Annotated in this window: 54 protein-coding genes; 37 read left to right on the top strand and 17 right to left on the bottom strand. The window is 32.5% G+C overall.

Annotation, left to right across the window (positions count from 1 at the left end):
• Position 1 precedes the first annotated feature (1 nt).
• Entirely contained in the window at positions 2 to 1,030 is a 1,029-nt protein-coding gene (locus IJI93_RS09950; RefSeq protein WP_292822634.1) for a cobalamin biosynthesis protein, read from the top strand.
• Positions 1,027 to 2,040 (top strand): cobalt-precorrin 5A hydrolase, encoded by a 1,014-nt coding sequence (locus IJI93_RS09945; protein WP_292822632.1) that lies wholly within the window; start codon positions 1,027 to 1,029, stop codon positions 2,038 to 2,040. The genes IJI93_RS09950 and IJI93_RS09945 overlap by 4 nt, the downstream gene beginning before the upstream one ends.
• A 19-nt stretch (positions 2,041 to 2,059) precedes the next feature.
• Here the strand turns inward: IJI93_RS09945 and IJI93_RS09940 are convergent, their stop codons facing one another.
• Positions 2,060 to 2,308, bottom strand: coding sequence for a UPF0147 family protein (locus IJI93_RS09940; protein WP_292822630.1), 249 nt, complete (start codon positions 2,306 to 2,308; stop codon positions 2,060 to 2,062).
• A gap of 188 nt (positions 2,309 to 2,496) precedes the next feature.
• Between IJI93_RS09940 and IJI93_RS09935 the strand changes: the two genes are divergently transcribed.
• Positions 2,497 to 2,658 carry a Met repressor gene (locus tag IJI93_RS09935; protein ID WP_292822628.1) on the top strand — a complete coding sequence of 54 codons (162 nt, stop codon included), beginning with the start codon at positions 2,497 to 2,499 and terminating at the stop codon, positions 2,656 to 2,658.
• On the opposite strand, the gene IJI93_RS09930 is transcribed toward IJI93_RS09935, so the two are convergent.
• Both IJI93_RS09930 and IJI93_RS09925 read right to left on the bottom strand, forming a co-directional pair.
• Positions 2,655 to 3,242 (bottom strand): class II aldolase/adducin family protein, encoded by a 588-nt coding sequence (locus IJI93_RS09930; protein WP_292822626.1) that lies wholly within the window; start codon positions 3,240 to 3,242, stop codon positions 2,655 to 2,657. The genes IJI93_RS09935 and IJI93_RS09930 overlap by 4 nt on opposite strands.
• Before the next feature lie 12 nt (positions 3,243 to 3,254).
• Complete coding sequence (locus tag IJI93_RS09925) at positions 3,255 to 4,916, bottom strand: DNA-directed DNA polymerase II small subunit (RefSeq protein WP_292822624.1); 1,662 nt, start codon at positions 4,914 to 4,916, stop codon at positions 3,255 to 3,257.
• A gap of 156 nt (positions 4,917 to 5,072) precedes the next feature.
• On the opposite strand from IJI93_RS09925, the gene IJI93_RS09920 reads away from it, so the two are divergent.
• From IJI93_RS09920 to IJI93_RS09905, 4 genes are read left to right on the top strand one after another with little or no spacing between them, the layout of a single operon-like run.
• Positions 5,073 to 5,570 carry a hypothetical protein gene (locus IJI93_RS09920; RefSeq protein ID WP_292822622.1) on the top strand — a complete coding sequence of 166 codons (498 nt, stop codon included), beginning with the start codon at positions 5,073 to 5,075 and terminating at the stop codon, positions 5,568 to 5,570.
• A 7-nt stretch (positions 5,571 to 5,577) separates the two neighbouring features.
• On the top strand, positions 5,578 to 6,651 hold the full coding sequence (gene cobJ / locus IJI93_RS09915) for a precorrin-3B C(17)-methyltransferase (RefSeq protein ID WP_292822620.1): 1,074 nt from the start codon (positions 5,578 to 5,580) through the stop codon (positions 6,649 to 6,651).
• Between the two features lie 11 nt (positions 6,652 to 6,662).
• Positions 6,663 to 7,265 (top strand): potassium channel family protein, encoded by a 603-nt coding sequence (locus IJI93_RS09910; RefSeq protein WP_292822618.1) that lies wholly within the window; start codon positions 6,663 to 6,665, stop codon positions 7,263 to 7,265.
• Positions 7,266 to 7,304: 39 nt separating this feature from the next.
• Complete coding sequence (locus tag IJI93_RS09905; protein WP_292822616.1) at positions 7,305 to 8,576, top strand: magnesium transporter; 1,272 nt, start codon at positions 7,305 to 7,307, stop codon at positions 8,574 to 8,576.
• On the opposite strand, the gene IJI93_RS09900 is transcribed toward IJI93_RS09905, so the two are convergent.
• Positions 8,573 to 9,436, bottom strand: coding sequence for a hypothetical protein (locus IJI93_RS09900; RefSeq protein WP_292822614.1), 864 nt, complete (start codon positions 9,434 to 9,436; stop codon positions 8,573 to 8,575). The genes IJI93_RS09905 and IJI93_RS09900 overlap by 4 nt on opposite strands.
• The gene (locus tag IJI93_RS09895; RefSeq protein WP_292822612.1) at positions 9,436 to 10,365 is read right to left on the bottom strand and encodes a hypothetical protein; all 930 of its coding nucleotides are present in this window, start codon (positions 10,363 to 10,365) and stop codon (positions 9,436 to 9,438) included. The genes IJI93_RS09900 and IJI93_RS09895 overlap by 1 nt, the downstream gene beginning before the upstream one ends.
• Before the next feature lie 172 nt (positions 10,366 to 10,537).
• On the opposite strand from IJI93_RS09895, the gene IJI93_RS09890 reads away from it, so the two are divergent.
• From IJI93_RS09890 to amrS, 5 genes are all read left to right on the top strand, one after another.
• Positions 10,538 to 10,936, top strand: coding sequence for a Zn-ribbon domain-containing OB-fold protein (locus tag IJI93_RS09890; protein ID WP_292822610.1), 399 nt, complete (start codon positions 10,538 to 10,540; stop codon positions 10,934 to 10,936).
• Complete coding sequence (gene cfbA / locus IJI93_RS09885; protein WP_292822608.1) at positions 10,908 to 11,813, top strand: sirohydrochlorin nickelochelatase; 906 nt, start codon at positions 10,908 to 10,910, stop codon at positions 11,811 to 11,813. Before IJI93_RS09890 ends, cfbA (IJI93_RS09885) begins: the two co-directional genes overlap by 29 nt.
• Before the next feature lie 83 nt (positions 11,814 to 11,896).
• Entirely contained in the window at positions 11,897 to 12,376 is a 480-nt protein-coding gene (cfbA, locus tag IJI93_RS09880; protein WP_292822606.1) for a sirohydrochlorin nickelochelatase, read from the top strand.
• Positions 12,377 to 12,442: 66 nt separating this feature from the next.
• Entirely contained in the window at positions 12,443 to 13,369 is a 927-nt protein-coding gene (gene thiL, locus IJI93_RS09875) for a thiamine-phosphate kinase (protein ID WP_292822604.1), read from the top strand.
• The gene (gene amrS, locus IJI93_RS09870; protein ID WP_366513297.1) at positions 13,356 to 14,228 is read left to right on the top strand and encodes an AmmeMemoRadiSam system radical SAM enzyme; all 873 of its coding nucleotides are present in this window, start codon (positions 13,356 to 13,358) and stop codon (positions 14,226 to 14,228) included. The genes thiL and amrS overlap by 14 nt, the downstream gene beginning before the upstream one ends.
• An 82-nt stretch (positions 14,229 to 14,310) precedes the next feature.
• On the opposite strand, the gene IJI93_RS09865 is transcribed toward amrS, so the two are convergent.
• The 4 genes from IJI93_RS09865 to IJI93_RS09850 all read right to left on the bottom strand — a co-directional run bounded on the left by IJI93_RS09865 (position 14,311) and on the right by IJI93_RS09850 (position 19,629).
• Positions 14,311 to 14,847 (bottom strand): hypothetical protein, encoded by a 537-nt coding sequence (locus tag IJI93_RS09865; RefSeq protein WP_292822600.1) that lies wholly within the window; start codon positions 14,845 to 14,847, stop codon positions 14,311 to 14,313.
• A 281-nt stretch (positions 14,848 to 15,128) separates the two neighbouring features.
• On the bottom strand, positions 15,129 to 16,385 hold the full coding sequence (locus tag IJI93_RS09860; RefSeq protein WP_292822598.1) for a UbiD family decarboxylase: 1,257 nt from the start codon (positions 16,383 to 16,385) through the stop codon (positions 15,129 to 15,131).
• Positions 16,386 to 16,392: 7 nt separating this feature from the next.
• Positions 16,393 to 17,421, bottom strand: coding sequence for a 5-(carboxyamino)imidazole ribonucleotide mutase (gene purE, locus IJI93_RS09855; RefSeq protein WP_292822596.1), 1,029 nt, complete (start codon positions 17,419 to 17,421; stop codon positions 16,393 to 16,395).
• Positions 17,422 to 17,481: 60 nt separating this feature from the next.
• A complete protein-coding gene (locus tag IJI93_RS09850; protein ID WP_292822594.1) occupies positions 17,482 to 19,629 on the bottom strand; it encodes a Tex family protein in 2,148 nt (715 codons plus the stop codon).
• Positions 19,630 to 19,755: 126 nt separating this feature from the next.
• On the opposite strand from IJI93_RS09850, the gene IJI93_RS09845 reads away from it, so the two are divergent.
• Positions 19,756 to 21,450, top strand: coding sequence for a glycosyltransferase (locus tag IJI93_RS09845; RefSeq protein ID WP_292822592.1), 1,695 nt, complete (start codon positions 19,756 to 19,758; stop codon positions 21,448 to 21,450).
• Between the two features lie 35 nt (positions 21,451 to 21,485).
• Here the strand turns inward: IJI93_RS09845 and mmp11 are convergent, their stop codons facing one another.
• From mmp11 to hacA, 5 genes are all read right to left on the bottom strand, one after another.
• Positions 21,486 to 22,424 (bottom strand): methanogenesis marker protein 11, encoded by a 939-nt coding sequence (gene mmp11 / locus IJI93_RS09840; RefSeq protein ID WP_292822591.1) that lies wholly within the window; start codon positions 22,422 to 22,424, stop codon positions 21,486 to 21,488.
• Positions 22,425 to 22,431: 7 nt separating this feature from the next.
• On the bottom strand, positions 22,432 to 22,848 hold the full coding sequence (ribH, locus tag IJI93_RS09835) for a 6,7-dimethyl-8-ribityllumazine synthase (RefSeq protein ID WP_292822589.1): 417 nt from the start codon (positions 22,846 to 22,848) through the stop codon (positions 22,432 to 22,434).
• A 144-nt stretch (positions 22,849 to 22,992) separates the two neighbouring features.
• A complete protein-coding gene (locus tag IJI93_RS09830; RefSeq protein ID WP_292822587.1) occupies positions 22,993 to 24,000 on the bottom strand; it encodes an isocitrate/isopropylmalate family dehydrogenase in 1,008 nt (335 codons plus the stop codon).
• Positions 23,975 to 24,454, bottom strand: coding sequence for a 3-isopropylmalate dehydratase small subunit (locus IJI93_RS09825; RefSeq protein WP_292822585.1), 480 nt, complete (start codon positions 24,452 to 24,454; stop codon positions 23,975 to 23,977). Before IJI93_RS09825 ends, IJI93_RS09830 begins: the two co-directional genes overlap by 26 nt.
• Positions 24,455 to 24,458: 4 nt before the next feature.
• Complete coding sequence (hacA, locus tag IJI93_RS09820) at positions 24,459 to 25,703, bottom strand: homoaconitase large subunit (RefSeq protein ID WP_292822583.1); 1,245 nt, start codon at positions 25,701 to 25,703, stop codon at positions 24,459 to 24,461.
• Between the two features lie 97 nt (positions 25,704 to 25,800).
• On the opposite strand from hacA, the gene IJI93_RS09815 reads away from it, so the two are divergent.
• Positions 25,801 to 27,030, top strand: coding sequence for a DUF2264 domain-containing protein (locus IJI93_RS09815; protein WP_394355680.1), 1,230 nt, complete (start codon positions 25,801 to 25,803; stop codon positions 27,028 to 27,030).
• Here the strand turns inward: IJI93_RS09815 and IJI93_RS09810 are convergent.
• Positions 27,027 to 28,268 carry a nucleotide sugar dehydrogenase gene (locus IJI93_RS09810; protein ID WP_292822580.1) on the bottom strand — a complete coding sequence of 414 codons (1,242 nt, stop codon included), beginning with the start codon at positions 28,266 to 28,268 and terminating at the stop codon, positions 27,027 to 27,029. The two genes, IJI93_RS09815 and IJI93_RS09810, sit on opposite strands and share 4 nt — an antisense overlap.
• A 73-nt stretch (positions 28,269 to 28,341) precedes the next feature.
• Here IJI93_RS09810 and rfbD point away from each other — a divergent pair, with 73 nt between their 5' ends.
• The 19 genes from rfbD to IJI93_RS09715 all read left to right on the top strand — a co-directional run bounded on the left by rfbD (position 28,342) and on the right by IJI93_RS09715 (position 47,946).
• The gene (rfbD, locus tag IJI93_RS09805; protein WP_292822578.1) at positions 28,342 to 29,181 is read left to right on the top strand and encodes a dTDP-4-dehydrorhamnose reductase; all 840 of its coding nucleotides are present in this window, start codon (positions 28,342 to 28,344) and stop codon (positions 29,179 to 29,181) included.
• Positions 29,178 to 29,636 carry a ribonuclease domain-containing protein gene (locus IJI93_RS09800; protein ID WP_292822576.1) on the top strand — a complete coding sequence of 153 codons (459 nt, stop codon included), beginning with the start codon at positions 29,178 to 29,180 and terminating at the stop codon, positions 29,634 to 29,636. Before rfbD ends, IJI93_RS09800 begins: the two co-directional genes overlap by 4 nt.
• Position 29,637: 1 nt before the next feature.
• Positions 29,638 to 29,874, top strand: coding sequence for a barstar family protein (locus tag IJI93_RS09795; protein ID WP_292822574.1), 237 nt, complete (start codon positions 29,638 to 29,640; stop codon positions 29,872 to 29,874).
• A 35-nt stretch (positions 29,875 to 29,909) separates the two neighbouring features.
• On the top strand, positions 29,910 to 30,773 hold the full coding sequence (rfbA, locus tag IJI93_RS09790) for a glucose-1-phosphate thymidylyltransferase RfbA (protein ID WP_292822572.1): 864 nt from the start codon (positions 29,910 to 29,912) through the stop codon (positions 30,771 to 30,773).
• Between the two features lie 9 nt (positions 30,774 to 30,782).
• Positions 30,783 to 31,340 carry a dTDP-4-dehydrorhamnose 3,5-epimerase gene (rfbC, locus tag IJI93_RS09785; RefSeq protein ID WP_292822570.1) on the top strand — a complete coding sequence of 186 codons (558 nt, stop codon included), beginning with the start codon at positions 30,783 to 30,785 and terminating at the stop codon, positions 31,338 to 31,340.
• 7 nt (positions 31,341 to 31,347) lie between these two features.
• A complete protein-coding gene (gene rfbB / locus IJI93_RS09780) occupies positions 31,348 to 32,355 on the top strand; it encodes a dTDP-glucose 4,6-dehydratase (RefSeq protein ID WP_292822568.1) in 1,008 nt (335 codons plus the stop codon).
• A gap of 197 nt (positions 32,356 to 32,552) precedes the next feature.
• Positions 32,553 to 32,819: a hypothetical protein gene (locus IJI93_RS09775; RefSeq protein ID WP_292822566.1), complete on the top strand. Its 267-nt coding sequence runs from the start codon at positions 32,553 to 32,555 to the stop codon at positions 32,817 to 32,819.
• Positions 32,820 to 32,827: 8 nt separating this feature from the next.
• Entirely contained in the window at positions 32,828 to 33,109 is a 282-nt protein-coding gene (locus IJI93_RS09770) for a hypothetical protein (RefSeq protein WP_292822564.1), read from the top strand.
• 15 nt (positions 33,110 to 33,124) lie between these two features.
• Positions 33,125 to 34,207, top strand: coding sequence for a CDP-glycerol glycerophosphotransferase family protein (locus tag IJI93_RS09765; protein ID WP_292822562.1), 1,083 nt, complete (start codon positions 33,125 to 33,127; stop codon positions 34,205 to 34,207).
• A gap of 10 nt (positions 34,208 to 34,217) precedes the next feature.
• Positions 34,218 to 35,177, top strand: a complete 960-nt coding sequence (locus tag IJI93_RS09760) for a glycosyltransferase family 2 protein (RefSeq protein WP_292822560.1) — start codon at positions 34,218 to 34,220, stop codon at positions 35,175 to 35,177.
• A gap of 1 nt (position 35,178) precedes the next feature.
• The gene (locus IJI93_RS09755) at positions 35,179 to 36,138 is read left to right on the top strand and encodes a glycosyltransferase family 2 protein (protein WP_292822558.1); all 960 of its coding nucleotides are present in this window, start codon (positions 35,179 to 35,181) and stop codon (positions 36,136 to 36,138) included.
• 12 nt (positions 36,139 to 36,150) lie between these two features.
• Positions 36,151 to 37,008 carry a glycosyltransferase family 2 protein gene (locus IJI93_RS09750; protein ID WP_292822556.1) on the top strand — a complete coding sequence of 286 codons (858 nt, stop codon included), beginning with the start codon at positions 36,151 to 36,153 and terminating at the stop codon, positions 37,006 to 37,008.
• 49 nt (positions 37,009 to 37,057) lie between these two features.
• The gene (locus tag IJI93_RS09745; RefSeq protein WP_292822554.1) at positions 37,058 to 38,461 is read left to right on the top strand and encodes an undecaprenyl-phosphate glucose phosphotransferase; all 1,404 of its coding nucleotides are present in this window, start codon (positions 37,058 to 37,060) and stop codon (positions 38,459 to 38,461) included.
• Positions 38,462 to 38,617: 156 nt separating this feature from the next.
• Entirely contained in the window at positions 38,618 to 41,284 is a 2,667-nt protein-coding gene (locus IJI93_RS09740; protein WP_292822552.1) for an OB-fold nucleic acid binding domain-containing protein, read from the top strand.
• A 22-nt stretch (positions 41,285 to 41,306) separates the two neighbouring features.
• Complete coding sequence (radA, locus tag IJI93_RS09735) at positions 41,307 to 42,242, top strand: DNA repair and recombination protein RadA (protein ID WP_292822550.1); 936 nt, start codon at positions 41,307 to 41,309, stop codon at positions 42,240 to 42,242.
• Positions 42,243 to 42,651: 409 nt separating this feature from the next.
• A complete protein-coding gene (locus tag IJI93_RS09730) occupies positions 42,652 to 44,640 on the top strand; it encodes a CoB--CoM heterodisulfide reductase iron-sulfur subunit A family protein (RefSeq protein ID WP_292822548.1) in 1,989 nt (662 codons plus the stop codon).
• 141 nt (positions 44,641 to 44,781) lie between these two features.
• Entirely contained in the window at positions 44,782 to 45,906 is a 1,125-nt protein-coding gene (locus tag IJI93_RS09725; RefSeq protein WP_292822546.1) for an MFS transporter, read from the top strand.
• A gap of 72 nt (positions 45,907 to 45,978) precedes the next feature.
• Complete coding sequence (glyA, locus tag IJI93_RS09720) at positions 45,979 to 47,247, top strand: serine hydroxymethyltransferase (RefSeq protein ID WP_292822544.1); 1,269 nt, start codon at positions 45,979 to 45,981, stop codon at positions 47,245 to 47,247.
• 6 nt (positions 47,248 to 47,253) lie between these two features.
• Entirely contained in the window at positions 47,254 to 47,946 is a 693-nt protein-coding gene (locus IJI93_RS09715) for a dihydromethanopterin reductase (acceptor) (protein ID WP_292822542.1), read from the top strand.
• Here the strand turns inward: IJI93_RS09715 and IJI93_RS09710 are convergent.
• On the bottom strand, positions 47,932 to 48,258 hold the full coding sequence (locus IJI93_RS09710) for a DUF192 domain-containing protein (protein WP_292822540.1): 327 nt from the start codon (positions 48,256 to 48,258) through the stop codon (positions 47,932 to 47,934). The genes IJI93_RS09715 and IJI93_RS09710 overlap by 15 nt on opposite strands.
• Before the next feature lie 60 nt (positions 48,259 to 48,318).
• Positions 48,319 to 48,984 (bottom strand): DsbA family protein, encoded by a 666-nt coding sequence (locus tag IJI93_RS09705; protein ID WP_292822538.1) that lies wholly within the window; start codon positions 48,982 to 48,984, stop codon positions 48,319 to 48,321.
• Between the two features lie 338 nt (positions 48,985 to 49,322).
• Here IJI93_RS09705 and metK point away from each other — a divergent pair, with 338 nt between their 5' ends.
• From metK to glp, 4 genes are all read left to right on the top strand, one after another.
• Positions 49,323 to 50,486, top strand: a complete 1,164-nt coding sequence (gene metK / locus IJI93_RS09700; RefSeq protein WP_292822536.1) for a methionine adenosyltransferase — start codon at positions 49,323 to 49,325, stop codon at positions 50,484 to 50,486.
• 232 nt (positions 50,487 to 50,718) lie between these two features.
• Positions 50,719 to 53,955 carry an isoleucine--tRNA ligase gene (gene ileS, locus IJI93_RS09695; protein WP_292822534.1) on the top strand — a complete coding sequence of 1,079 codons (3,237 nt, stop codon included), beginning with the start codon at positions 50,719 to 50,721 and terminating at the stop codon, positions 53,953 to 53,955.
• Positions 53,956 to 53,964: 9 nt separating this feature from the next.
• Positions 53,965 to 56,103 (top strand): phosphoribosylformylglycinamidine synthase subunit PurL, encoded by a 2,139-nt coding sequence (gene purL / locus IJI93_RS09690; protein WP_292822532.1) that lies wholly within the window; start codon positions 53,965 to 53,967, stop codon positions 56,101 to 56,103.
• 24 nt (positions 56,104 to 56,127) lie between these two features.
• The coding region (gene glp, locus IJI93_RS09685; protein WP_292822530.1) for a gephyrin-like molybdotransferase Glp at positions 56,128 to 57,339 on the top strand (1,212 nt) is incomplete at its 3' end.

Here is a 57,339-nt window from a genome sequence, read left to right as displayed (position 1 = left end):
TATGATTGAATATAATAACATTATTAACGAATTTATTTTCACACAGACAGGAGATATAAATTTGTTTAATTTTATTATATTTGCATTGTTATTTTCAATTGCAATAGATGTTATTTTTGGGGAGCTTCCAGGGAAAATCCATCCTGTTGTAATAATCGGATCAATAATAAGTTTCTTTAAAAAAATGTTTATTGGCATTAGAAATAGATGGTCCGGTTTTCTTCTGGTTTTATGCACAACAGTTTGTGTAAGTCTGATTTTGTTTAAAATATTTTATATTTCTAATTTCAATATTGTTTTATTGTTTATTATATTCACAATATTGTTATCATCTTCGTTTTCTATTAAGATGCTTTTAGATACGGCAATTAGTGTTGAAAATGATTTGAAAGAAAGTTTAGATAAAGCGCGTCAATCAGTTTCATATTTGGTAAGCAGAAGCACAGAAGAACTAACAGAAGGTTTCATCGTTTCAGCTACAATAGAAAGCCTGACTGAAAACATCACTGATTCCTATATTGCACCAATTTTTTATTATTTCCTTTTTGCGATAGTGATATTATTTTACCCATTTGATTATCAGCTGTATTTTTTGCTGCTGATTGCGATGATATACAGAATGTTCAATACACTTGATGCTATGGTCGGCTATAAAAATGATGAATTAATTCACATTGGGTTTTTACCTGCAAAAATGGATGATGTGCTGAATTATATTCCATCAAGAATTGCCGGATTATATGTTGTAATATCTGCATACTTGCTCAAATTAGATGGAAAAAACAGTTTTTATATAATGAGAAGAGATGCAAGGAAATGTCCAAGTCCAAATTCAGGTTATACAATGGCATCAGCTGCAGGAGCGCTCAATATTCAACTGGTAAAAAAGGACACCTACATTTTGGGTGATGAAAACAAGGATATTGAAATCGAAGACATTGAAAAAGCAGTAAGATTATCAAAATGGACAATTATATTATTTACTATAACAGTTATATTATTATTAATTTCAGTTAAAGTGATATTATGAAAATAGCTATTATTTCTGTTTCAAAAAAAGGATATGAACTATCTTTATCTTTAAAGGAAAAATTAGATTTAGATTCAACAGTAATAAAAACAGATTCATATCATAAAAATGTAAAAAAATATTTTCCGATTTTATTTTATGAATATGATGCAATAATTGCAATAATGGCATCTGGAATATTAATCAGATCAATTGCACCATTGATCGAGTCTAAGGCAACCGATCCTGCTGTTTTGAATATTGATGATAATGGCAATTTTGTTATATCAATGTTGTCCGGCCATTTGGGGGGAGCAAATAGGCTGACTCAAAAAGTTGCTGGTTTAATTGATGCAACACCTGTTATAACCACATCAACAGATGTGAACAAAAAGTTAGGAATCGATGTTTTGGCAAAAGATCTTTTTTTATCTATAGAAAATACAAATGAGATTTTATTTTTCAATAAAAGCATTCTGGATGGAAAGGAAATCGCATTGACGGTAAATCCAAATAAAAATTTCGATTACCTATTCAAATATTTAAGCGACAACGAACTTGAGATTGATATTTCCGTCAGTTATTCTTCAAAAGTGAATACTGATGAAATAATAGCCCGCTTGGAAGACCATGAATTAATATTAAAAGAACGCAAAATAGTTGTTGGAATGGGTTGTAAACGTGGAAAAGAGTGCATTAATATATATAATGCCTTAAAAAGTTCAATAAATGAATTGAATATGGACATGTCACGGATTAATCAATTAGCCTCAGCTGAAATTAAAAAAGATGAAAATGGAATGTTGGAACTTTCTGATAAATTAGATATTCCTATTAATTTTGTTGAATTGGAAAAATTGAAATTATTTGAATCTAATGATATTCAGAAGTCTGAATTTGTAAAGTCAAAATTTGGCATTTATGGCGTTTGCGAACCATCAGCACTGATTATGGCAGGATTTGATTCAAAATTAATTTATAAAAAAACTTCTTATAATGGTGTTACGATAGCAGTAGCTATTTCAAAATGAAAATAATAAAAAAAAGAAATTAGATTGATTCTAATTTAGATAAAACTTCCCAAATTAAAGTCCTTGCTTGAACAGGAATATTAGGATCGTTACTTATGTCATCTAATTTTCCTAAAACAGTACTTATTTTTACAGATTGATCTTGTTCCTCATCGTTTAATATTTCATTTGACTCACTAGCAGCTTCTCTAATATTACGAGGAACTGAATTATTTTCTGAAATAAATACAAGAATTTCTGATACTTCCTTGATAGTTTGTTCGCTCATAAATTTCCCCTCCAAAATTATTAGTAAAAAAAGTAAATGTATTAAATAGTATATATTCTGTTGAATACTTAAATATTTTTTGGTATCTTTATAAAGTTTTCTGGTTTTTATTATTATCATCAGATTAAATAATTAAATTGTTTAAATCTATAGTAAAATTTATATTAAATTAAATTGAATTATTATATATGTCAGATATTAGTAAAACAACTATAAATCTACCTGTAGATTTAAAAAAAGAATTAAAGAAAATGGCAATTGATGAAGACACTTCATTGTCTGGTTTAATCATTAAAATGATTGAAGAAGGAATGAAAAAAAGAAATAATGTTATTTCAGATGAAGATTAAATAATATCTTCAACTGAATTTAACATATATGTTACAAATTGAGTTTTTGCAGTTTCTTCAACAAAAACTGCGAGTAATTCAGCTTCTTTTAAATTTTTACCCACACATATTACACCATGTTTTTTAAGGATTAAAACGTCTTCATTACATAGGCCTTCACTTGCGTTTATGGCCAATTCATTACTGCCGGGTTTTTCATATTCGATTTCAGCAATAAATGGTGTTTTAATTTCTCCAAACCCTTCATGCCTTTTAATTCTTTTAGAAGAGTGAGCAAAACCTGTTGCATATGGGGAATGTGTGTGGACGATTCCGTAAACGTCGGGTCTTTTTTTATAGATTTCCAAGTGCATGTTGACTTCCGAAGATGGCTTTCCTTTTGTTAGAATATTTCCATCTAAATCTACTAGGACAATGTCTTTTTCATTCAATTGTGATAGGGATTTTAAAGTGGGAGTTATAGCTATTAGATCTCCATTTTCTCCTTTAAATCTAGCACTTATATTCCCGGATTTACCGGAAACCAATCCTTTGTCATAAATTTCATTTGATATATTAATAATTTCAGCAATGTTTTTTTTCATTAAATAACCTCATTATATGAATTTGAAATGCTTATATTTCCCTTTATGAAGTACAGGAACTTCAGCAGGAGTTGGTTCAATATTATAAATTTTTTGAAACTCTGTTTGGGTCTGAAAAGTACCTGAGTTAATTAAATGTATTCCTTTAAACCTTCTGTATGTGTTGATGTGTACATGTCCGGTATGGAAAACATCTGGAATTTCATCAATTACCAAATAATCCTCAAGTTCTGATGCAAGAGGTGTTCTTTCTCCATAAATTGGTGCTAAATGCCTTTTTTTAAGCAATTCTTCCATCAATAAATCGTTTCTTTCATGTGTAAATTCTTTCACAGCCATTACTAGGTCATCAAAACTACGTCCATGATAAATTAAAACATTGATTCCATCTAGAGACACTACACCAGGATTTGAGATGAATTCAACATTATCCAACTCATATAAGGCCTTTGCATATTCTTCAGGCACTGCAGGCTGTGGTTCTGCAACCCTTGAAGCGTCGTGGTTTCCAGGAGCGATAATGATTTTAATGTCGCTTCTGATATTTCCTAAAAAGTTGGCAGCTTCATTATACTGTTGGGTAATGTCTTTAATTGCAAGTTCTTTATCTTGATTTGGATAAACACCAATTCCATCTACGATATCTCCACCGATTATAAGATATTTAACGTCTTCTGCAACTTTTCTTTGTTCTTCACTGCCGTAATCACAATTTATCCAGTCTATAAATCTTTTAAATGCATCTTCCAAGAAGGTTAAACTTCCAATGTGAACATCTGATAAAAATACAATTCCAAAATCCATTTCCTTTTCCGGAACCTGTAAAACACCAGGATTGATGATTTGCTGACCGAAGGCAAATCCGCTGTCTGAGCTTTTATTTGCTATAATCCCAACAACTTCATCCCTTACTAATTTTTCAGCTTCAGCAAACAATTCTTCGTTGTTTTGTGAAAACAGAACCGAAATGTTTCCAGTATCATCCTCAAATTCAACGATTTTATGACCATTTTTACTGGATCTGATTTCCCTTACCATCAATATCATGCTTAGGCTTTCCTGAGAATCGTCAATATCGGCTACTTTTATTGGATTTCTAAGCTCAGGTCTTTTTGATAAGATGTTGTATAATTTTTCGTATCTGCTTTTGAAGTATGAAATCAGATTTTCAAGCTCTCCACTGGTGTAGGATTTTTTACTGGTGTCCTGAATTATTTTAAAGTCATATTCAACATTTGTTTTTTCCAGGTTTCTCTTAAATTGAATTTTTTCATCCTTGACGGTTTCTGAAGCTTCTAAAATAGCTTCATTAACATGTTTTTCTTTATTGTCAGTGTCTTTTTTAAGAGTTTCAATAGAAACAGGCTTTTCATTGTTTTCCATTTGTGGTGTTTTACTTTCAGCCTTTTTTTCTTCCAACTGTGGTTTATTCTCATCAGTTAATGTTTTTTGGTTTTTGTTTTCGCTTTTTTCAACATTACCACTCAGTTCATCGATAATTTCACCGCTTACAGAGATCAAATCTTTTGATGAAAATTTATCGCTTTTTAATTTAACTATCAATGAAGATGCAAAGTCTATGGGATTATCTGCATTAATAACTTTGTTAAAAGCTTCAGGTGATAGGTTGATTCCCTTTTTTGCAAATTTTAATAGAATTTTATTTGTTGACATATCAATTAAAATTTTTATTTTCTATATTAATAAACTTTGAGAATTTTATTTTTCAATTTTTTTGTCTATGGGTTATATTTATTATATATTAAAAATAGAATTTACATTATTATAATGTACTTATTAAATTAATAAGTTTAAATGACTGTGATAAAAATGGCGAATAAAATACTTAGAATTGTTTTAGTTATTGTATTATTTTTGGTATTTTTTGAAGTGGGTCTTGTTAGTTCATATACCATTGTAACTTCTGAGGTTCCTAATTTCCATGGGTTGGTGGACATGCAGATATCAAAAATCACTGAGCTTTTCAGCCCAGAAACGGTTAATGATGTTTTAGTCAAAGATCCAACTCCTCTCAATATCTCTAACAAGAAAGAGGTGGCTTCGAAGATGGAGGAACTGTCCGAGGTTGACGGTATAAATATTGACTCAATGAATATTACAACTTATGAAGACCCGGGCAATGATAATTTTACAGTAAATATTGAAGCTTTAGGTTATGAATCACCTAATTCTACTTCAGGACAAATCGTTATTAGTCAAACTCCTTCCTATAAAGTTATTGCAAAAGGAAATGCTACTTACAAAAATCATTTACTGTATGTTGATGCAAATACTTTAAAAATAAATTCAGTTTTAAAATTGTATTAGTGATATTATGATTAATGTTATTGGAATTGGCCAAAAAAGAGAAAACATGACTTTAGGGGCCATAAAGGCAATTGAAGAGTCAGATGTTATTATTGGTTATAAAAAATACATCAACCAAATTGAAGATTTAATTTCAGATAAGGAAATCATTAAAAAAGGAATGGGCGATGAAATTTATAGAGCTGAAATGGCTATTCAAAAAAGTCTTGAAGGTCAGACAGTTTCATTAATCAGTTCCGGAGATCCTGGTGTCTTTGGAATGGCAAATGTATTGTATCAAATTGTCAGTAAATATGAAGATGTAGAAATTAATGTTTATCCGGGTGTTTCTGCTGTAAATTATGCTTCAGATATACTTGGAGCCCCTTTAAATGATTTTGCAGCTATTAGTTTAAGCAATATTTTAACTCCTTTGTCCGAGATAGAAAAGAAGTTAAGATATGCACTTGAAGCAAATTTGATAATAGCCATATATAATCCATTAAGCAAAACACGTAGGGAACCATTCAAAAGGTTTAAACAGTGCGTGATAGATGTTAAAGGGGAAGATACTTTAATAGGTGTGGTTGACAGTACCTATGAGCCAGCAAAAAAAACAATTGTAAAGGTTAAAGACTTAACAGAAGACATCGTCAACATGTCCTGTACATTGATTGTTGGTAATGATTTAACTTACCAGCAGGATAATAATCTTATAACTCCAAGAGGATATGTTATAAGGTCTGATATTCATCCGTTATCACAAAATCATTATGAAAAATTTTTAAACGGCGAAGTTGCACACGGGCCAAACAGGGAGTGTGAATTTTATCCGTGCCATTGGGATGGCCAGTATTGTGACTTCTGCTATTGTCCATTTTATCCATGCGGTGATTCCTCAACCGGTGGGGAATGGATTAAAGGTAAAAACGTCTGGAACTGTAAGGACTGCCACTGGTTACATGAAAAAGAGGCAGTCGAATGTTTAAGAGAACCTTTAGAAAATATTTTGACTGAAGTCGATGACTTGAAATCAAAGAAAAAAACATTATTAAAGCTTAGAAGAGCATGCTTATTAAAAAATAATCCAAATGATCTTTAGGGGAATTTGAATTGTCAATCAAAAATCTTTTAATTGAAATGAAAAATTTATCAGAGCTCATGGTTGACTTAGCCTATTCAGCTATATTATTTAATAGTAAAGCCGCAGCTGAAGAAGTTATTGCGCTTGAAAATGAAGTCAACTCCATGAACTATGAAATTAAAAAAGAATCGTTAGTTGCAGCCAGGTCTTACGAGGATGCAGAAAAATTAACTGCACTTTTAGAGATTGCCGAAGCTGCTGAAAGTATAGCAAATGCAGCTAAAGATTTAGCTGATTTAGTGATTACAGGTTTTAAACCACATCCAGTATTTAAGATGGTTATGGAAGAATCTGATAAAAGTATTGTAAGGGTTGTCATTGAAGAAAAATCAGATTTGGCAAACAATACTTTAGGCGATTTGCTTTTAGTCAACCGTACAGGAATGAGAGTAATTGCAATTAGAAGGGGTTCATCTTGGATTTATGGGCCTGATAAAAATACTACATTACTTGCTAATGATACATTAATATTAAAAGGTACAGAAGCAGGCGCTGATTTATTGGAAAAATTGGCTGCTGGAACTTGTTCTCTTGAAGATATTCCAGATGAACTAGAAGAAGAAATTGATTAGGTAGAGTGTTTTAAATGATAATTATAGGTAGTGATATTTATGAAGGGCAGAAGTCCGCAGAAGAAGATTCGAAGTTCACTATCTGTAGTTTCTTCTATTTCTAATTTCTTTAATGAGTATAACTCTACTATTAAAGAAGGACTTATTGCACTTTTGATTTGTGCTGTTGGAGACTTAATTGCAGGTATTATACTAGGAAAAATGACATTTTTCCTTGAAACATTCCCTGGACTTTTGGTTATTATTCCTGGTGCAATCGGTATGAGGGGAAATATTTTCAGTTCTTTTGCATCTAGATTATCCACTAACTTGCACATTGGTATTATATCAGCTAAATTTGAGTTGTCAGAACAATTGAATTATAATATTTTTGCTTCATTTGTGTTAACATTAATTTTATCATTATTTTTAGGCATCGTTGCTAAATTAATGTGTTTGCTCCTGCACTATCCATCAATGTCTTTAATTGACTTCATATTAATTTGTGTAATAGCAGGCATTATCTCTAATTTAATCATGCTTCCGATAACCATGTTTGTTTCATTTAAAAGCTTTCAACATGGTTGGGATCCGGATAATATTACCAGTCCAATAATTGCCGCTTTCGGAGACTTATTTACTTTGCCAGCCATTATCTTATCAATTTTCATATTGCAGGCTTTAAATGTTAATTGGATTTTAAAGGATGTTACTCTTTTAATTATACTTTTGGTTGTTTTTGTAACATTCATTCACTGTTATAGATTGTCCGATGAAACAAAGACTATATTAAGGCAATCTACACCGGTCTTACTTTTATGTTCCTTTTTAGGATGTTCTGCTGGAGGAATTTTAAATAGTGCAGTGGAAAGCTTACTTTCAAACCCAAGCTTGCTTACTTTAATTCCACTATTTTCAGGAGAAAGCGGAAGCCTAATAAGTATTTTAGGTGCCAGATTATCTTCTGGTCTTCACTCAGGGCTTGTTGAATCAACTACCAGACCACAAGGATATGCAGTTAGTAATTTCAGTGTTTGTTTTGTATTGTCAATAGTCATATTCCCATTAATAGGTTTCCTTGCAGAAGCATCATCAGTTATTTTAAAAACTGCTGGTGTCGGGTTTGTTAAAATCATGGAAATTAGTACATTATCAGGATTAATTTTGGTATCTGTCATGGTGTTTTTAGTCTATTATATTTCAATCACTTCATACAATCATAATTTGGACCCTGACAATATTGTAATTCCAATTTCAACAAGCATCACTGATTCAATTTCAAGCCTGATTTTAATTTCCATATCCTTAATTATTTTAGGCGTTTTAATTTAATACCACGCTCTTAAAATAAATTGGCATTCGTTTGCCCTAAAATAATCATATTTTAATTTGCTTTTATCGAATGTCTTTGGAACGCATACAAGCAAGGCCTTTGCTTTTGCTTTATCGATATGAATAAATACCACGGCACTACTTTCGTCATAGAAATCTATCTCATTGTTAATGAAAACATTATCGGAAATAATAGTTTTCCAATTTTTATATTTATTACTGGATGTTGCATCAATAAAATATTTGGCATTATATTTTTCGCTTTCATCAAAGATTAGGTAATAATTGGAAGCTCTTAGATTTCCTTTAAACACTTTAAAGTAGTTACAGCTATATTTATCTTGGTCATGGTCATGATTGCATTTTCCTGAGTTTTGAAAGTTTTTAAGGACATATTTTTTATAAAAATCACATTTTACAATTCTGTTGACGGAATAAATATTATTTGCATCTTCTTCATTACCTATTTTTACACTTGAAATAATACTCTCCTTTGGAATCAGCTCCATCGAGCTTTTAATTTTAGAATTAAACAAATTTCGATATACATATTTATTATAATCGCTTTCAAAAAACATTAACTTTTCATATGAAACACTGTTGGGAATCACATGACCCTCTTCATTTACAATCGCAAGGCCTGTTCCCTTTTCATAGCTTCCCCAATTGTTTTTATTTCCAGGATTATTTATTAAATTGTCAACTATTCCCTCAATTAATGTTTCATCATGTTCATTTACCGCGTTTTTAACAATTTTTTGGGTGTTTATTTCGTTTATTGAAAGAACCACTCCCAAAATCATTAAAATTATTATTAAAGCTACGCCGATTTCAATTGTAATGTTTCCTCTGTTATCCATTATATCAACCCGTATTTTTTTCTGTGAGCATCATCTAGAATCAGGCTATTTGGATCTGATTCATTTATTTTAGCTGCATTGTAATGGTCTGAAAAGACAACATGGTCAGGACAGGAAAGCGATTCATTTTTTAAAAAGGTATGTGTTTGAATAAATACTTCAAAACCATAATGTGGACATTTTCCCTTGCCTTCCAAACGGCATAAATAACAGCTTCCATCAGCACTTTCATGAAAATAACCTTTTTTAAGACAATCGTCAAGCACTCCAGGGTCTCCATGATGGATATATGGGTCGTATGGACATTTTATAATGTACATTGGTGCTGTCGCTTCGATATAAGATTCTGGGGATTTAAAGTTATGGATAACCATATAACCCGCTATAGCATTCTTATAATGGATTTTTTCATCATAAGTTAAAATTCCAGAGGCAATTGTCAGCTTGGCTAATGGCAACGGATCTTTCAGCCCTTCCACTGAAGCGTTTCTTTCAACAATATTTGAGTATCTTATGTTGTTTTTTTGGACGTTTAACTTAACTTTGAACAATATTTTCCAGGGACTGTTTGTATTTTCCACATCAACTGTTTGTGATGATATTTTAACGCCGTATTTTTTTTCAAATTCCTTATTTTTTTCTTTTAGCAGTTTGTCCAAGTTTTTCTTAATTTGCTTTTTGCTGTCAAATATTGGCAAGCCGTTATAGACCTTTTGAGTTGCTTCAGCTATTGACTGCCTTTCAAGGACTTCCAGGTTTCTTTCGTAATCATCAATAATATATTTGAATTCATTGTTTGACTTTAATTGATTGTTTTCATTTTCAATATAATTTATACTTGTAATTATAAAAATTGAAATTAAAAGCAAAGCTATAGCTAAAACAGCAACGCTACCTACAATTAAATTTCCTTTAGAGTCGATTTTCATAATATTAAACTTTATAATAAATTTATAAGTTTATTTCTTAAGTGCGACTTCATGATTTTACACATTAATGTATTATTTTTTTTTAAAATAGCCAAAAAAAGTAATAAAAAAAATACTTATTTATATTATTGATTAGAAACTATACTTATTAGAAAATATATGGAGGATTTTCATGTCAGATACTGTTAGAACATGGCGTCATATACAACAAAGATACAATCTTATAGGTTCAAAATGTACTACATGTGGGGAATTGTTTTTTCCATCTCGTGTAGTTTGTCCAAATTGTAGAAGAAAAGGTAATCTTGAGCCTTTCCAGTTTTCAGGAAAAGGTAAAATTCACACTTTTTCAATCATAAGATCTGCGCCTGATAACTTTAAAAAATCAGCTCCTTATGCTGTAGCTGTTATTGAACTTGAAGAAGGTGCAAAATTAACTTCACAATTGGTTGATTGTGATGTTGATGAAATTGAAATTGGTGATGAAGTAGAAATGGTATTTAGGAGAATTAGAGAGGATGGAGAAGACGGAGTAATCTCATATGGATACAAATTCAAAGTTATCAAATAATACTGCTGTTATTTTAGTAAGTCACGGAAGTACTCTACCTTACGCAGAAGAAGTATTTACAGAAATCAAAGAAAAATTCATTAAAAAAACAGGAATTGCAACTGAAATAGGCTACATGAAAGTTTCAGAGCCTACTATTGCTGGAGCTGTTGATATCTTGAAAGATGAAGTCGATGATTTGGCAAGAATCATTGCACTTCCAGTATTTTTAGCTCCGGGTATCCATACAAACATTGACATTCCACAATTATTAGGTCTTGAACCTTTGGAAGTTGATCCGAGATGTCCTGATGGAAACTATCCTGAAGAACATTATCTGTCAATAGCTCGTGATGTCGATTTTGATGGAGAAATAGAACTATTGGGTTCCATTGGGCCTCGTGATGAATTATTGGATATCATCAATAAAAGAATTGGAGAAGCTTTAGCGGATTCCAAATTAGATGATGATGCAAAAACTGGAATTTTACTTGTAACTCATGGTTCCAGGCTGAATTACAATAAAGAATTTGCAACAGAACTATACAGTAAATTTGAAAAAGCTTGTGATTTACCTTCAAGTTTTGGATTTATGGAATTATGTGGTCCTAGCATCCCTGAATCTATTAATAAATTAGCAGATGAGAATGATATTGATAGATTGGTTGTCATTCCAGTATTCATTGCTCCGGGAATGCATACAACTCATGATATTCCACATATCTTAGGATTTTTGGAAGAGCATGAACATAGTCATTCACATGACCATGATGACCACGACCATGTTCACGATTTAACTCCCGTTGACTTTGATGGGGAAATACTCTATCCTGAACCTATTAAAGCGGATGATATTTTAATAGATATTTTAGTTGATATGACAAATGAAAAATTATGAATTTTTCATATATTTTTTTGAAAAATTTTTTTCTCAAGATAACTTAAGAGAATTTAACTTATAATTTAATAGAAGATGATAAAATGAGCGATAAAAAAACCGGAATTTTGCTTTTATCTCACGGTTCCAGATTAGATGAAGGTGAAGAAGTAATTAAAGCTTATAAAGATATGTATGTTGAAGAATTTCCGGAAGCAATTGTTGAGTATGGATTTATGGAAATCAGAAAACCGGGCATTCCCGAAACAATTGAAAAATTGACTTCCGAAAATGATTTGGAAAAAATCATTGTTGTGCCTGTTTTCATTGCACACGGACTTCACACAAAAAGGGACATACCAAAATTGTTAGGCATTGAAAGCGACTTTGATGAGGAATCAGTATCCGGTCATCATCACCACCATCATGACCACGACCATGACCACGGACATCATCATCACCACCATCATGACCATGATGAGGAAGAAGTTCACTTTGATGGGGAAATTGTCTTAACAGACCCTATCGGTATTGATAAACGCCTATACGAAATCATTAAAGACAGAGTTTCAGACAGTTTATAGTTCTGAAACTATTTTTTTTACTTTTTTTCTATAAAACTTATTTATTTTAAAAATTATACTAATATTATGACTCTTAAAGTCTCAGATATCGGTGAAAAGGAATTAGTAAAATATATTATTTCCAATTCAAAGGAAATTACTCCAGATGATACGGCCATTACTCAATTGAATTCTACAAATCTTATTTCAACATGTGACATGCTGATTCAGTCAAGGCATTTTCCGCAAAACATGTCCTATTTTGACATGGGGTTTAAGGCAGTGACTGTTAACGTCAGTGACCTTGCAGCAATGGGGGCCGAACCATTAGGATTTTTACTGGCTATTGCAATTCCTAAGGATTTGGAATTGGAATCCTTTAAGGATATTATAGATGGTGTTTTAAGCGCTTGTGAGCTTTATTCCATACCTCTAATAGGTGGAGATACGAATGAAGCATCTGAGATTATAATTTCCGGAACGGCGTTAGGTTTGTGTGACAATCCATTAATGAAAGATACTTATGAAATAGGTGATGTTGTTGCCGTTACAGGAGATATTGGCCATGCGGCACTGGGATTTAATTTAGATATCTTGGATAATGTCTATGTTAAAAAAGCTTTAAAGCCTATTGCCAGAATTAATGAAGGCATTGAAATAAAAAATAAGGGAGCAACTTCAGCAACAGACATTACCGACGGACTTGCAAGTGAGCTATATCTTATAAAAAAGGATTCTTTTGGATTTATGATATATGAAAATCTTTTAGGAATTTCTGATGAATACAAACAATACTGTGAAAGTTTAGATTTAAGCTATTTGGATTTGATTTTGCACGTTGGAGAAGATTTTGAATTATTGTTTACAATTCCAAAGGATAAATTAGATGATTTGGACATTGAATATAGGGTCATTGGTGAGGTAACGGATTCTGATGTTATTGAGCTTACACTTGAAAACGGATTTGTCGAACAGATAAAGAATAAGGGTTATGAGCATTATGTTAGTGAGTAACAATCTCTACAAAAAAAGCTCCAAAACACAGAAAATAAGATGTGAAATTTGTGCAAATTACTGCAAGATTGCTGATGGTCATGTCGGGATTTGCAGACAACACAAAAACATTAACGGCGAGCTATTTGATACAAGCTATGGAGTTGTTTCATCATTAAGCCCGGATCCTATTGAAAAAAAGCCGCTTAATCATTTCTTACCCGGAACCTTTACATATTCGATTGGTGGTTTTGGCTGTAACATGACTTGTTTGCATTGCCAGAACTATATGATATCACATGAATATGATAAAAATTCAAGAGGCATTAAAATAACACCAGAAGCCATTGTGAAAAATGCTATTAATTACAATTGCCAATCAATTGCTTGGACCTACAATGAACCTACGATACACTTGCCTTTCAACAAGAAAACATCCATGTTGGCGAAGGCCAATAATTTAAAAGTCATCTATGTCACTAACGGATATTTTTCCCAGCAGTCAATTGAAGAAATCTTAACGTTTGTCGATGCGTTCAACATAGACCTGAAATCGATGTCTAATGATTTCTACAAAAAGGTCTGCGGCGCGGATTTGGATGTTGTTTTGGATAACTTAAAAAGGGTTTACATGAAAGGCAAACACTTGGAAATCACAAACTTGATTATCAATGGTCATAATGATTCAATTGAGGAGATTAGTGAACTATGTGATTTTGTTTCAAATGAATTGGGTCCTGCAGTTCCATTGCATTTTTCAAGGGCATTTCCTTATTATAAAATGAGAGATATTTCTCCTACAAATCCTGAAATTTTGTTTAAGGCAAAAGAAATAGCTATTGAACATGGAATAAAAAATGTTCATTTGGGAAATATTTAAGTGATAATTTTTTTAAAGATTATAATTTAAAAAAAATAGATAAATGGCTGATAATGTAAATTAACAGCCTTTAAGTCTTTATTCATACTTCTTTATATGTATCAACAATGCTTTTTAATTCAGCTAAATCGTCACCACTTATTACAATAAGTTTAGATCCAGTATGTTTAGCAAATACATATCCTGAGTATGTAATGTTAATTTCATATTCTGCAAATGCGGATATTGGAACACCGTCAATGTTAATAATGGTCCAGTTATTGTAGGTACCATCGGTTTTTGCACCTTCAGCTGCCCAATTGTCAATGTATTCATCAATTGATGATACTACTTGTTCGCCGCTGCTTACATAAATATCAATATAATGCAAAGTATCTTCGTTTTCAGTATCGTTCCATTCTATTTCATAGTCAATTCTTTGATAACCTTCTTCTGTAGTTGTATTATTAGTGATTACTGCAGTTTCAGGTAAATCTAAAGTAAATCCATCAAAAGTGTAAGTTGCATTTGCTACTCCACCCCCACCTAAAAAGTCAAATAGACCTGCACTAGCAACGTTCATACAGCTGAACACTGCTATTACTAATATTGTCAAAGCCAATATTTTTTTCATATTCATTTAAATCACCATTTTATTTTATTTGAATCATGTTTCTATAAGGATTTATAGATTTAATTCTAAATGATATTTTAGTTGTTTTAATGTCTATGAACATTTACATATATAATTTACTAAAGCGATTAACTTAATTCAGATATTTAAAATTTAATAATAAATAATAATCAAAAATTAATTTTTTAGTATTCAAATGTTTAAGTTATGTTTTAAAATTAATCAAAATTTGAACAGTTCAATATAATTTGTATTATTGTTTAAAAAAAGTAAATAAGTGAGTTAGCCTATTCGCCAAAACTAACTCTTTCGAATTTTTCCAATGTCTTAAGTGATTTGGTTGCATCCACACCTATTTTTGTGGTTGTTCCGTCACTTTCAGCTACAGGGTCAAGTGATGATCCACGAACATTTGGCACAATCATAATGTCCCGGTCGCCTTTAACGCGTGTAGCTATTGCATATTCAACGTCTTCCGCATCAAAAACATCGACATCAGTATCCACTACAGTACAGTGTTTAAGTGAAGGGTGAGCGGACAATGCTGCCATTATTGCATTTTTCCCATCACCTTCAGTTTGCTTATTGATGGATATGACGGAATGCAGCCAGCAACAGCCTCCTTCAGTCAACACAACATTTTCAACTGTAGGAACCGCATTTTTAACGGCCTTGAATATTCTAGGTTCCTGTGGAAGACCTTGCAATAGCTTATGTTCAAAACCAGCAGGAACGATTGCATGATAATATGGATTGTCCTTTTTAATATGCATCTTTTCAAGGTTAATGATAGGCTGGTCGCGGATAATGTCATAAGTGTCAGTCAAATCAACAAAAGGACCTTCCGGGACGGTTTCTGTCACTGAAATCTTACCTTCCAGGATTATATCCGCTTGAGGAACTTCCAAATCACCACACTTAATCAATGTTAATTCTCCATTCTTAAATGCATTAGCAACTTCCATTTCATTATAATCAATCGGTATTGAAGTTGTGCTTGCAAGCAAGATTGCAGGATCCATTCCAATAGCAATTGCAATTTCCAAGTCTTTACCTGCCTTTTGAGCGTTTTGGAAGTATGTGTAAAGATTTCTTGGGACAATTCTGATGACCAGTCTTTTATTATCTAAAACCATCATCCTATGAATTGAAGCGTTTTGGATTCCGGTTTCTGGGTCACGTGCAAAGACAACGCCAGCGGTAATATATGCCCCGCCATCTCTTTTATAATGAGTTAAAATTGGGATTTTATCTAAATCAATATCTGATGTATCATATTCACCAAAATCAGTAAATTTATCTACTTTAATTGGTTTTTCCATAGCTTCAATAATTTTTTCAGTTATTTCAGATACTTCACAATTTATTGATTTGGCTATTTTTTCTCTTGTATTGCAGATTCCAGTTATTACAGGAATGTCATATCCTTTCACATTTTTAATGATTACAGTGTCTTTGGGATATTGCCTTAACACTTTTGAAATTTCAAATTCAGTTGAAAGTTCGTCTGCAATTTCAATTATATTTTCATCTTTAATGTTCATACTATCCCTATAAGTTGATTTTTTTATCTTTTAATTTGTCTAAAAGTTCTACAGTGTTTGGATTTTTAATTGAAAGAATTTCTCCCGCAAGAACTGCAGCGTTTTTACCGTTGTTTATTCCAACGGTAGCAACCGGAACTCCCGGTGGCATGCTGACTGTAGTGAGCATATAGTCATCACCATTTTCATTGGTACATGGAACTCCAATCACAGGTCTGTCGGTAAGACCTACAATTCCTCCGGTTACCTGTGAAGAGTTGGAACTTATTCCAATGAATATTTTTGCGTTTTTCATTGACTTAACATAATTAGTGAATTTTTTATTGGACCTGATTGGACAGACAACTTTCATGTCATAGCTAATTTTAAGTCTATCCAGTATGACTCCGACATTTTTTGCAGTTACAACATCGGTTTGCCTTCCAACAATTATAACTACTTCCGCATCTCTATTTTTGCACTTTTTGATGCCCTCTTCATCTATTTCAACCTTATTTATTTCAAGATTTTTAATTCTTAAGAAATCATTTTGAATGAATTTTTTATCTGTTATTTTTTGAATTATCTCTTCGTTACTTTGTTTGACTTTTTTGGCATATTCTTTTCTTAAACTAATTATTCTTTGACGTATTTCTTCATCGTGAATTGCCAAAAATTGAGCGGCCAATATTGCAGCATTATCCCCTCTGTCAATTCCAACTGTTGCTATCGGAGAGGGATAAGGCATTTGAACAATTGATTGTAAAGCATCTATTCCACCAGTTTTTACATCAACCGGGACTCCAATAACCGGTCTAGGAGTATACGCTGCAATTGCACCCGGCAAATGTGCCGCCAAACCTGCAATTCCAATAAACACTTCAATTCCTGCATCAGTACCTTGCTTAACGATTTCACGAATTAGATTCGGTGTTCTGTGTGCAGAAGCTATTTTTAAGCTGTATGGAATTTCAAGTTTTTCCAGGATATCCATACTTTTTTCCGCAATGCCAATATCAGAACCACTTCCAAGAATTATCATTATCTTTGGTGTCATTAAAAAATCCCTTCTAAAATAAATTTATTATTTACAATATAATTTTGACTTTTAAATATATTAAATTATCATACTTAGTTGGATTCGATTTCTTTTTAAATTAATATCAATAACTTTAACATCAACAATATCACCAACACTTACAATGTCAAGCGGATGTTTTACATATCTGTCAGCTACTAATTGTGAAATATGAACCAATCCATCCTGATGAACTCCAATATCTACAAACGCACCAAAATCAACAATATTTCTCACAGTTCCCTGCATTATCATTCCATCTTCCAAATCTTCAATGGATAATACGTTTTTTCTCAAAATCGGTTTTGGCATATCTTCACGAGGGTCACGCCCCGGTTTTTTAAGTTCTTTAATAATGTCTTTTAGAGTCTCCAAACCAATATCCAGTTCCTGTGAGAGTTCATCCAAGTCAACATTATCCAATTTTAAAGATTTGGAGCCAATATCTGATGTATTGTAATTTAATTTTTTAAGTAACTTCAATGTTGCACCATATGACTCGGGGTGTATTGTAGTATTGTCCAAAGGATTGTCAGGATTATCGATTTTTACAAATCCAGCACATTGTTCAAATGTTTTTTTACCTAATTTTTTAACGTTTAAAAGTTCATCTCTAGATGAAAAGCTTCCGTTTTCTTCTCTGTAGGCAACAATATTTTTTGCAGTTGTATTTCCAATTCCTGAAATGTAATTTAAGAGACTGTAGGATGCGGTGTTTAAGTCTACGCCAACTTCATTTACTACTTTTTCAACAACTCCTGTTAAGGATTCAGACAATCGTTTTTGGTTCATATCATGCTGGTATTGTCCAACCCCAATAGATTTTGGGTCAATCTTAACAAGTTCGGCCAATGGATCCTGCAATCTTCTTGCAATCGAAACGGCACTTCTCTCACCTTCGCTGAATTCCGGAAATTCTTCACTTGCTAACTTTGAGGCTGAATAAACCGATGCTCCTGCTTCATTAACAATAATGTATTCAACATCAGTTCCTTTAATAATTTCAGCAACTATTTCTTCCGATTCTCTAGATGCTGTTCCATTACCTATGGCTATTACATTAATGCCGTATTCGTCGATTAATTTTCTAACAGTATTTATGGATTCAGCAACCTTATTCTGTGGTTCTGTTGGATAGATTAATGAAGTGTCTAATACTTTTCCAGTATCATCGATTATAGCCAGTTTACAGCCAGTTCTAAAAGCAGGATCCCAGCCAAGAATTGTTTTTCCAACCAATGGACTTTCCATTAAAAGCTGGTTTAAATTTTTTGCAAATACTTCAATAGACTTTTCCTCAGCCTTTTGGGTTAGGTAATTTCTAATCTCCCGCTCAATAGCAGGTGAAATCAATCGTTTATATGAATCTTTCACTGATTCTTTTATGATAGGGGTTGTAAATTTGTTATATTCAATTTTTTCAGGTATTTTTGAAATGTTTTTTAGCATATGTCTGTTGAGGTATTTGATAATTTCCTCTTCATCACATTCAATTTTCGATTTGATGACACCTTCTTTTTCCGCCCGATTAATTGCTAGAATCCTATGTGGAGGGATTATTTTAATGTCTTCTGTGTAAGAATAATAAGTTTCATACTCTGATGAAAACTCTTTGTCTTTTGCTTTTGTTTGGATTTTACCTGTAAAAAAAGTGTTTTTCCTTATTTTTTTTCTAAAATCAGAGTTATCTGAAATTCCTTCAGCAATAATGTCTTTTGCACCTTCAATTGCCTCTTCAGGTCTTTTTACTTCATCGTTAATATAATTATTAGCTATTTTTTTAATGTCTTCTTTAATTTCTTGCTTTAGAATTATTTGTGCCAATGGTTCAAGGCCCTTTTCACGGGCAACTGTTGCTTTAGTTCTTTTTTTGCTTTTGTAAGGCCGGTATAAGTCTTCAAGTTCGACTTGTATTTTGGCGTTTAAAATCTTGTTTTTTAAGTCATCTGTAAGTTTTCCAATTTCTTCAATTCTTTTAATTGCATTTCCTTTTTTTTCTTCAAGATTTCTTAAATATTTTAATCTTTCATCAAATTTTCTTAATGTTTCGTCATTTAAAGAACCTGTAACGTCTTTCCTATATCTTGCAATGAATGGTATTGTGTTACCTTCATCAATCAATTTGATTACTTTTTTAACCTGCCAATCAGCTAGGTTCAATTCGTTTTTGAGTGTTTGAATTATCATTAAATTACTACCTTTGAAATTAAATGGGTTTCATATATCATTATAAAATTGTACTTTCAAACTAATAATATTTATAGTACTTAAATAACATAATATTAATAATTAAACTTTTAATGGTGAATTTTAGTGTATTGGTTTTTTGTACTAATTGCATTTTTGCTTGCTGGTATTAAAACTGAAAAGCCTAAGAAATATCAAAAGGTTTCAGTAATTATTCCCGCCTACAATGAGGAAGATACTGTAGCTCAAGTAGTTGAAGTTGTCAAAAAAGTTTCGTTTGTAGATGAAATCATAGTAGTTAATGACGGATCTTCTGATAATACAGAAGCCGAAGCCTTAAAGGCAGGAGCCATCGTTATTAATCACGAAACAAATAAAGGTAAAGGTCAAGCTTTATATACTGGCTATCAACAAGCCGAATGTGATATAATAGCATTCATTGATGCGGATATTTTCAATTTAACTTCAAAAAAGGTTGAAGCAATCATTAAACCAATTTTACTTGGAAAAACTGATATTACTAAAACTAAATTCGCTCGTGAAAGTGGACGTGTAACTGAACTTACTGCTAAACCACTTTTAAATTTCTTTTTCCCCGAAATTTCTTTTGAACAGCCATTAAGCGGTCAGTTTGCTGCACGTAAAGAAGTATTAAAAAAGATTAATTTTGAAAAGGATTATGGTGTTGACGTTGGTATTGTCATTGACGCTGATGTGCTTGGAATTTCTATCATGGAAGTTGACATCGGTGCTATTCAACATGACATGTCCCCTCTTGAAGATTTAAATTTGATGGCTAATGAAGTTGTAAGAACAATTATAGGCCGTGCTAACAAGTACGGTCGCGTTACAATGATTGATAACATTGGTTATTATATTCGCATGTCTATAGTTGGATTATCTTTGGTGATTTTAGGTTTATTTACAATATTTTTTGTAAAGATAGTTCCATTATTAGTAGGTGTCCTAATTTCCGTCATAGGCATTATTTTATCAATTTATTATATTATCAAAGTTATTTTAAAATCTATTGACATGTTTAGAAAGACACCTAAAGGAAATTTAATAAAGTCTTTCATTAAAATTCATTTTCCAATGATTATTTCAGTCATTATATTGTTATTGATGATTTCTACATTTATTGGTGCGGCGCATTTTGAAAATGGTGTTTTATCCATAGAACCAAACTCAAGAAACCTAATCATTTATGCCGATACGTCAACAGACAGCGCAATTTCTGTCAGAGGCCCATATACTATTGACGCGGCTATTGAAAATGAATCATATCAAATTCGCATGCCTTCGTCTGCGATGTTGACATTAAGTGCTAAAGTAAACGACACAATAGAAATAAATAACGAATTTTATACTGTTAATGAAACAAGAGATGGTGAACCGGATACACTTAGGTTACCTATTGAAGTAAAGAAATCATTAAAGGTTGAAGATGGGGATATTATTCAAGATAGCCGTTTGAAAGAAATATTTGAAGGATCTATTATTACTCATAGTCACGAAAAAGACAATTCAACATTCACAGAAAAGTTCATTGTTTCATCTAGAAGCAGAAATGCAACAACTTTTGAAGTATTAATAAATAATGTTTCTATTGCTGATTCAACAGGAATTTTTAACAATGATTCATCATATAATATCGCTATAAATGGTGAAACCGTTTATACAATGAGTAATCTGGAAAACATTAGTTTCATTAACGACGACGGTAATGAATTTAGAATAATTATTAAAGATACAAATACCACTTCAATTAAACAATTTGTAAATTCAAATCAGGATAATTTCTTGAATTTCTATATTTAAAAAAAATAGTAAAAATCTAAGAAATAATTCTTAGATTACTTTTTATCATAGGCTTTAACAGCTTCTTCCACATCATTATAAAGTCCGAGTGCTGCCAAAGCACCAACTTTGCCTTGCTCCCCAGTTACTGCAATCAAAGGAATGTTCAATTCTTTTGCAGTGGCTTCTGCAGTTTCAACATCCATCATTCCAGATTTTGTTGCTATTGAATAATCTCTTAATTTTTCAGGAATATCCAGACCCTCTAAAATAGCAATAGCTGTTTTATCGGATAAGGTGTCTCTTTTAAGAATTTCAATAACTCTATTAATTAAATCTTCTTTTTTAGATTCCTCAACAGCAAATGTAAGGGCAATTGACACGCAATTTTGGGTTTTATGAGGATTATGTGGGTATAATTGGACGATAATATGGTCTAAATATTCAAAACCTTCGTCTGCAAGTTCAACGCCTAAGTTGTGCGCCATTGTCCAAGTAGCTCCAGCATCTTTAGTATCAGTATCATCAACACCGATTACCACTTTTTGAAGTTTTGGAGTTACAACGGTGGCTTTTCCAACTTTTGAACCTCCTCCAGTTTCAATAAGTTCAATATATTTAACACCTTCACCCATTCCTCTACACATTCCAGCGCCTACACCTGCTCCCGCAAGTCCAGCATGAGTTACTTTGACTTCATCACCATCAATTACAATCTCATCTATTCCCGCAGCATTAAAACTGGCTTTTAAGTCAAGTGGGCTAGAACCAACATGACAGGAGTAAACATGCTTATTTCCGTCACGATAAGCTGAATCGATTAATTCAGAATTGTTTCGATATTGATTCAATAACCAATGAGACCCAGAGATGCAGGGATGATATTCGACAATTTCGACTTTATCACCATCTACCATAGTCAAAACTTTTTTGTATGGTGCAATCCACGGATCGTTAAATTTTTCTTTTAATTCGTTAGGTTTAAGAATTTCCATCCAATCACTAAATTTCTTTTAATCTATCACACATTTTAATTGCTGCTTCAACTGCACTTTTTGCATTTTTAACACGTCTATGTGCATCCATTCTTGTCATTCCAGGACCAGTAATTCCTAGAGCAACTGGTGTGTCATATTCAAGAGCTAAATCAGCGATTTTACGAGATGCATGTTGTGCTACAATTTGGTCATGGTCGGTTGCACCTTCTATTACAGCACCTAAAGTAATTATTGCATCGTATTCTCCTTTTTGTAATAATTTTTTAATTACAAGTGGCATATCAAATACGCCAGGAACAGCTACTACTTTAGTAATTTCACAATCTCTATTTTTAGCTTCTGCTTTAGCTAACTCTAACATCATTTGTGTTATATCATAATTAAATTCAGCAACAACTGCTGCTATTTCATATTTTACCATTTTTTCATCTCCTATTTAAGCACCACTTTGGAATAACAAAAGTAAAAATCCTGCAACACCACTTATTACCATAATGAATATGATAAAAAGGGCTGCTAATTGCATTTTTGTTAATTTTTTGAAATTCATTTTTTTATCTCCATTTTATAAATTATTTTTAATAGCTTCAGCTACTTCAATTGTACTTGATGAGCCTCCTAAATCACTAGTTAAGGTTTCACCATCGTTTAACACTTTCAAAATTGCAGCTTCAAATTTGTCTGCCGCTTCGTTTTCACCGAGGTACCTTAACATCATAATTGATGAGAGCATCATTGCTATTGGATTAGCTTTGCCTTCACCAGCAATATCCGGTGCTGAACCGTGAACTGGTTCAAATAAAGCTCCATTTTCTCCAATATTTGCTGATGGTATTAAACCAAGTCCTCCAACGAGTCCTGCACCTTCATCAGATAATATATCACCGAATAAATTAGTAGTTACTATTACTTCAAAGTTTTGTGGTTGAGTAATTAAATACATTGCTGTTGCATCCACATAAAAATCTTCGGCTTCAATATCAGGGTATTTTTCAGCCACATCGTAGAAAATTTGTTTAAATAATCCATCACTTTTCTTTAATACATTAGCCTTATGAACTGCTGTGACTTTGCTTTTATTATTTTCTTTTGCATAATTAAAAGCATAGTCGATAATACGTTCTTCAGCTTTTTTTGTAATAATACGTTTGGCAATTGCACCATCTTCAGTTAATTCTTCTTTATTCGCAATATATAACCCTTCGGTATTTTCACGAACAATCATGAAATCAACATCATCAAATAATGCATTAGTATTAGGATAAGATTTAACAGGTCTTAGATTTGCAAACATTTTCATTTCTTGGCGTATTTTTACAATAACATCTGCAGCGGTTTCTCCTGCAGCACCAAATAAACATGCATCCGCATTTCTAATGATATCTAATGTTTCTTTAGGTAGAGGGGTGCCTGTTTTTTCACTACATTCATCACCAGCTTCACCGTAAACATAATGAAAATCGATATTTAATTCATCAAGAACTAATATAGTTGCATCCATTACTTCTTTTCCTATTCCATCTCCGGGAATAATTGCAATCTGATATTTATCTTTTGTTTTTGAGGTATTCAATTAATCCACCTTGTTCTAAAATTTCTAACATAAACGGAGGTAATTTTTTAAATGTGATAGATTCTCCATTTGCTGAGGTTATGGTTCCTTTTTCCATATCCACTTCAATTTCATCTCCATCCTCTACAAGTTTTGTGATGCCTGGAGCTTCTAAGAGAGGTACACCTACATTTGTCGCATTTCTATAAAAAATTCTTGCAAATGATTCAGCAATCACTGCGGATACTCCAACACCTTTGAGAGCTATTGGGGCATGTTCTCTAGAAGATCCGCAACCGAAGTTTGTTCCAGCCACAAGAAAATCTCCTTTTTTGCATTTTTTACTAAATTCAGCATCCAAACCTTCCATACAATGAGCTGATAATCTTTCTTCATCGGTATAAATTAAATATCTTCCAGGAATGATAATGTCAGTATCAATGTCATTTCCAAATTTCCATGCAGTTCCTTTCATAATTTCACTCCGGCGCTACAATTTTTCCTTCGATGGCTGAAGCTGCAGCAACAGCGGCAGAAGACAGATAAACTTTTCCATCAGGAGAACCTTGCCTACCTTTAAAGTTCCTATTTGAGGTAGAAAGACTTACTTCCCCCGGTCCAATAATTCCAGTATGTCCTCCAAGGCATGGTCCACAACAAGGGGCCGAAACAAGTGCTCCCGCTTCAACAAATATTTTAATTAATCCTTCATCAAGTGCTTTTGTATATACTTCTTTCGATGCTGGAATTACTAACATTCTAGTTTTATTAGCGATTTTTTTTCCTTTCAATATTTTTGCCGCATCCCTCAAATCACTGAGTCTTCCATTAGTGCAAGAACCTAAAAATACTTGGTCAAGTTCTTGGTCGACTTCACTTACAGGTTTCACGTTATCCACATGATGAGGACAGGCAACCTGCGGCTCCAAATCGCTTACATCAATGTCAATTATATTAAGAGATGATGAATCCAAGTCAGTTTTAAATACTTCATATGGCTTTTGTGAACGACTTTCTACATAACTAATTGTTTTTTCATCAGGTTCGACCAAACCAGTTTTACCACCCATTTCAATAGCCATATTTGTTAATACCATTCTATCTGAAATGCTCATATTTGAAACTGTTTCACCAGCAAATTCACAAGCTTTGTATGTTGATCCGTCGGCACCTACTTGACCTATGATATTCAAAATAACATCTTTAGCATATACATTTTCTTTTAAATTACCAGTAATATTGAATCTGTTTGTTTCAGGCACTTTAAACCATAAGTTGCCTTCTGCAAATACCATAGCCATATCAGTAGAACCAATACCAGTTGAAAAAGCTCCTAAAGCTCCATGAGTACAAGTATGTGAATCTGCACCTACAATAACTTCTCCAGGCACGACATGACCTAATTCCGGAAGAATTTGATGACATACACCAGCATTAACATCATAAAAATTTTCTATTCCTTGCTCTTTCACGAAGTTTCTCATAATAATATGATTATTAGCTGAGTCAATTGAATCGGCTGGAACCTGATGGTCAAATGGAATGACAATTTTTGATGGATCCCAAACCTTTTCAGCTCCAATCTTTTTAAAGGATTCTACAGAAAGAGGTCCGGTTAAATCATGAGTCATTGCAACATCAATATTTGCAATAATGATATCTCCAGCTTCTACTTCATCTTTTCCAGATGCTTTAGCTAATATTTTTTCAGACATTGTCGGCATATTTTCAACCTCTTAATAATGATAAATATTTTTGTTTAATAAAATATATAAACTCTTATTAATTTTAAAAATTAAGTTTTTTTAAGATTTATATATAATGTTTAATAAATTATATTTCATGAGCAAATCAATTTTTGGTAGATTTAGAAAAAAAGAAGAACCCGTTATTGAAGAGAAAACTCCTATTTTAGAAGATAGAATGGTATGGGTTTCAATATTACAAAGAATAGCTTTCCCTGTTTTGGATTCATTATCTAGCAAGTCTTTTAAGAAAAAAATGCCTTATGAGTCAATAAGTGCAGAAGGTCAGAAATTTGCATATCTTGAAGCTTTTGCTAGTGTTTTTAATGGTGTTTCTCCTTGGCTAGAATTGGGACCGGATAGCTCTGATGAAGGTCAATTAAGGGAAAAATATATACGTTTAACCTTAAGGTCCATTATAAATGCCATCAATCCGAATAGCAGTGATTTTATTTTTGTTATTGAATCTAAACAATCTTTATTTAATGTTGCTTTATTTGCTCAAGGGTTACTTCGTGCTAAAAATCAGATTTGGCTTAATTTACCGATTGAAGTACAAGCTAAAATTATTGAATATCTTAAAGAAACAAGGGTTGTAGCACCATATGAAAATCGTTGGTTGCTGTATACTGCAATGATTGAAGCTACACTTTTAGAATTCACTGGTGAATGCGATAAGGAGCGTTTAACTTATGGAGTTCATAAATTTAGGGATGAATTATATATGGGGGACGCAATTTATTCCGATGGAGAATCCTTTGAATTGAATTATTATAATAGCCTATTCATTCATCCGATGCTAAATGATATTTTAGCCGTAATGAGAAAATACGGTATTTCCGATGGTGAATTTTTAGATGTTCAGTTAATGAGGTCATCTAGATTATCCGCTCAACTTGAAAGGCTAATTTCACCTGAAGGTACATATCCTGTTGTTGGGAAATCATTATCATACCGTTGCGGCGTTTTCCACTTATTATCTCAAGCTTCACTTCTAAATATTTTACCTAGAAATATTAACCCTGCTCAAGTTAGGGCTGCGCTTACTAAAGTTTTAGTAAAGCAATTCCAAAGTAATCATAATTTTAACTCTGAAGGATGGTTAATTATTGGATTAAACGGTTCTCAATTTGATATAGCAGAAAAAAATATTAATACTGGTAGCCTTTATTTATGCTGTTTAATATTTTTATGTTTGGGATTGGATTCAGAACATAGTTTCTGGAGTTCACCATCTGCTGAATGGACTAGTTTAAAAGCATGGAATGGCAAAAAAGTACAACCGGACCAACCAATAGATTTTTAATTTAGCTTATACAAGTTCCCGTAATTATATAATGTAATTCCACTTGGAACTTCATTTATTATATTTTTTGTATCGAATACAACTGGATTTTTCATATTTTTTGAGATTAAATCAAAATCGATGGTTTTAAATTCATTATGGTCACATAAAATTAAAATTAAATCGGCATCTTTTGAAGCATCATCAAGACTTACAAAATCATCATTTTTAATGTGAGGGTCGTGTATTGCTATATCGAATCCGTCCTGTTTCAATTTAGTTATAATTTCATAAGCAGGGCTTTCCCTGTCATCTCCTGTATTTCCTTTATAGGATACTCCAAGTATTGCAATTTTACCCTTTGAAACAATTTTTTTCACATTTTCACAAACAAAATCAGGCATTGAATTATTTGTGTCACGAGCTAACTTGATAATTTTTGCAGTTTCTGGGGCTTTTGCATAAATGAAGTAAGGATCAATTGCAAGGCAATGCCCTCCTACACCTGGCCCAGGGGAGTGCAAGTTTACTCTTGGATGTTTATTTGCCATTTTTATAACGTCTAGGGCATTAACACCAATTTTAGCGCAAATTTTTGCAAGCTCATTAGCAAGAGCAATATTAACATCTCTAAATGTATTTTCCATACATTTTGACAGTTCTGCAGTTTTTGCTTCAGTCAACATTAAGTCTCCTTCAACAAATTGCCCATAAACTTCACAGGCTTTTTTTGAGCATTCAGGAGTGACTCCACCAATAATTCTATCATTATGAACTAATTCTTCAAGTATTTTCCCTGGAAGAACCCTTTCAGGGCAATGCGCGAGATATAAATCCTTACCAATTGTAAAACCTGCTTTTTCAAATATAGGTTTTATAGTCTCATCGGTTGACATTGGAGCTATTGTTGATTCAATAATAACAGTGTTTCCTTTCTCTAAATAGGGGAGAATGGATTCACATGCTGTAATAACATAACTTAAATCACAGCTATAATTTTCAATTATATAGGGTGTTGGGACTGTAATAATGAATGCATCAGCTTTTTGAGGAGTTAGGGAAGCACTATATACATTATTTTCAACGGCATTTTTGATTATTTCAGCGATTCCTGGTTCTTCGATGTGAATTATGCCCTGGTTTAATTTATTGACAATTTCTTCATTAACATCTACACCAACAACTTCGCAATGATTTCTAGTGAAAAGGGCAGCTGTTGGAAGACCAATATATCCTTGACCAATAATACATACTTTCATGGTTCTAACTCCTTTCTTTTAAATATGAAGTATAATATATACTTTAACATATATTAATGTTTTAAGTGATATTATGAAAATTCTAATCACGGGTTCAAATGGAATGTTAGGCAATGATTTAATTGAAGTTTTAAAGGACAATCATGAATTGATTCTTACAACGTCTAAATCATTGGATATTACTGATAAAACTCATGTTGTAGATTTTATTTGTGAAAACAAACCTGACATTGTTATTAATTCGGCCGCATATACTAATGTTGACGGATGTGAAGAAAACCAGGAAACTGCATTTATGATCAATGGAGAGGGTGTTAAAAACTTGGCTTTGGGATGCAGCAAAATCAATTGTCCATTGGTTCATATAAGTACGGATTATGTTTTCAATGGTGAAAATACGGTCCCTTGGGTTGAAGATGATGAAACTGGTCCTATTAGCGTTTACGGAAAAAGCAAATTGAAAGGCGAAGAGGCAATATTGGAAATTCTTGATAAGTTTTTCATTATTAGGACCGCCTGGTTATATGGACTTAATGGTGGCAATTTCCCAAAAACCATGTTGGAATTAGCAAAAAACCATTCAGAAATCACTGTTGTGTATGATGAGGTTGGAACACCTACCTATACTTTAGATTTGGCTGAAGCTATTTCACAACTTATTGAAACGGATTATTATGGGATTTATCATATAACTAATTCAGGAAGTTGCTCTTGGTGCGAATTTGCAAAATACATATTCAATGTGGCTGAAAAGAATGTAAAAGTTATACCAGTTACAGCTTCAGAATTTGCAAGACCTGCTCCAAGACCACATTATTCAGTATTGGAAAATAAAAAATGGGTTGATAATGGATTTAAACCCCTTAGAAATTATAAAGAAGCCGTTAAAGAGTATATTGAGTTGATAAAATGAACAAAAAAATAGCATTTATCCTTGCATTAATTATTGCTTTATTTTTAATGGGTTCTGTTAGTGCGGGATTTTTTGATTTTTTAAATTTTGGGGATGATTCGGATTCTTCAATTGATGTAAATGTTACAGAAGATGGCCAATATTGTACTGTTGATGAAGTGGCTGCTTATATTAAAGAGTATCATAAGCTTCCAAGTAATTATATTACAAAAAAGGAGGCACAGGCATTGGGCTGGCAGGGAGGACCACTTAAAAAATATGCTCCTGGAAAAAGCATTGGTGGGGATATATTTACCAATAGACAGCATATCCTCCCGGATAGTGATTATAAATACATAGAATGTGATATTAATGCTAATGGAACCAGTCGTGGGGCTGAAAGGATAGTTTATAATACGGGAGACTTTAAAGTATATTATACTGATGATCATTATAAGACATTCAGAGAGGTTTAAAATGAAGCTAGACGGAAATTTAATTAAAGAAATGGGTCATGACTATTTAAAAGATGCATTAAATTTCCCGGATTATTATGGAAAAAATTTAGATGCGTTGTATGATTGCTTATGTGAAATTGGGGTAGAAACAGAAATTGTTTTGATTAACGGTAGTGAAGTTTCTTCGGATTTAATCGATACTTTTATTGATGCGGCTAGTGAAAATGACTTTTTGAAATTTAGATGTGAATCATGATATTTTTAAATTAAATGAAAAATATAAGTGATATTATGAAAGGTATAGTGCTTGCAGGTGGTTCAGGAACACGTCTTTATCCTATTACAAAAGCAGTTTCTAAACAGTTACTGCCTTTATATGATAAGCCAATGATTTATTATCCAATTTCTGTATTGATGCTTGCAGGAATTAAGGAAATACTTATTATTTCTACTCCTAGAGATTTACCTGCCTATAAAGAGTTGTTAGGGGATGGCAGCAATTTTGGAATAAAATTTTCATATGAAGTTCAGGAAAATCCAAACGGGCTTGCTGAAGCATTTATTGTGGGTGAAGATTTCATTGGTGATGACAATGTTGCATTGATTTTAGGAGACAATATATTTCATGGCCACAGATTTACAGAAATATTAAAAAGAGCCATGGAATTAAAAGAAGGTGCAGTAATATTTGGATATTATACCAATAATCCCGAAGCTTTTGGAGTTGTTGAATTTGACAGTGAATGGAATGTTTTATCCATTGAAGAAAAACCGGATAATCCTAAATCTAATTATGTAGTTCCCGGACTTTATTTTTATGACAATGATGTAATTGAAATTGCAAAAAATGTAAAGCCATCTGATAGGGGTGAAATCGAAATTACTTCTGTTAATGAGGTTTATCTTAAACGTGGAAAACTTAAAGTTGAGCTTCTAGGAAGAGGTATGGCTTGGCTTGATACAGGAACCCATGCTGGTCTTTTAGAGGCTTCAAACTTTATTGAGACTATTCAAAAAAGGCAGGGTTTATATATAGCTTGTCTTGAAGAGATTGCTTATATGAAGGGATATATTTCAAAAGAGCAATTATTAAAAACAGCTGAAGAGCTTAAAAAAACTGCTTATGGTCAATATTTATTTAATTTAGCTAAATAAGGTGATAAAGTGGGTAAATTTAAATTTACTGATACAGGTATAGAGGGGATGTTTATAGTTGAACCCACAGTATTTGAAGATAATCGTGGGTATTTCATGGAAACTTACAATGAGAATGATTTTAAGGATGCAGGTTATGATTTAACATTTGTACAGGATAATCAATCAAAATCATCAAAAGGTGTATTGAGAGGCCTTCATTTGCAAGTCAAATACCCTCAGGGTAAATTAGTTCGCGTCATAAAAGGTAAAGTTTTTGATGTTGGTGTAGACTTAAGAGCCGATTCTGAAACTTATGGAAAATGGTTTGGAGCTATTTTGTCTGATGAAAATAAAAAACAGTTATTTATTCCCCCTAAATTCGCTCATGGCTTTCTAGTATTGTCAGATGAGGCTGAATTTGTATATAAATGCACAGAATTTTATCATGGCGAAGATGAAAGTGGAATTATGTGGAATGATGAAGATATTGGTATTGACTGGCCTTTAGATGACATTGATGAAGTAATATTGTCTGATAAGGATAAGGAATGGCTTACCTTAAAAGAATCTCAAATAAAATATTAGTGATATTATGACAAATGTTTTAGTTACTGGTGGAGCGGGATTTATTGGAAGCAATTTTGTAAAGTATATGGTAGATAAATATCCTGATTACAACATTATTAATTTGGATGCTTTAACTTATTGCGGCAATCTTGAAAATTTAAAAGATATAGAAAATAAAGAGAATTATTCCTTTGTTAAAGGGGATATTAGAGATAAGTCAATTGTCGATGATTTAGTAAGAAAATGCAATTATGTTATTAATTTTGCTGCTGAAAGTCATGTTGACAGAAGCATTTCAGATCCGGAAATATTTATCAAATCAAATGTTTTGGGAACACAAGTTCTTTTAAATGCTGCAAAGGAGTTTGGTGTTGAAAAATATATTCAGATTTCAACAGATGAGGTTTATGGAACATTAGGTGAAAGCGGTTATTTTACAGAAAATTCCCCTATTCAGCCTAACAGTCCTTATTCAGCTTCTAAAGCCGGTGGAGATTTGATTACACGGGCATACTATGAAACATTCGATTTACCTTTAAATATTACCCGTTGTTCAAATAATTATGGTCCTTATCAATTTCCTGAAAAATTAATTCCCTTAATGATTTCCAATGCATTGGAAGATAAAAAATTGCCTATTTATGGCGATGGCAAAAACATTAGGGATTGGTTGCATGTTTATGACCACTGCACAGCTATTGATTTAGTATTGCATGAAGGAAAACTTGGTGAAGTTTATAATATTGGTGGAAACAATGAAAAACAAAATATTGAGATTGTTAAACTAATATTAAATGAATTGGGTAAGGATGAATCCTTAATTGAATTCGTATCTGATAGGTTAGGGCATGATAGGCGTTATGCTATCGATTCAACAAAAATCCAAAGGGATTTGGGCTGGAAACCTAAATATACTTTTGAAACAGGGATAAAAGAGACAATCAATTGGTATCTAAATAATTTGGATTGGATTGACCAGGTTAAAAGTGGAGAATATCAGGAATACTATAAAAAAATGTATTCTAATAGATAGTTACACTGGAAATTTATTCCTTCTCCATATTTTTTTATACTTTTTTTAATAATCTATATAAATTTTTTTTATTTTTTTTGTAAAGTTGAATATTTTAAGTTTTTTCATTGTTAGGATAGTTTTATATATTATTATTGTTTAATTTTAATTGTACAATAAATCAAGCAATTTGGTTTATTTAGGGAAATGGTGATTGGATGTTAGAACAATATTTGCCTTTTGTAGGACTAATCATATTTGGGAATATTGAGAATTTAGTTCTATCTTCTCAAGGTGTTGTTGCTGGTGTAAACCCGGTAAAATTAGGCATTGCTAGTATAATTTGTGTTAGTTGTTGGTTGATAATTGGAACTTTTGGAACTCAGCTATTAATTAACTATGTTGATTTTATCAATTTTATTGGTGGATTTGCAATATTTGTTTTAGGTCTCCAAGCAATGTATGAATCAGTATTTCATAATTAGGTGATTATATGATGGGGGAATTAAAACCGTTTTTAATATTGTTGGTTTTTGGTAACATTGAAAACTTAATCCTAGCGGCACAGGGCGTTGCTGCTTCTGTTAATCCGGTAGGACTTTCTATGTTAAGTTTACTTGCAGTTATTCTATGGTTATCGGTGGGGACATTTGGTACAAAAATGGCTATGAAATATGCTAGATATATTAATTTCATAGGCGGTCTTGCAATATTTATTTTAGGTGTTCAGGCAATGTTGGAGTCCATACCTGGGATTTTGGCATTCTTTCACTAATTGATTTTGATTTTTATGAAATATATTAAACATAAACTTTACGGGAGTTTATTTAATTTATTCAAAGTTTTCCCCATCAATGAAAATAAAATCACGTTCATAATAGATTCGGGAGAGTCTTTTAAGGGCAATTTGGATTACATTAAAAAAGAATTTGAAAAAAGAGGAAATTTTGAATTTAACTTTTTTTACAAGGATAAGATATCTTTCAATGCTTTTAAAAATTTGGCAACATCAAAATACGTGTTTTTAAATGACAACTTTTTTCCAATTGCTTTCATGAATTTTAAAAATCAAACGAAGGTAGTTCAGCTTTGGCATGCACCAGGAGCTTCTAAAAAATTTGGTGGATCTGTTGTGAGTGGTGATGATATTTTAATGCTTTCAAAAATTAGTAAAAATACAGATTATCTGATTTCATCCTCTAAAAAAATTGAAAATTATTATGCGGAGGCATTTCAAATTGATAAGTCAAAAATAAAGCCTTTAGGTCTTCCAAGAATTGATTATTATTTCGAAAATCATAATTTAAAAAAGTTAAAAGAGGATTTTTCTAAAAAATATGGTATAAATCCCCAAAAGAAAATAATTCTTTATGCTCCAACTTTTAGGGAGGAAAAACAATATAATGATGTATTCAATTTTTTGGATTTAAAAAAATTTAATGAAGTTTTGGGCAGTGATTATGTTCTGGCTTTAAGGCTTCACCCTAAAATTAAAGATTTCTACAAAGAGACTATAGAATCCCGTGAAGAATATATTGACTGTAGTGATTATCCTTCAGAACAGGAGCTGATGATGTTAAGTGATATTTTAATCACGGATTATTCTTCCATTATGATAGAATTTGGAATTTTAGATAAACCGATAATATTTTTTGTATATGATTTAGATAATTATTTACAAACAGAAAGAGGATTTTATTACGATTTTAAAAAAACCGTTCCAGGAAAATTAGTATACGACTCAGATGAATTAATCAATGCAATTAAAAACAATGACTTTGATAAAGATAAAATACCAGGTTTCATTAAAACCCAATTTGATGCAATTGATGGCAAATCATCCAAGCGCGTCGTTGATTTCCTTTTAGATTAAGGTAGGTAATATGGATAATATTAACGTTAGTGTAATTGTGCCGGTTTTTAATTGTTCGGAATATATAGGTGCAGCACTGGATTCAATAATTAATCAGGATTTTGACAGTTTTGAGATAATTGTCATTGATGACGGATCCAGCGACAATAGCCTTGAGATAATAAACAACAAATTAATTGACATTGATATTCCAAACACTGTTTTCCATCAGGAAAATCAAGGCGTAAGTGCTGCAAGAAATAAGGGCATTGAGCTTTCAAATGGTGATTATTTAGTTTTTGTAGATGCTGATGATTACATTGAACAAAACCACCTTAAAGAGTTATATAATGGAAAAACAGATTTTAGTTTAATTCAAATTGTTAAAAAAGAGGGCAATAATATCTCTAAACCTCATGTTTATTCACAGGAAATTATTTCAGCTAAAGAATTCATAGAAATGGAACTTAAAATGCAAATTCCATTCAATTTTGTCCAATTAATGTATAAATCAGATATTATCAAAAATAATTTTATTAAGTTTTCCACCGATTATATTTATGGGGAAGACACTTATTTTGCTCTTATTGCATTAAGCTATGGCGACATGATAGCTATTTCCAATGAAGTAACGTATAATTATATTCAGCACTCATCATCTGCAATTAGAACATCCGAGTTCAGACGCTTCGATATTGTGGAAATTTTTGAGCAGTTGGCTGAGTTTTACCAAAAACAAGGATTCAACGATTTATCTAACTTAATTATTACATCTAGAATTCCTAAAGCCATTTTCGGAAATATGAATTACTTCTTTTATAACGGATATGATTTTGATGATGTAATCAACAAAATGAAAGAGTTGAATTTGTTTTCAAAATTGTCTAAATTTGAAGGCGATAAAAAATTCAAACTTAAAATTAGATTATTTTTATTAAATCCTAAAATATATTATAATGTGTGGAAAAGATTAAAAAATTCAATTGATTAATATGAAAGTTTCTGTTGTTACTCCTAATTATAATGGTGAAAAATTCTTAAAAGCATTTTTTAGCTCTCTCAATCAGGATTGCGATTGCATTGGGGAAGTAATTATTATAGATAATGGCTCAACTGATAAAAGCAGGGAATTTATTAAAAATAACTCTTTTAATTTTCCTGTTAATTTAATTGAAAATAATCAGAATAGGGGGTTTTCTCCAGCTGTTAATCAGGGCATTAGGGCAGCAAAATATGAATATATTTTTTCTCTAAATAACGATACTGAGGTAAAAAAAGGCTCTATTAAAGCTTTATGTGAGTTAATTTCATCTTCAGGTGATATCTTTTCAGTTCAAGCAAAGATGCTTCAGTACAACAATAAGGAGCTGATCGATGATGTGGGAGATGAATATAATTTGCTTGCGTGGACTAAAAAGATTGGCGAAAACCATAATTCAAATGAGTATAACGATGTGTTTGAGATATTTTCATCTTGTGCTGGCGCAGCAATGTATAAAAAATCACTTTTAGAAGAAATTGGCATGTTTGATGATAATTTCTTTGCATATATGGAAGATGTTGATTTGGCTTTAAGGTCAAGAATTAATGGCTATAGAAATTTGGCATGTCCTCAAGCTATTGTGTACCATATTGGAAGTGCAACAAGCGGAAGCAGGTATAACGAGTTTAAAGTTAGGCTTGCGGCTCGCAATAACGTATGGGTTGTTTATAAAAATCTTCCAATTCCATTAAAAGTTTTGAATTTTATTTTCCTGTTTCTTGGCTTTTTGATAAAATACATTTTCTTTGTAAAAAAAGGATTTGGCCCTATTTATTTATCTGGACTTAAAGAAGGATTATCAACAAGAAATCAAATTGATAAAGTCAAATTCAATTGGAAAAATACAAAAAATTATTTTAAAATTGAATACAGATTAATAATTAATACTATAAAATTTTTAAAAAGGTAATTCGTGAGTTTTATGGATCTTTCGATTTTAATTGTAAACTATCAAACATATGAATTAACTAGGGATACGATAAATTCTATTTTTGATTATCAATATCCGTTTAGTCTTGAAGTAATTGTAGTCGATAACGCTTCGAATGATGATAGTTTATCTAATTTAAAGGATTATTTTAAATATAAAGTTAAATTTATAGCTTCATCCGAAAATAACGGATTTGCTGCAGGCAATAACCAAGCTTTAAATATAGCAAATGGAAGATACGTTCTTTTATTAAACTCGGATACGATTGTTTGGGAAAATACTTTAGAAAATATTTATAATTTCATGGAGCAACATGCGGATGTTGGTGCAACTGGATGCAGGGTTCTTTTAGAAAATGGAGAATTAGACAAAGCCTGTAAAAGGACTTTTCCAAATGTAAAAAACTCATTTTTTAGATTATTTCACATTCCAACAAACAGTAAAGACGACAACTATAATTTGGATGACTTGCCCGATGATGAGATTTATGAGATAGATTGTCTAACCGGAGCATTCATGTTCATTCGTAAAAAAGCTCTTGATGAAGTTGGGTTTTTAGATGAAACATTTTTCATGTATGGGGAAGACATTGATTTATGCTTTAGAATCAAACATGCTGGCTGGAAGATTATTTATTATGGAAAATCAAAAATAACTCATTTCAAAGGCGCAAGCAGCAAAAAACAAAAATCTAAACTTATATATGAATTTTATCGTGCAATGTATATTTATTACAATAAACATCATGCCAAGGAATCTTCATTTATTGTAAACATTGTTGTATATCTTGGAATCTTTGTTTTATGCGTTTTAAAGCTATTTTTAAATATATTTAAAAAGAAAGATTAATAACATATTTATTTTAAATATATTATAAACTAGTTTTTTGGTAGTTATTATGATAAGGGAAAATCAACGATTATTGAATTTTGCATTGGTTTTAATTGATGTTTTTGTCATCATTATTTCTTTATGGACTTCAATATGGTTAAGATTTCAAACAACCTTATTTGGCCCAATTGGAGGGCATATTAGCTATCAAAATTATGTTATATTCATGCTTGTGGTGATTATCCCGGTCTACTTGATTCTGTATTTTGCTTTTGGGTTGTATAAACCCCGGAGGACTTATAAGAATATATTTTCGGAAGCAACACAAATCATTAAGGTAAATATCTTGGCCTTTTTTATATTTGTGGGTGTTTTATTCATTATTAATCAACCAAACTTTTCAAGATTGATGCTTATCTTGTTAGCGGTTATTGCTACATTCTTGGGAATCATTGAAAGGTTTGTTATTAGAAGCTTTTTAATACATATGAGGATTAATAATAAAAATCTGAAACATATCCTCATTGTCGGTGATAATGACTTGGCCTTCACATTCGCCCAAAAGATTAAAGAGAATCCCTATCTTGGTTTTTCTATTGGAGGATTTATAGGAAGGCCTGAACATGTAGGTCAGAAAATTGACGGAATAAAAGTTATTGGTGCTTTTGAAGATTTGGATAAGATTCTTGAGAAACATAGATTTGATAGAGTTGTTTTAGCTATTCCATTAAAGTTTTATTATCGTATCGATGAACTGGTGGAAAGCTGTGAAAAAGTCGGAATTAAAGCGGAAATCATTCCGGATTATATTAGATATTTCCCAGCACAACCGTCCGTAGACATGATAGAGGACATTCCAATTATCAACATCAGATATGTTCCGCTGGATGATTCTTTCAATAAATTCCTAAAAGCCATTTCAGATTATGTTATTGCCATTATAGCTATTATAATAACATCTCCAATCATGATATTAACTGCTATTGCTATTAAATTAACTTCTAAAGGACCTATTATTTTTAAACAAGAAAGAATTGGTTATAATTCTAAACCATTTATGATGTATAAATTCCGCAGTATGAAAGTTCAAGCTCCTGATGAAGAAATGTCTGAATGGACTACAAAAGATGACCCAAGAAAAACTAGGGTTGGTGATTTTATTAGGAAAACCAGTATTGATGAGTTACCCCAATTTTTCAATGTTTTGAAAGGGGAAATGAGTGTTGTAGGTCCAAGACCTGAAAGACCATTTTTTGTTAATCAATTTAAAGAAACTATTCCAAAATACATGGTTAAACATCAAGTAAAACCTGGATTAACTGGCTGGGCACAAATTCATGGATGCCGTGGAGATACTTCAATTAAAAAGCGTATAAAATATGATATTGAGTATGTAGAAAACTGGCACATGGGTTTGGATTTAGGAATAATGATTAAAACAGTATTAAAGAAAAATCCTAATGCATATTGATTTTTTTTCATATTTTCATATTACTGCATTTGAAAAAAATTTATATTTTATTTTTCAGTAATTATTTTTACAGATTACTTTTCAAGTGCTCTCTCTAATACTTTATATACATTCTAATTATAAAATAATAATTAACTTTTCTATGAGGGATTTGGTATGCAAGAAGAAATTTTAAAATTATTTGAAAAAATTCAAGATCAACTTTCACAAGAAGAGTTTTTAGCGGAAATGGATCAAATCAGAAAAAATAACTTTAATGATATTCCGTTTATGGATGATATTGATTTAGCGCGTGAAGTTTTGAAAAACCATGGCATAAATGATTTTGAAACCGTTTCTACTGAAACTGATTCTAGTGGAGATAATGAAGAAGTACCTTTTGAAGTTTCATTTGAAAGTGATGGGGATGAATCAATCGAACCATCTTTTGAAATGACTGACGATATTTTGGAGAAATATGATAAAGTAAAAGACCAGATTACTGAAGAGGAATTTCTTGCTCGAATGGGAGAATTCAAAGAACAGCAATCTGCCAATCCATACATGACTGATGTGGATTTTGCTAACATGGTTGTTGGTGAACTAGTTGATGAGGAAGTTGAAACACTTTCCGAAAAACCGGAACATGAATTTAAACCTATAAGCAAACTTGAAAATGGAGCTAGGGAAGCTACTATTTCTGGAAGAGTTATTTCAATATCTAATAAAAGGTCATTTAAAACTCGTAAAGGTGGAAAAGGTGAAGTCTGTAATGTGGAATTACAAGATAATACAGGAACTATGAGGGCTGTTTTCTGGACTCAGAATATGCCTCTTTTGAAAAAATTCAGCGAAGGAGACATTATTCAACTTAAAGGAGTTGATATTAAAGATGGCTATTCTGGACTTGAAGCTAATTTAAGGCCAAGATCAACTGTTACTAAATTGGAGGAAGATTCTTCTAAATTCCCAGTTTATGAGGAAACAATTACTAATATTGAAGATATTAAACCAGATACTAAAGTTAATATTATTGCAAGAATTGTTAGAATTCCAACTATTAGAAGCTATGAAAAAAATGGAAAAGAAGGAAAAGTTGCATCTCTAGAACTACAGGATGGAACAGGAAAAATAACTTACACATTATGGAATAAAAATGTGGAATTGATTAAAGACTTGCATTTAGAAGATGGCGATACAGTAAAAATACTCGCTGCTCAAGCTCGTGAAAGAACTAATAGGGATGGAATATCTGAAATTTCTTTAACTCACTGGGATGGTAGAATTATTAAGGGAGAATATGATGTTCCGGAAGTTGTTCAAGAATTTACACCTATTGGAGATCTTAGCGAACAAAATGATGTTGCAATAAAAGGTGTTGTTGTAAGACTTCAGGATATTAAAACTTTCACTCGGAAAACTGATAATACTGAAGGTAAATTACGTAATTTTGATGTTGCTGATTCATCTGGTACAATTAGAGTTACTGTTTGGGGTGATGATACTGGATTATCTATCAATAAAGGAAACATTATTAAAATTATTGGTGGTAATGTCAGATTTGACGAATACACTCAAAGCGGATACTCTATGAACACTAATTTTAACACTCAAATTACTATTAGTCCAGAAAACTTAACAGAAGAAGAACTAATAGAATTTGAAAGAATTAGAGAACAATTAAGACCTACTCCTATTGGAAATATTAAAGAAATGGATGATGATGGTGTTGAAATAGATATTGTCGGAAGAATCCTTTCTGTTAATGATGTAAATGAATTTCAAAGAGATGATGGTACTGTAGGTCTCGTTCGTTCAATATTATTCGCTGATGAGTCAGGAAAAGTTCAATTGTCATTATGGAATGAACGTGCTCAAGAAACTTATAATGTCGGTGACGCATACCAAATTGAAAATGCTAGAACTAGACTTGGAATGTATGATGTTGATTTAAACATTGGTAGTGGTTCTAGACTCATTAAATTATCCGAAGAACAAGCTTCTTCCATGTTTATTCCTGAATTAACTACATTAGAAAAAGCAATTTATGATTATAAAGATATTACTGATGTAGATGAAGATGACCAAGACATTATAGTTATTGGTCGAGTAATTGAATTGAGTGAAATCCGTGAATTTGACAGGGATAATGGCGATACTGGATTTGTAAGGAATTTGGAAATTGCTGATGAGACAGGATCCATGAAAGTTGTATTGTGGAATGATGATGCAAAAATGGATTTGGAAATTGGTCAGCCAATTAAATTACAGAATCCTCGCATATCATTAGATATGGATAATCGTATTGAGGCTACAGTTAGTAGGGGAACTACTGTTTTAAAACCTAGCGAAAGTGAAGAAGCTAAGTTACCTACTTTGGATGAATTAAAAGAAGCTATCTATGTTCCTAAAACAATAGAAAACTTATTTGAAGATGATACTAATGTTCGTATAACTGGTAAAATTAAAGAGGTTAGAACTGATAAGTACCTTCTTGTTAAATGTCCAAATTGTGATGGGAATGTTGAACAAACAAGTGAGGAAAATATTTGTGACTTCTGTGGATTTGAGTTTGATGAACCTAAGTATACATTGATGGTTCCTACTCAAATTGAAGATGACACAGGTGAAATTCAAGCTACATTTTTCGGTCAATTAGCTGAAGAACTCCTAGAAATGAAAACAGAAGATGTTGTCAATATCATTGATGATACTTATGATATTGAAGGTAAACTTGAGGATTTAGTTGGTTTAAATATTGAAATCATCGCGAATGTTGGTTTTGATCAATTTAATGAAACTAGCAAGTTGAATCCTAAAAGAATTATATCTAAATATTATTAATTACTAAAAAGGAATGATTATTATGGTAGAATTAGCAGATTTACCTGGTGTTGGTGAAAAAACAGCAGAAAAATTAAAAGATGCAGGTTTTGCAGACATGATGAGATTAGCTACAGCTACTCCTAAAGAATTATCTGTAAAAGCAGAAATTGGAGAAGGTGTTGCTGAAAAAGTTATTGAAGCTGCTCGTAGAGCTGAAAATATCACTTTTGAAACTGCTTTAGAAGTTGATGAAAGGAGAAAGGATGTAGGCCATATCACTGTCGGTAGCCAAGAATTCAATGATTTGATTGGTGGAGGTATTGAAACCCAGTCTATCACTGAAGTATTCGGTGAATTTGGATCCGGTAAAAGTCAAATTTCTCATGAATTAGCCGTAACAGTTCAATTGCCTAAAGAATTAGGCGGTCTTGATGGCGAATGTGTATTTGTAGATACTGAAAATACATTCCGTCCAGAAAGAATTAGACAAATTGCTGAAGGGTTTGAATTAGATGTTGAAGAAGTTCTAGGTAGAATCCATGTTGCACGTGCTTTTAATTCAGCTCATCAAATTTTAATGGTTGATAAAATCAATGAACTAATTCAAAGTGGTGTTAATGTTAAATTGGTGATTGTTGATTCATTAATGGCTCACTTTAGAGCAGAATATGTTGGAAGAGAATCATTAGCTGTCAGACAACAAAAATTAAATCAACATTTACATTCACTTCAACAAATAGCCAACACTTATAATGTTGCTATTTTCTTAACTAACCAGGTTCAAGCTAAACCTGATTCATTCTTCGGAAGCCCTACCAAAGCTATTGGGGGACATGTTTTAGGACACGCTTCCACTTATAGAATTTGGCTTAAAAAAGGTTTAGCAGGTAAAAGGATCGCACGTTTAGTTGACAGTCCTCATTTACCTGAAGGTGAATGTGTATTTAAGATTACTAGCGAAGGTATCGTTAGCTAATTTTATTTTTTTTCTTTTTTTGATATTTTACTACAATTCAACATTATTGTATTTTAATCAATACTGTAATCTTTTTGATTACACTACTTATAATTTTCAGGATTTTACGGTAAAAATCCTTGAAATTTATCCTAACCTAAATTTATTATTTTTAAAACAAATAATAAATTATCTTGGTTTTTGTTAAATAGACTCATTTCAATCTTTTTTTCTTTATTAACAATTTTTATTAGAGTTTTTATATTATCATATATAAAGGTTACTCTAAATTTTTATTAGAAAGCTTTATAAACGTGGAGATACTACATTAGTATATCTAATACTATGTAAAATTTTACTACTATTTTTAAAAATTGCAATTTTTTATATATATTAGATATTTTTCACGACTTGTACAAGGTGAATTAATATGGCAGAAGAAATAAATAATAACGAAGAATTAAGGATAGGTGTTTACGTCTGTCACTGTGGTGTAAACGTTGGCGGAGTCGTAGACTGTCCTGATGTCGCTGAATATGCGAAGACATTACCTGGTGTAGTTCACGCAACAGATTACAAATACATGTGTTCTGACCCTGGTCAAGCAATGATTCAAGAAGACATCAAAGAAAAAGGTTTAAACAGAATTGTAGTAGCAGCATGTTCTCCTCGTCTTCACGAACCTACTTTCCGTAGATGTGTAGAAGAAGCAGGATTAAACAAATTTTTATTTGAATTTGCTAACTTAAGAGAACAAGACTCCTGGGTACACATGAGTGAACCAGAAGCAGCAACCGCAAAAGCAAAAGACTTAACACGTATGGCTGTTGCTAAAGCTAGATTACTCGAACCATTAGAAGCTACCAAAGTAGCTGTAGATAACAAAGCATTAGTTATCGGTGGTGGAGTAGCAGGTATTCAAACCGCATTAGATTTAGGTGACATGGGATTCAAAACCTACATGGTAGAAAGAAACCCAACCATTGGTGGAAGAATGGGACAATTAGATAAAACATTCCCAACTCTCGACTGTTCAATGTGTATTTTAGCACCTAAAATGGTAGACTGTTCAAAACACGAAAACATCGAATTAATTTCTTACGCAGAAGTTACTGAAGTAGATGGATACATCGGAAACTTCAATGTAAAAATTGAGAAAAAACCTAGATATGTAGATGAAGATTTATGTACTGGATGTGGAGCATGTCAAGAAGCTTGTCCTATCGAAATACCTAACTACTACGACGAAGGTGTAGGTATGGTAAAAGCTGCATACATCCCATTCCCTCAAGCTGTACCATTATGTGCAACTATCGATAAAGACTACTGTATCGAATGTAACTTATGTGTACAAGCATGTGGACCAGACGCAATCGACCACAATCAACAAGCTACCGAAATCGAATTAGAAGTTGGTACTATTGTAGCTGCTATCGGTTACGACCCATTCGATCCTTCCGGAATTTACCAATACGGATACGGACGTTTCTCAAACGTAATTACTGCTATGGAAATTGAAAGGATGATTAACGCATCAGGTCCTACTGGTGGACACGTTATCAAACCTTCCGATGGTATCGAACCTAAACGTGTAGCATTCATCCACTGTGTCGGTTCAAGAGACGAACAAATCGGTAAACCATACTGTTCCAGAGTATGTTGTATGTACTCCATGAAAAACGCTCAATTATGTATTGACCACGAACCTGACACAGAAGTAACTTGTTACTACATGGATATCCGTTCATTCGGTAAAGGATACGAAGAGTTCTACAAAACCTCTCAAGAAAAATACGGTATTGAATTTATCAGAGGTAAACCTGCACAAATCTTCGAAAACGATGATTTAACCTTAACTATCAGAGCAGAAGATACTTTACTCGGTAAAGTAACTGAATACACTTACGACTTAGTTGTATTAAGTGTAGGTCTCGAACACTCTGCTGGATCTGACGAACTCAGACAAACCTTAGGTCTCTCCAGATCTGCAGATGGATTCTACATGGAAGCTCACCCAAAACTCAGACCTGTTGACACTTTAACTGATGGTGTTTACATTGCTGGTGTAGCACAAGGTCCTAAAGATATTCCTGACTCCGTAGCTCAAGGTTCAGCTGCAGCATCCAGAGCAGCAATCCCAATGGCTAAAGGAGAAGTAGAAATCGAACCTATTATTGCATCCAACGACGACGCTGTTTGTGGTGCATGTCAAGTATGTGTTGAATTATGTCCATTTGCTGCAATTACTATTGCAACCGGTGTAGGTGGAAAAGAGTTTGCACAAATTAACTCCGCATTATGTAAAGGATGTGGAACTTGTGTAGGTGCATGTCCATCCGGTGCTATGAACCAACAACACTTCAAAACCGAGCAAATTATGGCACAAATCAGTGCTGCTCTTGAAGACATAGGTAAATAGATTTAGAGATTAATTTCTCTATTTCTTTTTTTCTTTTTTTTAATCATTTTCCAAAATTTTTTATAATATTGTTAGTAATATTATTAATAACGATTGTTATTGATAACTATGAAAAATTCAAAACTGCTTTTATATATTTTAATGATATCCTCACTGGGAATCAATACTCCTTTAAGTATAATTGGCATAATTTCCCAGATATCCCAGTATTTTAATACTTCAATTGCTATTTCAGGATTATATGTAAGTTCATTTACATTTACAATAGCCGTTTGTGGATTATTCATGCCTATAATTTTTTCAGGATATGAAAGAAAAAGAACATTCATTTTTATTTTATCAATATTTGCAATTTCAAATATTGTGATTATATTTACTAAAAACATTATAATAGCTTCATTTTTTAGAATATTACCTGCAATTGTTTATCCAGCATTTATATCTATTGCCCTTACAGTATGTGAGGAAATAGCTCCTGAAAATGAAAAACAGAATTATATAACACGAATTCTTCTTGGTATCTCTGTCGGAAGTATAGTGGGATTGCCAATAACAACAGGGCTTGGAACTATATTTGGCTATCAAATTGCAATGTCATGGATTTTTTCAATAAATATGTTAACATTAATTCTTATTTTGTTATTTTTTCCCAAAATTGAAGGCAAACCCAAAAGTTATCAATTGCCTTTATCCAGTTTGAAGTCAAAGGAATTCATTATTCCATCAATTGCAATAATTATGATGCCTATTGGTGCAAGTATTGTTTATAATTATATTCCATACTTTTTACAAACAATATGTCATATTTATACATATAAATTAAGCATATTCCTTTTTGTTTATGGACTATTTTCTATTTTTGGGACTTGGTTAGGTGGAAAATTAATTTTCATTAGGGATAAAGAAACATTAATTGTTTTTCAAATTGTATGCGCATCAGTATTTTTCTTGCTGTATATGCTGCCAAATTATTTAATCGCCGTATTGACATTGATTTTAATTTTTGGAATACTTGATGGAATGGGATATAACTTAATACAATACATAGAAACATCAGTATTATCTCAAAATCTTGAACTTGCAAACGGCATTTTTTTAAGTATTTTAAATGGGGGAATAGCCATCGGAATTGCAATTGGCGGATTTTTAGTCGATGGCTTGGGGGTAATGTCAATATTTTTAGCCGGAACAATATTTTTACTGATTGCATTTGTCCTAATTTATTATGTTGTTAATATCCTTAAAATTAATTTGAAATATAGCTAATTTCATAACTATTATATTATAAGATAAACAAAAATTAATACATAATATTTAATTGGATATTAGGTGTAGTAAATGACTAATTATCATGATGAAATTTTAAAGTTTGAAGAAATTGCAAAAGAACATACTGAATATATGAGAAACAGTATCAATTTAATTGCATCTGAAAATGTTACAAGTGTGGAAGTAACTGAAGCCGTTGCGACAGATTTTGCTCACAGATATGCGGAAGGACAAGCATTTGAAAGATTTTATGAAGGATGCCAATATGTTGATCAAGTTGAAGACATGACAAAAAAACTTTCTTGTAAAGTTTATGATTGTGATTATGCTAATGTACAACCGGTTTCCGGAGTTACTGCTAATCTAGCAGCATTTTTCGGTTTTGCAAAACCTGGTGAAAAAGTAATGGCATTGGAAGTTCCGTCAGGAGGACACATTTCCCACGCTGATGTAAGTGCAGCAGGTATCCGCGGTCTTAAAACAGTTTTCCACCCATTAGATAAAGACATTATGAACATTGACATCGACGCAATGAACAAAAAAATCTTGGAGGAAAAACCAAAAATTGTTTTATTCGGTGGAAGTTTATTCTTATTCCCTCACCCTATCAAAGAAGCTCGTGAAGCTGCTGATGAAGTTGGAGCTACAATAATGTATGATGGAGCTCACGTATTAGGTCTTATTGCAGGAGGCCAGTTCCAACAACCTCTCAAAGAAGGTGCGGATTTAATGATGGGAAGTACCCACAAAACTTTCCCAGGTCCACAAGGTGGAATTATCCTCTCACACAAGGAAAACGAGGAAATTATTGACAATGCAGTATTCCCTGGTGTTGTAAGTAATCACCATTTACACCACTTATTAGGTTTAGGTATTGCAACTGCTGAAATGTTGGAGTTTGGTGAAGCTTACGCAAAACAAATCATTAAAAATGCTCAAGCGTTAGGTCAGGCAATGTATGAAAGAGGCTTTGATGTTTTATGTGAAGATTTAGGATTTACACAATCACACCAAATTGCAGTAAACTTAACAAACATTAGGTCTGCATCAGACATTGCAAAAGATTTAGCTGACAATAATGTAATATTAAATAAAAATCTCTTACCTGGAGACAACAGAGATAATTCAGATGATCCATCAGGTATTAGAATTGGTACTCAAGAAATTACCAGAAGAGGTTTAAAAGAAAAAGAAATGGATGAAGTTGCTGAATTCATTAAGCGTGTAGCAGTCGATAAGGAAGACATTGCTGATGAAGTTGCTGAATTCATGAATCAATACACAAAATTAGATTATGCATTCTCAGACAGAGAAGCTTACCAATATCATAAATTATAGATTAAAATGAGAATCGGATTTGCATTTACTGGAGCTGGTCATTTACTCAGGGAATCTGTGCAGGTTGCTGAAAAATTAGCTAGCGAACATGAAGTCACTATATTTCTATCAGGGGCTGCCGAAGAAGTTCTTAAAATGTATGGACTTTATGAAAGGGTTGTCAAGTTAACTGGTGGTAAATATCGTGAATTGGCTACAGATTCCAATCAAAAATTTTCATATCCAATTACCGGCCGTTTTTCATTAGGTAAATATGACTTGTTAATAGTCTCGCCTACAACAGCAAATACAGTTTCAAAGATAGTCTATGGAATTGCAGATACTTTAGTTACGAATGTTGTTGCGCAAGCAGGGAAAGGCGCTGTTCCTGTATACATGGTTCCTGTTGATATTCATCCGGGACCAGTTGATACAGTTCTACCTTCAAAAATGGAATTGTCCAAATGTAAAAATTGTGACGATTGTGTTGCATCGTTAGCTTGTGAGCAAGGAGCTATTATCCCGCATGAGGAGATAGACTTGACAAAATGTATTGGCTGTGGGCTGTGTAGAAATACATGTCCAAATGATGCAATATCTGAAGGGAAAATCATTACAATCTATATGAGAGATATTGATATTGAAAATACCCGTAAATTAGCTAGTATTGATGATATTCAAATCTTTGAAGATCCAAAAGAGATCTTAGATAAAATCTAAGCAATCTCCTATTTTTAATTTTAATTTATCTTTTTTTGTTTCCAAGATATAATAAGCTTGTTTTTTAGGTTTATAATATTTCCAGGGTTTTAAACAAGTTTTTTCAAAAATTACTCGATTTTTATCTAGAAAATAAACATCTATATCAAATTTCATAAAGTGGGTGTGCACACTTGAACCTTTCAAGTTATAAAACAATACTGCATAGTCAATATCTCTTTTTCCCATCAATCCTTTAAAACGCTTAAAAAAAGTATTTGCACATGTAATTTTTATATTGATTAGTTCATCATTTGTTTTATTTAAAATCATAAACTAATTATTTTATTTTAAAATATTTAAGCTTTTAAACGATTTTAAATCAAAATTTACTTATACGAAAGTTTTGTTTTCCATTTCTCCACTAATCATATCTTTCAGGGCAGTTTCAAACTCTTCACTTGTAAATGTTCCGGGAATAATAAGGCGCTGTCCTTTATGATTTAAAATAAAACAGGGGGTTGCGGTAATTCCATGCAAAAGAGCTTCTTCCTTATCAAGATAGCATTCAATGTTGTAATAATTGTTTTCAAGAATTTTTTTGGCATCATCTTCTTCCAGTCCACATGAGATAGCTATTTCAGTTAAAACATTTATATCTGCGATGTTTTCGTTTTTAACCATGTTGGAATAAAATATCTCTTCAACAAGCTTTAAGGTAATTTCAGGGTGCATATTTTGGCTATATTTTGTCAATCTCAGCGCATCTTTAGAGCTTGTAAGGAGCATATCTTTAAAATTGATTTCCAAACCATCTTCATGTGCAATTTCTTCTATTTCAGCGATTTTAGCTGAAGCATCTTCCGGTGACAGTTCGAATTTTTCAGAATATTTTTCAGTAGTGCTTATTGTAGGCCTTTTTCCAGCTTCTGTTTCAAGTTCAAAAGGCTTCATTTCCCATTCAACATCTAACTTTAAACTTTCAATTACTTTTTGAAGTCTTTTAAGTCCAATATATGAATATGGGCAGTTAAAATCAATTAAATAAATAATATTCATTTTTTATCATCTTTTTTCTTTGATTTATCTTTTTTATATATTTTATATAGCTTCGCAATGTTGTCGATACTTCTTATGATTGTGTTATATTTTCTGTAGAAACTCATTTTACCACTCATTTTATTTTGAAATTCTGATATATGTTATAATATATTTTCAAAACTATAATATTATTTTTCTTTTTCAGTAATTAATTATTCACAAAAGTTTTTTTGGGCTTGTTTTAATCATAATTTTTAATAATTTATATATAACATTTAAGATAAAACTTATAATGACTATTTGATAATGTTGATACAATTCTTAAATGAGAATTAAAATCAAATATTGGTGATAAAATGAGCGAAATATTTAGGACATTTACATCAGAATCAGTAACTCAGGGACATCCTGATAAAGTTGCAGATATTATTTCTGATGCTATTTTAGATGCGTACATGGCACAGGATAAAAATTCTCATGTTGCATGTGAAACTTGTGTAACAACTGATTTTTGCATGGTATTTGGTGAAATAACTTCATCAGCCCATATTTCAGAAGAAGAAATTGAAAAAATCATTAGGGATACAATCATTGAAATAGGTTATGATAAACCTGATTTAGAATTTGATGGTCATACTTGTATTGTTCAAAACAGGCTTCATGAACAGTCTGCTGATATTAATCAGGGAGTGGACCGTGGGGATGAAGAAAGTGGAGCAGGAGATCAGGGTATGATGTTTGGTTATGCAACTAATGAAACCGACTCATTAATGCCTTATCCAATTGACCTTGCTCGTAAATTAACTAATAAATTAACTGAACTTAGGGAAAGCGGTGAAATTCCATATTTAAGACCTGACGGTAAAGCGCAGGTGTCAGTAAATTATGATAAAGATGGAAATGTTGTTTCACTTGATGCAGTAGTATTGTCAACCCAGCATGATGAAACAGTGTCTGATAATCAAGAGCAATTAAAAGCTGACATTCGTGAAAAACTCTTTAAGGCAGTTATTCCTGATGAATTGATGACTGAAAATACTAAAGAACACATTAATCCAACCGGCAAATTCGAAATTGGAGGTCCTCATGGGGATGCTGGTTTAACAGGTCGTAAAATCATTGTAGATACTTATGGAGGATATGCTCGCCATGGTGGAGGAGCATTTTCAGGTAAAGACTGCACTAAAGTGGACAGAAGCGCATGTTACATGGCAAGATACATTGCAAAAAACATTGTAGCAAGTGGCCTTGCTGAAAAATGTGAAATTCAGCTATCCTATGCAATTGGAGTTGCAGAACCGACTTCAGTAATGGTAGACACTTTCGGAACTGCTGTAGCCGACCTTGATTTTGATGAAATCGTACGTGAAAATTTCAAATTAACTCCTGATGGAATTATTGAAACATTAGGCCTAAGAGACACTTCCTATAAGCAAACTGCTAAATACGGTCACTTCGGTATTGAAGGTCTTCCATGGGAAAAAACTGATAAAGCTGAAGATTTGAAAAAATACATTTAAATGAAACTTTCCTCTTTTGAGGAAATGTTTTAATTTTTTTTTGAATTGTAAATATATATTTTTAACTCTCTTTTTTTTTGTTTTGAATATCTTCTTTTTTAAAGATTTTAATCAATATTATTTTTTTAAAAATCTTTTCATTTTTTAAAATATTCAAGAATTTTAATAACCTTTATTTAATAGCTTAAACAAAAGAATACATATTATAGATTAATATTTTTGAGGAGTTACAATGCCAATAAAAGAGGCAGATAAATCATACGATCACGATAAAATAGAAAGGAAAGTACAAAAGTTCTGGAAGGATGAAGATACTTTCAAAAAGGTAAATGAACTTAGAGAAAATGGTCCTAGGTATTCATTTTTAGATGGACCTCCATATTGCAGCGGTAAAATTCACTTAGGAACAGCTTGGAATAAAATTATTAAAGATTCTTATTTACGTTATAAATCAATGAATGGATTTAGTTTAAGACGTCAAGCTGGCTGGGACATGCACGGGCTTCCAATTGAAAACAAAGTAGAGCATCTGATGGGCATTCAATCAAAACAGGAAATTGAAGAGACTATCGGAATGGCCGCTTTTGTTGATAAATGCAGAGAATTTGCAATGGAAAATAAAGTAGCTATGGAAGATCAATTCGACCAATTGGGTGTTTGGATGGATTGGGATGACCCTTACATGACACTTGACCCTAAATATATGGAATCTTCATGGTGGACTCTTAAAAGAGCTAATGAACAGAACTTGCTTGTCAACGATCAAAGGGTTATTAGCTGGTGTCCTCATTGTGGAACTGCACTTGCGGCCGCCGAAATTGAATATGAAGAAAAAGTCGACCCTTCTATTTATATCAAATTCCCGGTTAAAGGGGAAGAAAATACCTATTTCCTAGTTTGGACAACTACCCCATGGACTCTGCCGGCAAACATGGCCATTTGTGCAAATCCCGATTTTGATTATGTTTATGTTTCAAAAGATGGTGAAACTTATATTCTATCTGAAAACCTGATGGAAGATGTTTTAGGCAAACAGATTAAGATTCACAGAACTAAAATACCTGCAGAAAATGATGACGAAGAAGACCAAATCATAGAAGAAAAAGAAGTGATGTATGAAGTTATCAAAACTGTTAAAGGTGAAGAATTAATTGGAATGAGCTATGATTACATACTTTCAGATGAAGTTCCTAAACATGCCGAGTTCGATGAAATAGATAGTGTCCACAAGGTTTTATCAGGAGATCACGTTGAACTTGGTGAAGGTACAGGCTTGGTACACACAGCACCGGGACATGGGCCAGACGATTTTGAAGTAGGTCAAGCTAATGGAATTCCAATATTCTGTCCGGTAGGTGAAGATGGATGCTTCACACAGGATGCAGGAAAATACGCTGATAAATTTACAAAAGATGAAAACTCCCAAATTATTGAAGATTTAGAAAACAAAGGTTTAATGTATAGGTCAGAAACTATTGAGCACAGATACGGGGTTTGCTGGAGATGTAAAACTCCTATTATCTATAGGGCTACTAAACAATGGTTCTTGAAAGTTACAGACATTAAACAGAAAATGCTGGATGAAATTGGTCGCGTTGAATGGATACCTAAATGGGCCGGTGAAGGCAGATTCTATGATTGGGTAGATAACGCTCGTGATTGGACAATTTCAAGGCAAAGATTCTGGGGTATTCCAATTCCTATTTGGGAATGTCCGGATTGTGGCGAATTGAAAGTAATTGGTTCTCTTGATGAGTTAAAAGCAGAATCCTTAAATGAAATAACCGTTTCAGATTCAGAACTTATTCACAGACCATATGTAGATGAAGTTGAAGTAAAATGTGACAAATGCGGTCAAACCATTAAAAGAATTCCAGATGTATTGGATGTGTGGATTGATTCCGGTGTTGCCGGATGGGCTTCCCTTTACTATCCGGAAGAAAAAGATAAATTCCAGGATTGGTTCCCATATGACTTTATTACAGAAGGTCACGATCAAACCAGAGGATGGTTCTACTCACAATTAGGTACTGGAGTAATTTCTATGGGCAAAAGTCCTTATCAAAAAGTTTTAATGCATGGTTTTGTATTGGATGAAAATGGAAATAAGATGTCAAAATCATTAGGAAACGTTGTATCTCCAGAAGAGGTCATTGAAAAATACGGAGCGGATGTTTTAAGGTTCTATCTGTTATGGGCTTCAAAACCATGGGATGATTTAAAATTTGTATGGGAAGAGCTTTTAAACATCAACAAGATGTTTAACATTTTATGGAATATATATGTATTTTCAACCACTTACATGTCACTGGATAACTTCAATCCTATAGGATTAAGTGAAGATGACATGATTTTAAGAGCTGAGGATAAATGGATTATATCCAAAGCAAATACTTTAGTTAAAGAAGTTGCAGAAGAATTGGATAAGTTATATTTCCACAATGCAACTAGAAAAATCAATAATTTCATCCTTGAGGATTTAAGCCGTTGGTATGTAAGGCTTATTCGTGGAAGAACTTGGGTTGAAAGTGATGATCCTGATAAATTGGGAGCATATTACAGTTTATACACAGCAATCATCAAATTAATTTCAGTTTTATGTCCAATTGCACCTCATGTGTGTGAAGAAATCTATGAAAATCTTGTTAAAGGAGTAAATCCAGATGCTCCTGAAAGCATTCATATGATTGATTGGGGTTATGATGAAGATGCAATAGATAAAGGATTGGAAGCAAAAATGGATGTTGTCCGTGATGTAATTGATGCATCTATTAGAGCACGTGATATTGCACAATATAAACTCAGATGGCCGGTTTCAGATATTACTGTTGTATCTCAGGATGAAGAAGTCTTGAAAGCTATTGAAGAATTGGAAGATATCATTAAGGATCAATCTAATACTAAAGAGGTTTTAAGCGCCAGCGAATTTGATAAGTTGTCATTCAATGCAAAGCCAAATCTCAAAATTTTAGGTCCAAAACTTAAAGGAGATATGGGTAAAGTTGTAAAAGGCCTAAAAGAAAGTGACGGCAACCAAATTAAAGCAGAACTTGAAGCTAATGGTAGTGTTGTTATTGAAGGAATCGAATTGTCTTCTGAAGAAGTATTATTCGATTCAGAACTTCCGGATGACTTTGTTTCATCAGAGTTTGATGGAGGAAATGTGTTTGTAAATACTAATATTACTTTAGAAATTAGACAGGAAGCTATGGCTCGTGAATTAATAAGAAGAATTCAAGACATGAGAAAAGACCTAGATTTGGATGTTGAAGCAAATATTAATGTTGATGTGGAAACATCTGCTGAATTTAAAGATTTAATAGTTCCTCAATCAGAATTCATATCTCATGAAGTTAGAGCAAGTAGCCTAATTATAACTGACACAGAGGAATGCAGTAAAGATTCTAAAGATTATACTAAAGAATGGGATATTGAAGGAGAAAAAGTTATTATTTCAATTAAAAATTAAGGTGTTAACATGACTTTAGCTGATTCAGAAGTTGAATATATTGAAGGAATCCTCGGTAGGCAAATGAATGAATTGGAAGAGGGAATGCTGGATGTAATGTTTTCAGAACATTGTTCCTATAAAAGTAGCAGGCCTTTCTTAAGAGCTTTTCCAACTGAAGGAGAAAATATTATTTTAGGTCCCGGAGATGATGCGGGACTAGTATCCGTAACTGATAAATATGCATTAGCTGTAGGAATGGAATCACACAATCACCCATCAGCTATTGAACCATATGGTGGTGCTGGGACTGGTATTGGTGGAATTTTAAGGGATATTATTTCTATGGGTGCTATGCCTATTGCACTTTTGGATTCACTTAGATTCGGACCTTTAGAAGATGAAAAATCCAGATATTTATTTGAACATGTAGTAAAAGGAATTTCCGATTATGGAAATCGTGTTGGTGTGCCGACTGTTGCTGGTGAAATTGAGTTTGATGAATCATTCAGAACAAATCCTTTAGTAAATGTAATGTGTGTAGGGCTTGTTGAAAAAGATAAGATAGTTCGTGCACAGGCACCTAATCATGGTGATGTATTTCTTTTAATGGGCGGAACCACTGGTCGTGATGGAATTCATGGTGTAACATTCGCATCAGAAGAGTTGACATCAGATTCCGAAACAGAAGATAGGCCAGCAGTTCAGGTAGCCGATCCGTTTACCAAAAAAAGAGTTTTGGAAGCATCATTGGAAATTCTTGAAAAGATTGATGTTAGCGGAGTAAAAGATTTAGGTGGTGGAGGCCTTACCTGCTGTATTTCTGAGCTTGTAGATTCCTCTAAAAACGGAGCACTTGTTGATTTACGTGCAATTCCTTTAAGGGAAACTGGCATGACTCCATATGAAATCATGCTTTCAGAATCACAGGAAAGAATGGTGTTTGTAATAAACCCTAACGATGTCGAACTCGCTCAAGAGATTTGTGATAAGCATGAAATAGTCTCATCAGTAATCGGTGAGGTTATTGAAGGCAATAACATGATTATTTCTGATGAAGGTGAAGAGATTGCTAACTTGCCAACAATCTTATTGGCAGATCCGCCTTCAATTGACAGACCTTTAGAGGAAATTCCAGAAGATACAGAAAAAATTGAATTAAAAGAACCTGGTGTTTATAAATCTTTACCTAAATTATTATCTTCTCCGAATATAGCTTCAAAAGAATGGGTCTATAAACAATATGACCATGAAGTTCAGGTAAGAACTGTTGTTAAACCTGGAGATGATGCTGCAGTATTGAGAATTGATGATGAAACTGCAATTGCGCTTACCACTGATTCTAATACAATTCACACTAAATTGTCTCCATTTGATGGAGCTGCAGGCTGTGTTGCAGAAGCAATTAGAAATGTTATTTCAATGGGTGCAACTCCTTATGCGGTTGTCGATTGCCTTAACTTTGGAAATCCGGAAACTCCAAAAATTTTATGGCAATTTAAAAGGGCTATTGAAGGAATGAGTTTGGTTGCTGAAAAATTCAATGCACCTGTTATTAGTGGAAACGTTAGTTTTTATAATGAAACTGAAGGAATTAAAATCAATCCAACTCCTGCTGTTGGTGTTATTGGTGTTGAAAAAATTGAAAACATCAGAACTATGGATTTCAAAAACGAAGGGGATAAGATTCTTTTAATCGGAAAAACCTATGATGAATTAACAGGTTCCGAATATCACAGAACTATTCACAATCTTGAGAAAGGAACAGCTCCAAGAATCAGAATTGATGAAGAGTTAGCTAACGGTCAGACTGTATTAAAGCTAATCGATGAAGACGCAGACAAGAATATTACCGCAGTTCATGATGTGTCTGCTGGAGGTATAGCTATTGCACTTTGTGAAATGGTTATCAAATCCGGATTGGGTTGTGATGTTAATTTAGTTGATGATGAATTGGATAAAATCCAGTTGCTTTACTCAGAAAGTCATGGAAGATACATTTTAACAGTAAAAGCTGACGCTTTGGATGATATTTTAGCAAAGATTGACGTCGATGTTGAAGTCATTGGGGAAGTAAAAGGCAGTTCATTAAATATAAACGGTCATGAATTTAGTTATGAAGACTTGGATAATGCATATCATGGTGTTCTTGAAAAATATATGCCATAAATTTTGACTTGGGGGAGTTGAAACATGTTTTTATCAAAATTGGAATCTCTGACTAATGCATTAAAATTAGTTAATGATAATCAAAAAGTCACTGGTATTGAAGAAATTTCAATACATGATTGTCACAAGAGAGTATTGGCCGAAGATATTGAAGCTTTTCACAATTCTCCACCTTTTGATAAATCTGCTATGGATGGATTTGCAGTTATTGGTGAAAATACCTTTGGAGCATCACAATCTGCTCCTAAAAGCTTTAAGATAGTGGATGCTATTGGTGCTGGAGATTTTTCTAATAAAACTGTTGGTGAAAATGAAGCTATTGTTATAGCTACCGGAGCACCTATTCCCGATGGAGCCAATGCTGTTATCATGAAAGAGTACACCACAACTGAAGGGGATGATTTGACAATCTATTCTCAGGTTACTCCTGGAGAAAATGTTTCTCCAAAAGCGGAAGACATCAAGAAGGGGGAGAAAATTCTTTCAAAGAACACTTTCATCAGATATCCGGAGATGGGTTTAATTGCTTCTGCCGGTTATGATAAGGTAAAGGTTTTCAAAAAGCCTAGAATTAAAGTAATCATTACAGGCAATGAACTTGTTGAACCTACAAAGGAAGAAATCGATAAAGCTAAAATCATTAATTCTAATCAGTTTACTATAAAGGCAATGGTTGAGGATTCAGGTGCGATTTGCGATATTGACCATGCTGGAGACACATTTGAAGAAGTAAGGGAAGCTATTTTAAAGGCTTCTTATGATTATGATGTCATCATGACTACAGGAGGAACAGCTATCAGTAAAGGGGATGTTGTTTTGGATGTTGTTGATGACATCGGAGAGATATTATTCCACGGTGTTGCTATAAGACCGGGCAAACCGATTGGAGCAGGCATTGTAAATGATAAGATGGTATTTACATTTTCCGGCCAGCCTGTTGCGGCAATGACTCAGTTTGATATTTTTGCAAGAAAATATCTATTTGAAATGCAAGGAAGAGCATTTGATTTTAATATTATCAGAAAGGAATCTCAGCTAAAGATTCCTTCCCAACTGGGCAGGACAGATTTCATCCGTTCTTATACTGATGAAAACTATACAAGACATGTCCTGAACAGGGGTTCTGGCATAATTAGGTCAATGGTTGAGGCGAACAGCTATATCATCATAGACGAAAATGATGAAGGATATCAAAAGAATGATATAGTTGATGTTGTCTTCTTTGATTCACTGCTT

The organism is Methanobrevibacter sp. (assembly GCF_017431965.1).
Lineage (GTDB): Archaea > Methanobacteriota > Methanobacteria > Methanobacteriales > Methanobacteriaceae > Methanocatella.
The sequence above is the reverse complement of the archived record's forward strand: the minus strand, read 5'-3'. Positions and strand labels throughout refer to the sequence as shown.

Bases quoted from the DNA above. Each gene is read 5' to 3' on its own strand.
- IJI93_RS09950 (WP_292822634.1), top strand. From the start codon at position 2: ATGATTGAATATAATAACATTATTAACGAATTTATTTTCACACAGACA.
- IJI93_RS09945 (WP_292822632.1), top strand. From the start codon at position 1,027: ATGAAAATAGCTATTATTTCTGTTTCAAAAAAAGGATATGAACTATCT.
- IJI93_RS09940 (WP_292822630.1), bottom strand. From the start codon at position 2,308: ATGAGCGAACAAACTATCAAGGAAGTATCAGAAATTCTTGTATTTATT.
- IJI93_RS09935 (WP_292822628.1), top strand. From the start codon at position 2,497: ATGTCAGATATTAGTAAAACAACTATAAATCTACCTGTAGATTTAAAA.
- IJI93_RS09930 (WP_292822626.1), bottom strand. From the start codon at position 3,242: ATGAAAAAAAACATTGCTGAAATTATTAATATATCAAATGAAATTTAT.
- IJI93_RS09925 (WP_292822624.1), bottom strand. From the start codon at position 4,916: ATGTCAACAAATAAAATTCTATTAAAATTTGCAAAAAAGGGAATCAAC.
- IJI93_RS09920 (WP_292822622.1), top strand. From the start codon at position 5,073: ATGGCGAATAAAATACTTAGAATTGTTTTAGTTATTGTATTATTTTTG.
- cobJ (WP_292822620.1), top strand. From the start codon at position 5,578: ATGATTAATGTTATTGGAATTGGCCAAAAAAGAGAAAACATGACTTTA.
- IJI93_RS09905 (WP_292822616.1), top strand. From the start codon at position 7,305: ATGAAGGGCAGAAGTCCGCAGAAGAAGATTCGAAGTTCACTATCTGTA.
- IJI93_RS09900 (WP_292822614.1), bottom strand. From the start codon at position 9,436: ATGGATAACAGAGGAAACATTACAATTGAAATCGGCGTAGCTTTAATA.
- IJI93_RS09895 (WP_292822612.1), bottom strand. From the start codon at position 10,365: ATGAAAATCGACTCTAAAGGAAATTTAATTGTAGGTAGCGTTGCTGTT.
- IJI93_RS09890 (WP_292822610.1), top strand. From the start codon at position 10,538: ATGTCAGATACTGTTAGAACATGGCGTCATATACAACAAAGATACAAT.
- cfbA (WP_292822608.1), top strand. From the start codon at position 10,908: ATGGATACAAATTCAAAGTTATCAAATAATACTGCTGTTATTTTAGTA.
- cfbA (WP_292822606.1), top strand. From the start codon at position 11,897: ATGAGCGATAAAAAAACCGGAATTTTGCTTTTATCTCACGGTTCCAGA.
- thiL (WP_292822604.1), top strand. From the start codon at position 12,443: ATGACTCTTAAAGTCTCAGATATCGGTGAAAAGGAATTAGTAAAATAT.
- amrS (WP_366513297.1), top strand. From the start codon at position 13,356: ATGTTAGTGAGTAACAATCTCTACAAAAAAAGCTCCAAAACACAGAAA.
- IJI93_RS09865 (WP_292822600.1), bottom strand. From the start codon at position 14,847: ATGAATATGAAAAAAATATTGGCTTTGACAATATTAGTAATAGCAGTG.
- IJI93_RS09860 (WP_292822598.1), bottom strand. From the start codon at position 16,385: ATGAACATTAAAGATGAAAATATAATTGAAATTGCAGACGAACTTTCA.
- purE (WP_292822596.1), bottom strand. From the start codon at position 17,421: ATGACACCAAAGATAATGATAATTCTTGGAAGTGGTTCTGATATTGGC.
- IJI93_RS09850 (WP_292822594.1), bottom strand. From the start codon at position 19,629: ATGATAATTCAAACACTCAAAAACGAATTGAACCTAGCTGATTGGCAG.
- mmp11 (WP_292822591.1), bottom strand. From the start codon at position 22,424: ATGGAAATTCTTAAACCTAACGAATTAAAAGAAAAATTTAACGATCCG.
- ribH (WP_292822589.1), bottom strand. From the start codon at position 22,848: ATGGTAAAATATGAAATAGCAGCAGTTGTTGCTGAATTTAATTATGAT.
- IJI93_RS09825 (WP_292822585.1), bottom strand. From the start codon at position 24,454: ATGAAAGGAACTGCATGGAAATTTGGAAATGACATTGATACTGACATT.
- hacA (WP_292822583.1), bottom strand. From the start codon at position 25,703: ATGCCGACAATGTCTGAAAAAATATTAGCTAAAGCATCTGGAAAAGAT.
- IJI93_RS09815 (WP_394355680.1), top strand. From the start codon at position 25,801: ATGTTTAATAAATTATATTTCATGAGCAAATCAATTTTTGGTAGATTT.
- IJI93_RS09810 (WP_292822580.1), bottom strand. From the start codon at position 28,268: ATGAAAGTATGTATTATTGGTCAAGGATATATTGGTCTTCCAACAGCT.
- rfbD (WP_292822578.1), top strand. From the start codon at position 28,342: ATGAAAATTCTAATCACGGGTTCAAATGGAATGTTAGGCAATGATTTA.
- IJI93_RS09800 (WP_292822576.1), top strand. From the start codon at position 29,178: ATGAACAAAAAAATAGCATTTATCCTTGCATTAATTATTGCTTTATTT.
- IJI93_RS09795 (WP_292822574.1), top strand. From the start codon at position 29,638: ATGAAGCTAGACGGAAATTTAATTAAAGAAATGGGTCATGACTATTTA.
- rfbA (WP_292822572.1), top strand. From the start codon at position 29,910: ATGAAAGGTATAGTGCTTGCAGGTGGTTCAGGAACACGTCTTTATCCT.
- rfbB (WP_292822568.1), top strand. From the start codon at position 31,348: ATGACAAATGTTTTAGTTACTGGTGGAGCGGGATTTATTGGAAGCAAT.
- IJI93_RS09775 (WP_292822566.1), top strand. From the start codon at position 32,553: ATGTTAGAACAATATTTGCCTTTTGTAGGACTAATCATATTTGGGAAT.
- IJI93_RS09770 (WP_292822564.1), top strand. From the start codon at position 32,828: ATGATGGGGGAATTAAAACCGTTTTTAATATTGTTGGTTTTTGGTAAC.
- IJI93_RS09765 (WP_292822562.1), top strand. From the start codon at position 33,125: ATGAAATATATTAAACATAAACTTTACGGGAGTTTATTTAATTTATTC.
- IJI93_RS09760 (WP_292822560.1), top strand. From the start codon at position 34,218: ATGGATAATATTAACGTTAGTGTAATTGTGCCGGTTTTTAATTGTTCG.
- IJI93_RS09755 (WP_292822558.1), top strand. From the start codon at position 35,179: ATGAAAGTTTCTGTTGTTACTCCTAATTATAATGGTGAAAAATTCTTA.
- IJI93_RS09750 (WP_292822556.1), top strand. From the start codon at position 36,151: ATGGATCTTTCGATTTTAATTGTAAACTATCAAACATATGAATTAACT.
- IJI93_RS09745 (WP_292822554.1), top strand. From the start codon at position 37,058: ATGATAAGGGAAAATCAACGATTATTGAATTTTGCATTGGTTTTAATT.
- IJI93_RS09740 (WP_292822552.1), top strand. From the start codon at position 38,618: ATGCAAGAAGAAATTTTAAAATTATTTGAAAAAATTCAAGATCAACTT.
- radA (WP_292822550.1), top strand. From the start codon at position 41,307: ATGGTAGAATTAGCAGATTTACCTGGTGTTGGTGAAAAAACAGCAGAA.
- IJI93_RS09730 (WP_292822548.1), top strand. From the start codon at position 42,652: ATGGCAGAAGAAATAAATAATAACGAAGAATTAAGGATAGGTGTTTAC.
- IJI93_RS09725 (WP_292822546.1), top strand. From the start codon at position 44,782: ATGATATCCTCACTGGGAATCAATACTCCTTTAAGTATAATTGGCATA.
- glyA (WP_292822544.1), top strand. From the start codon at position 45,979: ATGACTAATTATCATGATGAAATTTTAAAGTTTGAAGAAATTGCAAAA.
- IJI93_RS09715 (WP_292822542.1), top strand. From the start codon at position 47,254: ATGAGAATCGGATTTGCATTTACTGGAGCTGGTCATTTACTCAGGGAA.
- IJI93_RS09710 (WP_292822540.1), bottom strand. From the start codon at position 48,258: ATGATTTTAAATAAAACAAATGATGAACTAATCAATATAAAAATTACA.
- IJI93_RS09705 (WP_292822538.1), bottom strand. From the start codon at position 48,984: ATGAATATTATTTATTTAATTGATTTTAACTGCCCATATTCATATATT.
- metK (WP_292822536.1), top strand. From the start codon at position 49,323: ATGAGCGAAATATTTAGGACATTTACATCAGAATCAGTAACTCAGGGA.
- ileS (WP_292822534.1), top strand. From the start codon at position 50,719: ATGCCAATAAAAGAGGCAGATAAATCATACGATCACGATAAAATAGAA.
- purL (WP_292822532.1), top strand. From the start codon at position 53,965: ATGACTTTAGCTGATTCAGAAGTTGAATATATTGAAGGAATCCTCGGT.